Below are 56,308 nucleotides of genomic sequence, written 5' to 3' on the forward strand. Positions count from 1 at the left end.
CAGCAGGTCGCGCAGAGCCGCGGCCGCAGCCATGCTGAGTGAAACCCGCCACCCCGCTATTATAGCCAGCATTGCCTCGGCACTGAACCAAACGACAAGAAGTCCGGCAACGGACCATGCCGGGTTGATTCCGTAGGAATAGGCGGCGACGCAGCCAGCCAGGCAGGGCAAGACGCTCCCGGAGATCAACTCGGGAAGAAAGGCAGCCGGAAACGTCTTGCGCCTGAGGATTGCCCATCGCTTCTGGCGCGACCATACCTCGGAAAGTCGCCGGACGCCCAACGGTTGCTCGAATGGGTTTGCTACCAAGTGCACGCGCAAACCAGCGGCCCGGACCATCTTGGTGACGGCTGCATCCTCGGCGAGTTCGGCGCCCAGCGCTTTGAGCAATCCTCCGGCACGATCCACAATATGGCGGCGGAACAGCATGCTCTTGCCTTGAGCAAAGCCGAGGCCGAGGCTTTCGCCAAAATACTGCCACCGAGCCTGGAACGTATTGAGGAAGGCGCATTCGAGCGACGCCGCAAAGCTCTCCGGCCGAGATCCAATCGGCATGGAGCAGACGAGGCCGGTATTGGCTCGCCAGCGCGTCGTCATGCGCTGGATATAATCCGGCGGCATCAAGACATTGCTATCCGCTAGAATGATCCACTCATGCTCGGCCGCGTCCCATCCTTTGAGAACATTGTTTAGTTTTGGATTGGGGCTGCGATTGTCATCTCCGATCAGCAGCCGAGCCCGAACAGACGGATTGGCTTCTATCAACTGCCGAACAATCGGCGCGACCGGATCATCGGCGCGAGCGAGGCAGAAGATTATCTCGTAATTCGGATAGTCGAGCCGAAAGGTGGAGGCCAGCGTCTCCTTCACAAAGTTATCCAGGCGGCAGACCGGCCGAATGACGGTGACCGGGTTCGCATCATCTGCCGGCCTGCTCTGTCTCGGCCGTACGCGGCATTTGGCAGCCACGACGACCGTGCTGACGACGTGAGCCGCCGTCGTGGCAAGGCAAAATCCCGTGGCGATTGCCGCGAATGTCATGCGTTGCGTGACCTTCGAGAGTGTCAGGGGCAGGGTGGTGACCGCCTCTTCAGGTGACCCGGAAGTTGCCAAAGAGCCAGGGCGAGGCTGCATCGACGGGTTCCGCGAACAGGCGTCCACGGTCGTCGAGAGGTGTCCAATCCGAGTAGACGCCGACGACCTCCCCCAAATACGGACGTGCTATCGCGAGGATACGCTCATAGTCGATGGCATCCGGCTCAACGACGCCGCATTCCGGATTTTCCATGGCCCAAATGATTCCGGCCATGACGGTGGCGGTTACCTGCAGGCTCGTCGCGTTGTTGTTTGGGGCAAGCTCGCGCGCCTCTTCAATCGATAGCCGCGAGCCGTACCAATAGGCACCGCGCTCATGGCCCATCAATAGCACGCCGAGTTCATCCGTTCCGGAGATGATCTCATCCATCATGAGTCGCGTCCGGGCCTGCATCTGCCAGTTCTTGCCGGCGAGTTCATGCACGGACAGCACAGCATCATCGGCCGGGTGATAGGCGTAATGCACGGTGGGACGGTAGGTGACCGTGCCGCCTTCTTTCACGGTGTAATAGTCGGCTATGGAAATGGACTCGTTGTGTGTGATGAGAAAGCCGTGAAAGGGTCCCTCAAGCGGCGTCCAGGTGCGGACTCGTGTGGAGGCACCGGGACGCTCCAAATAGATTGCCGCGTCGGATCCGAAGTCGTGGCGCCGTGCATCCGCTGGCCAAACCGTTTCATGCGTTCCCCAGCCGAGTTCCGCCGGTTGGCAGCCCTCGCCGACGAAGCCATCGACGGACCAGGTATTTACGAATTCATCGCGCTGCTTCGGGATATTCGCAACCTGCGTGTCTCGCTCAGCGATGTGAATGACCTTTACCGAGAGTCTCTGCGCAAGCGCCGCCCAGCCGCTCCGTGTGTTTGGGACATCGACGGTGAGACCAGTATCCGAGGATAGATTCAAGAGCGCCTGCTTCACGAAGTGGGAAACGAGACCGGGATTCGCACCATGCGTGATGAGCGCAGTTGGGCCGCCGGAATGCCTCGCTGCCACCGCCAGCGCCGATTCTCTCAGCCCGTAATTGGAGCGCTGGGAGGCTGTCAGCGACGTGTCCGTATAGCCGCCGGCCCAGGGCTCGACACAGGTGTCGAGATAGAGCGCGCCGACCTCGCGGCAGAATTCGATGAGCGCGACGGACGAGACGTCAACCGAGAGGTTCAGCAGAAAGTCGCCCCGCCCAACCAGCGGCGCGAGCACGTCACGGTAGTTCGTTCGCGTAAGAGGAGAGAGGACATAGCGCACTCCGGCATCGACTGCCGCTACGCGTCCGCGCTCATCGGCATTGACGATCGTGATCCGCGCCGGATCGAGATCGATATGCCTCAAGATCAGTGGCAGAACACCCTGGCCGATACTGCCGCATCCCACCATGATCAGCCGACCAGAGAACGCCACATGCTTCATGCTTAGAGACTCCCACGAGGATGGTTGCACAGGGGTGTCGCTGCCTTTTGGGCAGCGACTTGGTTAGCAGCGGAGACGTCAGGCGGCGAGACGCAGCGGCCCAGGGTCATGACTTGCATTCCCAAGCATTGGCGCGTCGCTGACTTCCAGAAGCTGGGGACGATCAAAGCCGTTGAAGACTGTGCCCAGGCAAGCGCCGTACGCGCCGAGCTGACCGATCTCGATCCAGTCACCTTCTGCCATGTCGGCCGGCAGAGTGAAGGGACCCTTCATGTGATCGGCGCTGTCGCAGGTCGGGCCGAAGAAGGTATAAGCCCGCGACACCTCGATTTCTCCCCCTGTAAGCGTGCCGCGAATGCGACGTACCGGGAAGCGGAAGGCTGGTGCTCCCGCATCCGACAATGAGCCATAGACGCCATCATTGACGTAGAGGGCGTCTCCGCGTCGGAGTTGGACTTGCACCACCACAGAGGCGCCTGCCGCGACCAGGGCGCGGCCTGGCTCAGACCACAGTTTAGCGGCCGGCAGATCGAGCGCCTCGAAGGCGGCCTCGATCTCGGCGAAGAAGGCGCCCAGCGGAGGTGGTTCGAGGTCCGGGTAGCTCACCGGAAATCCGCCGCCGACATCGATGATATCCACCGTGACGCCGGCGCGACGCATCGTGTCGGCTACCAGTGCGAGGGCGCGCCGATAGGCAAGCGGCTCCATGCATTGCGAGCCGACGTGGAAGGACAGGCCGAGGCGGAAGGCGAGGGGACGGGCGGCACGCAGCAACGCGGCAGCCTCTTCGACGGAAGCGCCGAATTTCCCCGACAGATCATAAATCGCTCCACTCGGCGGCAGCGCGAGCCGTACGACGAGGCCTAGATCAGCGGCGTTTCCTGTCTCGTCCATGATCTTTGCGAGTTCGCCCGCGCTATCGAGCACGAAGTCTCGCACGCCAAAGCGTGCATAGGCGGCGCGGATCGCGGGGCGCGACTTGACCGGGTGCATGAAGTGGATGGCAGCCTCCGGAAGTATCTGGTGAACCAGCGCGATCTCGCCGGCCGAGGCGCAGTCGAAATGGCGCACGCCGCCTTCCCAGAGGGCCTTCAGCACCGCAGGCTCCGGATTGCACTTCACCGCGTAGAGGACATCACCATGGAACCCGCGCACAAACTCGCTGGCCGCTTCGGTGATCGCGGCAGGGCGCAGGCAATAGATCGGCTCCTCGGGCCGCGCCGCCAAAACGAACTGCTCAACAGTCGGCAGAGCGATAGACGAGGCGACCTGGCCGGAGAAGACAGACTCGCTGGAGCGGATGTAGCTCATTAGGCAATCCTCCTAGCACCCGCGCTCTTAAGCGCGTGTGACGTCTTGAACATGCGAAGATCGCGCATGGACCAGGCCGCCGCTCCCGAGCGTGGCTTCGGGGGCGGCAGCCCAAGGGACAGGATCAGACCAACGCTAACGCGCTGGTCGAACCGTCAGACGAGGGTGCGATGAAGGGGCATCGCAGCGTGCGGAACAGAAAACATATCCGTTTCCCTTAAGGAGACCGGTCGGGGTTGGGACCGGTCGGACCAAAAAGGACGCGTTACGTCGTTGCTGTGCCCTATCGGGCTCGCGGCACGTGCGGGTTGCGTCAGTCGAAGCGCCAGAATTCGGCGCGGCGCAGAGATATAAGGCTAAGCGCTTGAGATTGTGATGTTCTTCCGTTCGAACAGGTATTCCCAGGCAACATAGCTATTCGAGGTCTCTGAATGTCGCTGCGGTTGATCGAGCTTATGAGCGCTGCCGTTCAGGGACCTTGCGGCACGCGTCAGCGCAGCGAGCGAGGCAGGCTCTCAGAGCTTCCGCGCCCTCCTCGATTGGGCCGTCGTTGATGATCGTTCGCGTGTCGATGTGTATGGGCAGCGGTGATACGGTCCGGCTGAGCCGGTCGAGGACTGCCGCAGTGTCTTCTCGGCCTCGCTGCGCCAAGCGTTCCGCGCGAAGCGGATCGGGGGCGGTGATGAGTAGGACGGTCACGGGAAAGCGCTCTGCGGCCTCCGGCACGACCCCTCGTGACACATTGGCGACAACGACTAGCCCGGCCTGCAGATCGGAAACGATGTCAGCCGGGATGCCGTAGCGCAGTCCATGCGCCCCCCAGGAGAGCGCGAAGTCACCGGCCGCCTCTCGCGCCGCGAAGGCGGCCTCGCCGATTGCCTCATTGCCTTCGATACCGGGCGCCCTGGTGATGACTCGGCGTACGAAGCGAAACCTAGGATCATTGCGAAGGCTAAGCGCGGCGGCGGCGAGTAGGGTGTCCTTGCCGGAACCCGAAGGCCCGACAACGAGCATGAGGTGGCCCGTCATGATATGCGGCGGCCTCCGCGCCAGACGGCCATGGGCGCCGCGAGCCCATGTTCGGTGTGGACCGCGGCCAGGTCAGCACGCAAGCCTGGCGCGATACGGCCGCGGTCGGAAAGGCCCGCGATCCGCGCGGGATTCGCCGTCACCAATGCGACAGCTTCGTGTACCGGCACGTCACCGGCAGCGAGTCTGAAGACCGCCTCCAGCAAGCTTGGCGGAACATAGTCCGACGCAAGCGCATCGACCGCGCCGGCCGTGAGCATCTCGGCGGCGGAGACGTTTCCTGAGTGGCTGCCGCCGCGCACAAGGTTCGGCGCACCCGCGATCACATCCATGCCGAGCCCATGCGCGGCGAGCGCCGCTTCGAGCCGCACCGGAAATTCGCTGACGCGGATACCGTCGGCGTGGTTTTCCGCCACTTCCTCGACAGTCTCGTCATCGTGGCTTGCAAGCACAATCGGCAGGCAGTGCAGCCGGTTGAGCATGAAGCGCCGGTTCGACGCGCGAAGTTTCCCGCGCTGTTCCTGTAGCCTTGCGATATGTGTGTCGATCTCCGTGACGGCCATCCCGCCCCTTGCACGACGGCTGCGGTAGCGCTCGACATCCGCGTATTGGCCCACGCCGGGGGTATGGTCCATCAGGCTTGCCATGCGAACCAGCGCATGATCGGCGACGCTCTCGAGTAGATCCGGCATGTCCGCTGCTGGTAGTTCGCACCGCAAGTGGAGGAAGTGACCCGCCTTCAGCAAGCGGCTCCCCGCAAGCGCTTCCAGATTGGCGACTCCTTCACGGAAGGTGCGAACCCGGTCTCCGTCATCCAAGCCAAGATCGCCGAGGCAGAGCGCGTCGAACACCGTGGTGACGGCTGCCGCCGCGCATTGGGCGTCATGTGCGAGTAGTGCCGAACGGGAGGGCCAGCGCGCGCCGGGACGCGGCTCGCTTTGGCGCTCCAGATTGTCGGTATGCAGATCGATGATTCCGGGGATCAGAAAGTCACCCACGAGATCGATCGCCGAGGGAGTCCGAGAAAATCCCTCATCGATTTCGGCGATAATACCATCACGAATGACGACGGTTCCGTCCAGCACGCCGTCCGCCAGCACAAGCCGGGCATTGGTCAGGATGATTTCGGCGAACCGGTTGGACTGGCTTGGCAGATCGAGCAGACTCTGACTCATGCGGCTTCCCGGAGGGGTGTGAGGTGGAACAGCCGGTCCGCGATGGCGTCCCGTGTGGTCATGTCGTGGACGATGGCGAGGATCGCGGTCCCGGCAGCCTTGGCTTCCGCGACAAGCTCCACAACGGCATCGCGATTGACCGCATCGAGAGACGAGGTCGGCTCATCGAGCAAAAGGATCGGGTGGTTCGGGATAAAGCCGCGCGCGAGATTCACCCGTTGTTGCTCGCCGCCTGAGAAGGTGGCCGGGGGCAGGTCGTGGAGGTGTGGCACGAGATTGAGGCGCAACAGCATGGACCGCGCCCGGAGTTTCGCCTCGTCGGGCGGCGTGCCACGCGAGGTCAGCGCTTCAGCCACGATCTCCAAGGTTGAAACGCGCGGGACAACACGCAGAAATTGGCTGACATAGCCAAGCGTATCACGCCGCACCGCCAGGACGACTCGCGGATCGGCATGCGCGAGATCGACCCAATCGCCACCGTGGCGGATCATGATTCTGCCCGTGTCCGCGCGGTAATTGCCGTAGAGGCTGCGGATGAGCGTGGATTTGCCGGTTCCAGAGGGACCGCTCAGCACGACGCATTCGCCCGCGCGAAGCGTGAGGCCGAGGTCGCGCAGCACCGGTATGGTGACGCCGCCTTGCATATGCAACGTGAAGCTTTTCCCCAGTGCTTCCGTGCGCAGAACTTCCGGATGGGCGGGCCTCATGCTTGTAGCACCGAGCTGACGAGAAGCTGCGTGTAAGGATGCTGCGGATCGTCCAGAACCTGATCGGTAAGACCGCCCTCCACGACCCGGCCGTGGCGCATCACCAGGATCCGGTCGGCCAGCAAACGCGCGACCGCGATGTCGTGCGTGACCAGCACGACGGCGATGCCAAGACGCGCCACCAATGTCCGGATAAGGTCGAGCAGTCGCGCCTGAACGGAGACATCGAGGCCGCCGGTCGGTTCGTCCATGAAGACAAGGCGAGGGTGAGTCGCAAGGGTGCGGGCAATCTGCAGCCGCTGCAGCATTCCGCCGGAGAAGGTATGCGGCATGTCGTCGATGCGCGACGGCGAAATCTCGACTTGCCGAAGCCAGTCGATGGCGCTCTCGCGGATGACGCCATAGTGGCGCGCGCCCTGGGCCATCAGCCTTTCGCCGACATTGCCGCCCGCCGACACTTCCATGCGCAGCGCGTCACGCGGGTTCTGATGCACGAAACCCCAGTCGGAGCGATGCAATGCGCGCAGCTGCGGCGCGGGCATGGCATGGACGTTATGCGCCACGCCCTCGGTGTCACGATAGGCGACCAAGCCTGCATCCGGCGCGGATCGCCCGGACAGGACATGCAGAAGGGTCGTCTTGCCAGAACCACTCTCACCGACGACCGCGAGTATTTCTCCCGGCCATAGCGTCGCGTCCACACCGTCCAGCGCCCAGATGGCGCCGAAAGAGAGGTGAAGTCCGGTTGCGGAAAGAAGGTGCTCACTCACGCCGCGGCATCCTCGTCCTGGCGCATCGACTGGCGGCCAGCGCAATAGTCGGTGTCGGAGCAGACGAAGAGGCGCCCTCCGCGATCATCCATCACAACCTCGTCGAGGTAGCTGTCACGCGCGCCACAAAGCCCACAGGCTTGGGGTGCGCGGGTCAAGCGGAAGGGATGGTCGTCGAAGTCGAGCGGCTTTACGTCGGTATGAGGCGGGATGGCGTAGATACGCTTCTCCCGCCCCGCGCCAAAAAGCTGCAGCGCCGCCATCCGGTGCATCTTCGGCGTGTCGAAGGCGGGGATCGGCGAGGGCGACATGAGGTAGCGGCCGTTCACCATCACAGGATAGTCGTAGCTTATCGAGATATGACCGTAGCGCGCGATGTCCTCATAGAGTTTGACATGCATGAGGCCATACTCGGCGAGCGCATGCATCTGACGCGTTTCGGCGCGGCTCTGCTCAAGCTTGGCAAGCGGCTCCGGCAAGGGCACCTGATAGACGATGATCTGGTCCGCCCGCAGCGGAGTTTCGGGGATCCGGTGGCGCGTCTGGATGACGCTGGCGTCCGCGGTATGCGTCGTCGTCTCGATACCGGCGGTGCGCGCGAAGAAACGGCGGATGGAGACGGCGTTGGTGGTGTCGTCGGCACCCTGGTCAATAACCTTCAGCACATCGCTCGGACCGAGAATCGCCGCTGTCACCTGAATGCCGCCGGTGCCCCAGCCATAGGGCAATGGCATCTCCCGCCCGCCGAAGGGGACTTGGTGACCGGGGATAGCGACGGCCTTCAGGATCGCGCGGCGGATCATCCGCTTGGTCTGTTCGTCGAGGTAAGCGAAGTTGTAGCCGCTCATGCCTCCGTCTCCGTTGCGACGGTCGCGGCGGTGGCGGCGGTGGCGGTCGCGCGCATTCGCCGGATGGTCTCGAGCTCGCTTTGGAAATCGACGTAATGCGGCAGTTTCAGGTGCTCGACAAAGCCCGTCGCTTCAATGTTGTCGCAATGGGACAGCACGAATTCGATGTCCTGCGCAGGCGCCGTCGCGTTCTCGCCGAGTTCTTCGGCGCGCATGGCGCGATCGACCAGTGCCATCCCCATGGCGCGACGCTCGCTATGGCCGAAACACAGGCCGTAGCCGCGTGTGAATTGCGGAGGCTCGGTTTTCGACCCAGAAAATTGGTTCACCATCTCGCATTCGGTGAGCGTGATCGTGCCGATGGTGATTGGAAAGCCGAGTTCCGGCGGTACGAGTTCCACCGCAACTTCGCCCACTCGAATTTCGCCCACAAAGGGGTGGTTGTTGCCGTAGCCTCGCTGCGTCGAATAGCCGAGGGCGAGCAGGAACCCCTCATCGCCGCGCGCCAAGGATTGCAGCCGAACGTCCCGCTCGGCCGGGAAGGCCAGAGCGTCCCGGGTGAGGTCACCGGGTTCCGCCTCCGTCGAGACGCCGGAGGGTTCGATTAGTCCCTCCTGGTCCAGCAAAGCCGTCACGCGAGGCGTGTCTTCTGAAGAAGCGGCTGCCAGCGGCAGCGGCGTCACTTCCAATGATTCCGCGGCAAGCGCGAAATCCAGTAGTCGGTGAGTGTAGTCGTAGGTCGGTCCCAGCACTTGACCGCCGGGCAGGTCCTTGTAGATCGCGGAAATTCGGCGGCGCAGAAGCATGGCGTCAGTCTCGACCGGTTCCGAGTGGGCGAAACGCGGCAACGTCGTCCGGTAAGCGCGCAATAGGAACGCCGCCTCGATGAGATCGCCCTGGGCCTGCTTGATCGCCAGCGCCGCCAAGTCAGGATCGTAACAGGAGCCTTCCGCCATCACGCGATCCACCGCGCGGCCGAGTTGGCTTGCGATCTGCGCTGTGCCGATCTCCGGCAGACTCCGGTCGCCGCGCCGGGCTCGCGCCAGCCAATCATGTGCGGCATCGATCGCTCGCTCACCGCCTTTGACCGCGACATAGGCCACGGCTCAGGCCGCCCCAATGCGGAGGCTGCGAGGCAGTCCGCAAAGCTGTTCACCGCAGCACAGGATGAGGTCGATGCCTCGCGGGAACAGCCGGTGATTGGCAGACCATTGCTTCACGAAGTCCTCGGGCAGCCCCTGCGGGGCGAACCGTGTGGGCGCTTCCAGTCCGGGACCGTAGAGGATGAGTGGTGGACCTCCCTCGAGCGCGGGAACCTGCAGGATCAGCGTTGCCGCGGTTTCAGGCGCCGCATCGCTTCCGGCTTCAAGCAAATCGAGGTTTGGCATTTCGGTGGCACAGATGAATCCGGCGCCGCCGATGGATGCGGCACGCGGTGCGCCGGAATGGAATGCGAGCCAGTCCCAGGCGCTAGCAGTCTCTCCCGCAAGCCAGACCGGCGTCGCAGCATCCGCGAGCGTGAGCAAGACCGCAGCCGTTGCCTGATCGAGCGGCGGAGCGGCGAGGACGCAGGCGATCACCGGAAGACTTCCTGGGTGTGCCATTGCATCGAGGACGGCGCGAAAGCAGGACTGTGCCTCCATGACGGGATCGGCAAAGCCAGGTGCATCCAGGGTCATGAGCGCATCGTCGCCAGTGTGAAGAAGTCGACGCGAGTCGCGGCTGCTTCGCCCGCGACTTTTCGGCGCGCCTCTTTTTGGGCCTCTGCCAGAGGGGCGACGACTGTGCGCGCCCATTCCGCGCTTTCTGTCGGATGCTGAAGGGCCGCATCCAGCGCCGCCACGAGTTCCGCGCGGCGCGGATCTCGTCCCGCAAGATAGGCGTGCCCGATCTGACCCTGCGCGTTGCGCACGGTGCAGCGGGTGACGGTCATTTCCCCGAGATTGAACGGCGCGCCGTCGCCGCCTGCGCGGCCTTGAACCATGATCAGCCCGATCTCTGGTCCGCGAAGCCGCGTATGGGCCGGCAAGGGCGCGGCCCGTGCGATGCAGTCTTCGATCCCCGCGAGAGGGGCGTTCGCAAGCACGGCCAGCCAACCTTGCCTTGCCTCGATAGCCTGGGATCCCAACACCGTGGCGTTCCTAATTCATCTAGATGTCTATACAACGCAACAAGCGCCGCGTGTCAATGCGGTCGGTGCATCATCAGGCGATCCGCTGGCGCAGGGCCGCGGATAGACGCTCCGCGCTTACGACGATGACGAAGGTCACCACCAGCAACATCGCCACGGTCCGATACTGGAACAGGTTCATCGCGGTCAGCAGCTGGAAACCGATGCCTCCCGCGCCGACGAAGCCGAGGACGAGTGACGCGCGGATATTCTCGTCCAGACGATAGAGCGTGATGCCGGCGAGCGACGGCAGCACCGAAGGGATCACCGCGTGGCTGAAGACCGCGAGTCGACTCGCTCCCGTCATGGTCAGGGCTTCGACAGGCCCCATGTCCATGTCCTCGATGAGTTCCGCGAAAAGGCGTCCCATCATGCCGATGCTGTGGATGGCAATGGCGAGTGCGCCGGGAAACGGGCCGAGGCCGACAGCGGTCACGAAGATGAGCGCCCAGACAAGATCTGGCACCACGCGCGCCAAGGCGATCGCCATCCGTGCGAGGACATAAATGGGCCGCGCCGGAGTCGTGTTACGTGCGGCAACAAGTGCGAGTGGCACTGCGACGATCACAGCAACCGCTGTGCCGAAGATCGCAATGTCCACGGTTTCCAGCGCCGGCCAAAGGGCATCCGGCAGGCTCGCGAAATCAGGCGGCCAGGCGCGGCTCAGGATATCGGCGATTCCATGGGCGCCGGTAATGAGATCCTGCGGACGAGCATGGACGACGAAGGCCGCCTGAAGAAAGAGCGCGATGCCGGCGAAGATGACGACGAAAGACAGCGCGCTTCTTCGCTTATCCTGCCGGTGCGGCGACAGCCTCCTGCCATTATCCTCGGCAATAGCGCTCAAGCGGCTAGTCTTTGCGACGCGTCCCGTTTGACATAGAGCGCGGAAACCTCGTTGTCCCGGACATGGCGGGGCTCGTGGTTGAAGATAATCCGGCCGGCTTGCATGCCGAGAATACGGTCCGCGAAGCGCCGAGCGAGTTCAGGCTGGTGGAGGACGCAAAGCACGCCCAGCCCATCCTGATGCGCAACCCGGCGCAGCAGGGTCATCAACTCCTCGGCCGCATCCGGATCGAGGCTCGCCACAGGCTCGTCGGCGAGCAGAGCGCGCGGACGTTGCGCCAGGGCACGCGCAACCGATACGCGTTGCGCCTGCCCGCCTGACAGCGTGCCGGCGCGCTGGGGCGCGAAATGGGCTAGTCCCACCTCATCGAGGCAGGCCATGGCATGGGGCGTCTCTTGATGCGGGAGCTTGCCAAGCGCGATGCCGAGGCTGCGATGTCGCCCGAGAGTGCCGGCGAGCACATTGGCGACGACGCTCCGCCGCTTCACCAGATGCGCGCTCTGGAAGATCATCCCGAGGGCCATGCGGGCTTCGGTCAGTGTTCGGCCGGAGAGGCCGCTGATCGCTTGGCCCTCCACACGAACCTCGCCGCCGGTCGGCCGCAACATCCCGGCGATACAGCGCAGCATCGTCGATTTGCCGCAGCCATTGGCGCCGAGGACCACCACCAGCTCGCCGGGCGCGAGCGTCATGGTGGCGCCGTTCAGCGCCAGGTGCCCATCATCACGTCCACGCGCCGGGAAGCGCATGGCGAGATCGGCTACCTCGATGAGGGGTGTGCTCACGAGCCCATCTTGGCGAGGTCGAGATGCAGCACGCTCACCAAGCTGCGAATGCCGTTGAAGGCCTGATCGGTTTGAGCGACGTAGCCCTTGCCGTAAAGGCCGGTGAGCTTGACCTCGGCAGCCGGGATGCCGCTGAGGTCTAGTGTTTGCAGGATGGCGGTCAGTCTCGCCTTGTAGGCCGGCGGCAGATTGCCGCGCACGGCAATCGGGTCCTGTGGGATCGGCGCGCTGGTCCAGAGCGTGACATAGTCCTTGGGATCCCAGATTCCGGCGGTTTGCGCCGAACCGATCTCGGAGCTGTTGATCTCACCCGCTTCCACCTTGTGGTGCCTGAGCGCCTCGAAGCTCGCGGTATGGCTCCCGGCATAGATCGCCACAACGCCATGGTCGGGGTCGATGCCAACCGATTTCAAACCATAGGCTGGGAAGAGATGGCCGGAGGTGGAGGCCGGATCGGAATAGGCGAAGCTATGCCCCGCAACGCCCTTCAGCGTGGTGATCCCGGAATCCGGCCAGGTCACGATGCTGGCCGTATAGCTGTCGGGTTTCCCTTGCGCGTTTGCGTAGGTTGCGACGACCTCGGCATCGGCGATCTGGTGGGCGAGAACATAGCCGAGCGGGCCGAATTCGGCGGCGTCCAGTTTGCCGGCGCGCATCGCCTCGATGGTGGCGGTATAGCTGGTGCCGATTTCGATATCGACCGGGCAGCCAAGCCTGGCGCTGATCAGGGAGCCGATCTGGTGATACAGCGGCACGAAGGCCGCGGAGGCATCGTAAGGCACCACGCCATAGCGCAGCTTTCCGCCAGGGCAGTCGTTCGGGGCCGCGAGTGCGGTTCCGCCCATGGCCATGAGTGCCGCCAGACCATACACAGCCTTGGCAAAACCCGCCGGATGAAGTCGCTTCCGCATGATGAAAAACCCTCTCTGTTCCGGCTTGGCGGGACGCGCCCTTCTAGGAGCAAGGAGGGGAGAGGAGTTTGACATCTAGATGAATGCCGCTGAAAGCCGTTGCATGACAGGCGGAGCATCATGAGGTCGGCCGGAGTCGTGATCTGGCAGAAGATCGCCGAACTACTTGCGGCTGAGATCGCATCGGGTTCGCTGATGCCCGGGGAGCGCCTGCCACCCGAAGCGGTCCTGGCCCAGCGCTTCGGTGTGAACCGCCACACGCTAAGGCGCGCCATGGGATCACTGGCGGAAAGCGGCCTGGTGAGCGTCCAGCATGGCAGAGGCAGCTTCGTCCGGCCTGTCGCGGTGGTGGATTACCCCGTCGGATCCCGCACTCGCTTCAGCGAGGTGATCTCCGGGCAGAGCCGTTCACCGGAAGGCGAACTCCTGGGATCCCGCGAACTTCCCTCCAGCCCCGAGATTTCGGCGGCGCTTGAACTTGATGCCGACGCGCCTGTCATCCTGCTCGAGATTCTGCGGCGGGTGGATGGCGTGCCGCTGAGTGTCGTCTCCGCTCACGTGCCGGCGGAACGTTTTCGAGGAATCGACAAGGCTTTCCGCGATAGCCTCTCGATAACAGCGGCACTGCGTGCCTTCGGCGTTCTCGACTACAGGCGACGCAGCACCCGGATTTGGACGCGACTACCCAGCGCCGAGGACGCGGTTCTGCTCCGCCAGCCGTCGACGATGCCTGTGCTTGTGATGGAAGCGGTCAACGAGGATGTCGAAGGGCGGCCCATCGAATACGGCATTTCGAGAGCGTCGGGCCAGAGATTGCAGGTCGTTGTGACGCATTAATCAGTGCCAGACAGCAACATAATATCGAGAGCCACAGTAACGCAGCTCTGCGAGGGATGGGGAACTGGCTCGGTTGCTGAAGCATTAAGCAGGAATCCATAGGCGAGCACGCGAATTGTGCAGTCGTCGTCCACGAGCCCTCATTTTTCTCGAGAATCAGACTCAAAAAGCTATGATCCTTGAAAGGTCGTTCGTAGGGTCGTCCTTCAGTCGATGGCACATGGGACGCTGGCATGCGGGATCGCGCTCCGGTCGCATCAGGCTATCGTGAGTCGCGCAGCGATGATTGGGGTTTCTGAAATGGCAAATTCGAGTTCTGGCGCCGTAGCCGGAAAACAGGGCGCAAACAACCTTGATGTAACCACTCGCGGCGACGTCGATCTATTGCATTCGAAGGCGGTTGGTCTCATCGGCGTGTTGTTCCTTACGGTCACGGGTGCGGCCCCGATCACCGCCATGTTGCTGAACACGCCAATCGTGGTCGGCAATGGCAACGGCGTCGGTGCCCCTGCGGCTTTTCTGGTCGCGACCGTGATCCTTCTGATCTTCTCGGTGGGATATGCGGCGATGGCCAGAAAGGTCACCTCTGTGGGGGGATTCTACTCGTTTATCAGCCTTGGGCTTGGGCGCGAGCTAGGCATGGGGATGGGCTTCGCCTCGGTCGTCGCTTATGCGGTATTCGAGCCTTCGCTGGCCGGTGGCTTCGCTTATTTCGCCAATCTCAAGCTACACCAATTCGGTATCGACGTCGCCTGGCCCTGGCTCGCGCTGGCCATGGTTCTGCTGATCTTTGTGCTGACCTACCTAGACGTGAAGATTTCAACCGCGGTCCTGGGCGTCGCGCTTATCGCCGAGGTCGCGATGCTGCTCATTTTCGATGTCGGTGTCTTCTCGAAATCGGGACACGGCGCGACGGTGACGGGAGCGGCGATTAATCCGTTGAACGCCTTCCTCGGCTATCCGGGCAATCCATCCGCCAAGCTTGCAGCCGGGGCCGCTGGCATTGGGCTCTTTTTCGCATTTTGGTCCTGGGTCGGGTTTGAATCAGCTCCCAACTATGCTGAGGAATCCCGCAATCCGAAGCGGATTGTGCCGTTGTCGCTCTATATTTCCGTCCTGTTCCTTGGAATTCTCTACACCATCACGAGTTGGGCAGCGATCTCCGGTTACAGCACCACCGATGCATCCGTCGGTGCGGCCCAAGGCAATGCGGCGGAGTATTTTTTCACGACTTCAACCAAGCTGATCGGCCCTTGGTCGACTGCGATCATGAGCTATCTCATTCTGACCGGGTCCTTCGCCTGCGGCATGGCCTTCCACAATACGGCGTCGCGCTATCTCTACGCGCTGGGTCGTGAGAGGATCCTGCCCAAGGCCCTCGGCCGCACACACAGGCGGTTCAAGACGCCGCATATTGCGTCGCTCGTGCAAACCAGCGCCAGCATCATCATCGTCCTGCTTTTCGCGATTTTCGGTGGCACCAAGGATCCGACGACACAAGCCTATGGCGAGCTTTACGGCCTCATGGCGCTGCTCGGCACCATCATTATTCTCTTCGCCCAGGCCATCGTATCGGTCGCGATCGTAGTCTATTTCAAGCGCCAGCATCCCAATGACCATCATTGGTGGCAGACGATGCTTGCGCCCATCCTCGCCTTCCTGTCGCAGGCCTATGTCCTTTATCTCTGCCTTACCAATATGGGCTTCCTCGGCGGTGGTTTTTCATTTGCTGCCTGGATCCCGTGGATTGATGGAGGTGTCATTGTTCTTGGCATTCTTGGCGCGCTTTATCTCAAGAGCCGGGACCCATCCCGCTATGACCAGATCGGCCGCATGATCTATGAGGGCTTTCCCGAAGGTGCGGACGGGCCACTGCACGCCGCCGAGGCAAGCGCCAGGCGGTAAAGCGGAGAACTGGAAAGCCGCGAAGGCGGCCCGACAGCGGCCTTCGTCGTTTAAAGCCCGGCGAGAGACTCAGGAAGAACCTGGCCGCCATCGACAATCAGGGTCTGACCCGTGACGTAGCCGGCCTCGTCGCTCGCGAAGAACAGCGCTGCGTTGGCAATATCCTTCACTGTTCCAAGGTGCTTGAGCGGGATTGAGGCCGCCATATTCGCTATATACTCGACGCCCATGGCTTCCATCCCCTCGGTCATGATGTTGCCCGGCATCACCGCGTTGACCGTGATGCCGAACGGCGCAAGCTCAATCGCGGCCGTGCGCATAAAGCCGAGTTGACCGGCTTTGCTCGCTCCGTAATGCGACCAGCCGGAATAACCTGTGACGGGTCCGGTGATCGAGGATGTCAGAACGATCCGCCCCTTCGCCTTGGCTTTCAAGGCGGGGAGGCAAGCCGAAACGGAAAGGAAGGTGCTCCGCAAATTCGCGTTGATGACAGTGTCGAAATCCGCGGCCGTCATGACATCGAGAGTGGCGGACGGAAATATGCCGGCATTTGCACAGAGGATATCGACGCCGCCAAAGTGCTCCATGGCAGCCGCCGCCATCGCAGCGGCGCCGCCTTCGGTAGAGAGATCTGCCGCGAGAGTTTCTGCAGTACCGCCCACGCTGCTGATCTCCGCAGCTACCCGCTCTATCTCAGCCGCGGTGCGTGAGACGAGAAGGATGCGGCAGCCGACGATGCCAAACCGTAACGCAATGCCGCGTCCGATGCCGCGCCCGGCTCCGGTAACGATGACGGATCGACCGCTCAGCGGAGCGAACATGGCGGTTTTCCTTTATCCGGTGACACTCAAGAATACCGTGACAGCAGTTTCTCCGCCATCGTCAAAGCGCCTGCCGTATAGCCAGCGCCGAGTTCCTGCGCGATCGGCACCTCGGAATGTGATGCAATCCAGGCGACTAGAAGAAAACGGCGTATGGCGATGAAAATCGGCAGTTCGTCGGCATCCTCTTGCGAAAGCGGCGCGACGGAACGGTAACCGTCCACCCAGACCTCGCGCAGCTCGTCCACGATGGGTTCATGCTCAAAGAAGCTGACGGCAGCCGCGAAGTCATACAGCCGCCAGGATAGGCCGCAATCATCGAAGTCGATCACGCGCAGGTGCGGTTCATCGACGATGAGGTTTGCGAGCCGCAGATCCGCATGGATGAGACCGAAGCGTTCGGGTGAGCGGCCGAACCGCTCCAGCCGCGTGCGGATGAGCATCACGGCGCGGTCCATAAGGGTGGTTCCCGCCGCATCCAGCCCAACGCCGGCACGCCATGGACCCCAATAGGCTTGCGTCCCGAACATGCTGTCGAAGTCCCAGATCTTGCGTTGAAACCCCCCAGGCGGAATCCAACCGCGCGCGTGGCTGTGCATCCTTGCAGTCAGCGCACCAAGAGTGCGGAACCAACCGGGAAGATCGGCATCCGCGGCGGGCTCCCGACCGGGCGCGAACTCGAAGGCAACCGCACTGCGTGTCGGAAAGCCGAATAACGATGGCAGACTCTGCACGAAGGTTCCGTCTGCGCCACGCAGCGGCGCGGGCGTCTCCACGGCGCGTTCAGCCCGCAATGCCTCGATCCAATCGATCTCAGAGCGAATTTCCTGCGCCTTGTGATAGTCCAGCCTATGAACGCGCAGCACGACGGACCGGCCGGTGCCGGTGTCATCGATACGGTACGTGGCATTCTCTGAGATGTTGAGGAGGCCGATTTCTGCGTCGCTGGAAAGCGACCATGACGGCAAGGCAGCGCGAATTGCGAGGTCCAGGTCGGCAAGCACTTCCGGACCATATTGGACTGTCATCTGCCTCCGGTCACCGTCAGGGAACCGGGCGAAGTATGGTCGGCGGGCTTCTCCATTGTAAAGTCGGAGCGCGACGTCGTTCCTCGCAACAAAATGATGTAATTCACATCAAACTCGAAGACCGTCTAGCCAAAATCAATCCGCCATCATCGGAAAACGAAGAGAAATCTGGCAGATGATGCAGTGCTGGTGGTTTGAAGAGATAATTTGATTTACTTGATGACTGTTCTATGGTTCGATGCAATCGGCGACCGAGGCGCGATCTAGAAACGACAAAAGGGGAGGCCGATGAGGGCACCACAGCGCGCGGCTGTAGCCGACTGCGCGGATCGGCGCTGCGGCGGTCGCGCCGTTGAATGGATGCGCTCAAGTCGCAGCCAAGTTTCCAGTAGTCGCTATTCAAGCTCCGGTTACGACCAGCGGGTCGAAGAGCATGGTGCGTTCGGCACATTGCGAACAGAGAACGTTCCGCTGAACGATGCGGCGCATCAAGATTTCTGAGATGGAAGAGGTTTTAGGACTATGAAGATCGGAATCGTTTCGGATTCCCTCGCCAATCTGGACTTCGAGGGAATGCTCGATGCGGCCGCAGGGCTCGGCCTGAGCGGCGTCGAGGTCAATGCAGGCAACTGGTCTTCGGCGCCGCATCTGGACCTGGCAAAACTGCGCGGCGACGCAGGGGCGCGGAAGACGTTTTTGAGCGCCTTCGAGAGCCGCGGGCTAGAACTGATCGCGCTTAATGCCAACGGAAACCAGCTCCATCCCACTGATGGCGCTCGGCAGACCGCGACATTGTATGACACGGTGCGACTTGCCGGCCAGCTGGGCATCGGCAAGGTCTGCCTGATGTCCGGGCTCCCGGCTGGCGGGCCTGAGGACCGCACACCGAATTGGATCGTCTCCTCCTGGCCGCCCGAGACCGGCGCGATCTTGAAGTGGCAGTGGGAGGAGAAGCTACTTCCTTACTGGCACGATCTCGCAAAGGTCGCGAAGGAGAACGGCGTCAAGCTATGTGTTGAATTGCACGGCAACCAACTCGTCTACAACGTGCCGACGCTGCTGCGCTTGCGTGTAGAGGTCGGTCCGGTTGTGGGTGCGAACCTCGATCCGAGTCATCTCATGTGGATGGGCGCCGATCCGCATGCCGCCGTGGATGCGCTGGGAGAGGCGATCTTCCACGTGCATGCCAAGGATGTCTATCTCAACAAGGTGAAACAGGCGACGACCAGCCTGTTGGAAAACGGCTCCTTGACGGATATTCCGGCGCGGTCCTGGACGTACATCACTCTCGGCTACGGGCACGACGAATCCTGGTGGCGCGAGTTCTGCTATCGCCTCCGGATGGTCGGCTATGATGGCTGGCTTTCGATCGAGCATGAGGATGTGCTTCTTTCCCGTATGGAAGGGGCACGCCGTTCCGTACAACTCCTGAACGCGGTAGCGCCCACGGAAGTCTCCGATTTCATGTTACAGGCCGTCTGAAGGCGCGTTTCGGCGGAACTTGGGAGACCGAGGCGATGAGCGTTGCAGGAATGGTCATCGTGGGAGCGGGGGAGGCGGGGGCGCGCGCCGCGACCTCGCTGCGCGAGCGAGGGTTCACTGGGCCGGTCACGCTCATCGGAGAGGAGACTCATCTTCCTTACGAGCGGCCGCCGCTTTCCAAGCACGCGATGACATCGGAGGCGGAGCCAGAGGCCGCCTTCATCCTCGACGAGGCGCGGCTTGCAGCAAAAGGCATCGTGCATATCGCGGGCGCAGCGGTCATCGCGATCGATCGCGCTGCCCATGATGTCACCTTGGATGATGGCCGCAGCATTCCCTATGCCAAGCTGTTGCTGGCAACGGGTGCCCGCCCGCGACGGCTCACTGTTCCCGGTGCGGGCCCCGAAAATGTCCTCTACCTGCGTACTTTCGCGGATGCGCTTGCGATGCGTGCCCGGCTGGTGCCTGCCACCCGCCTTGTGGTGATCGGCGGCGGCTTCATTGGACTGGAGATCGCAGCAAGCGCCTTGGAGCGCGGATGCACGGTCACCGTCGTTGAGATGGCACCGCGCATTCTGGGCCGCGCGGTGCCAGCCGAAATCGCGGCCGTTGTCGCCGAGCGCCATGGTCGAGCCGGGATCGAGATCATCACCGGCATCGGCCTGACGCTCATCACGCGGGAGGGTAGCGTCGAGATTGTAACGCTCGCGAATGGTCGGCGGCTCGAATGCGACACCATAATCGCAGGCGTTGGCGCAATTCCGCAGACCACTCTTGCCGAAGCAGCTGGACTTGAGACGGAGAATGGCGTCCGGGTTGATGGCCGGCTTGTCACCACCGACCCTGATATCCTGGCGGCGGGCGATTGCTGTTCCTTTCCCCATCCGATCTACGATGGTCGCCGGATGCGGCTGGAGGCTTGGCGCAACGCGCAGGACCAGGGTGCGCATGCGGCAGGCTCCATGCTGGGAGGCACCGAGGAATACGACACGGTTCCATGGTTCTGGTCGGATCAGCATGACCAGACGCTGCAGATCGCCGGGATGCCCGATGAGGGCGAGATTACCGTGCTGCGCGACGTGGGTGGCGGCGGCCGGCTCTATTTCCACCTCAAGGCTGATGGCCGGCTTGTCGCGGCGAGCGGTGTCGGCCCGGTTTCCAAGGTCGCGCGCGACATCAGGTTGGCGGAGATGCTAATCCAGCGCCGTGCGCATTCTGACCCGGCCCAACTGGCGGATCCGGGCGTGAAGCTGAAATCGCTCCTCCCCTAAAGGCTGGGTGCAATCCGTCAAAGGTGAACCGGCAGGCTCATCGTTGGCCCGCCCGCGCGAAGTCGAAATTCTCGCGTCAACCAATCCACGAAGACCCTCAAACGCGGGGAGAGCTGGCGGCTGCGGGGGTAGAGCAACGTGACGGGGCTCGGCGGTGGTCGGAAATCCTCCAGGACCGCGACCAACTCGCCCAGCGCGAGGTGTCGCACGACGTGATAGCGCGGAACTTGTATCAGTCCGAGGCCAAGCTTCGCGGCGGCGACATAGGTCTCCGCACCTGCAACCGAGACTGTAGCGGGGAGCGCAACCTGGCGGAGCGCGCCGTCGAGCCTAAATTCCAGAGGAATTACGGCGCCTGTCACGGAGGAGACGAAGCCGACCATCGCATGCCCGCCGAGACCGTCTGGCGATCCAGGCGTGCCGCATCGGCTGAGGTACTCGGGGCTCGCCAGTGTCACCTCCTCAAGCAAGGCGATACGCCGACCGACCATGTCCGTATCCTGCGGCTCTCCAACGCGCAGCACGCAATCCACCCCCTCCCGCACTAAATCGACCAGACGGTCCCCTTCGCTCAGATAGAGCTGCAGGTCGGGGTATTCGGCGATAAACGCGGGCAGACCCGGCACGACGAAGTGGCGTGCCAGCGTGCCGTGGATATCGACGCGCAGCAGGCCGCGTGGCTTGGCATCCCGGAACCCCGCCTCTGCGTCTTCTAGATCGGCGAGCAGGATCAGACAGCGCTTGTAATAGGCTTCGCCGTCCAGAGTAGGGCTCACGTGGCGGGTGGTCCGTTGCAGAAGCCTTACGCGAAGGCGCGTCTCGAGCTGCTTGACGGCCTCGGTAACTGTTGACCGCGGCAGGCTGAGGTCTTCGGCCGCCCGTGTGAAGCTCTGTCGCTCCACGATGCGGATGAAGACCCGCATCGCCTCATACCGGTCCATGCGGCCCCTCATTGTTCGTCTTGCTGAATGGTGTAGCTCGAAATCGCCTGATTATCCGGCCAAGGCGTCGCGCTAATGCTTTCCACCCCTCGGACGGGGCGAAGAAACAGGGAGAGCGGCATGACCCAGCAGACAAATAAAGTAGCAATCGTGACCGGGGCGTCGCGTGGTATCGGCGCGGCCGTGGCCGAAAGGCTCGCTTGGGACGGCTTTACCGTGGTGGTGAACTATTCCGGCCAGGCCGCGCCCGCCGAGGCGGTGGTTCGCAAGATCGAAGAGGCAGGCGGCCGGGCTCTGGCAGCGCTTGCCGACGTCAGCGACCCCCAGGCCGTGCGCCGTTTGTTCGATACAGCGGAAACCGCACTCGGCGGAGCGGACATTTTGGTCAACAATGCCGGTATCATGACCCTGTCGAGCCTCGCGGATACCGAGGATGCAGCTTTCGATCGACAGATCGCCGTTAATTTAAAGGGAACCTTCAACACCCTGCGCGAGGCCGCCAAACGGTTGCGAAACGGCGGGCGCATCATCAATTTTTCTTCGAGCGTCGTCGGCCTGCTTCAGCCGACCTATGGAGTCTATGCCGCCACCAAGGCGGCCGTGGACGCGATGACGAGCATCCTGGCCAAGGAACTCCGCGGCCGGGACATCACGGTGAACGCGGTCGCTCCCGGCCCGACCGCCACCGACCTGTTTCTCCACGGAAAATCTCAGGAACTGGTCGATCGGCTGGCAAGGCTTGCGCCGCTGGAGCGACTGGGCGAGCCCACCGACATCGCGGCGGCCGTTTCCTTCCTCGCGGGTCCGGATGGTAGCTGGATCAATGGTCAAATCCTGCGCGCCAATGGTGGCATCATCTAATCGCGCTCCCCGTTGCTGGCGTTATCGCGAGCCAATCTCGTCGAGAGAGGCGGGACGGCCTTGCGGCCGGAGGCGACGCGCCCTATTAGAACGGCGTCAGCCTGTTGTTGATCAGGTCCGTAATTCGTCCGCTGCAAGCGTCGAACCCGGTTCCCCAGTCCTATCACCGAGGTCGGCCCGTCTGTGCGAGAGCGCATAGGCGGAATTTATCGCATGGAGTGGCACATGGCTAAGGGTACGGTTAAGTGGTTCAACGCGCAGAAGGGCTACGGCTTTATTCAGCCTGACGATGGTTCCAAGGACATCTTCGTTCATATCTCCGCGCTCGAGCGTGCGGGAATGGCGACTTTGTCGGATGGGCAGAAGCTGTCCTTCGACATTGAGCAGGGCCAGGGCGGGAAAAGCTCCGCCGTCAATCTTGTGACTAGCTAATACGCCTGAGACACGGGCTGAGAATGCGCGCCAGCGCGCATTCTCACGCTCGAGTTTGTTTCTATGATGAGACTCATCCCAATAAGCCGATCGACCCGCAGCAAGCATGTCCGCTCCTGAGGCCGTATCGGATGTGACGGCCGCCGATAACACTGCATGGCGGCTGATGGTGGCGCCATATCTGAAGCCTGACGCGCGCCGCGCGCTGGTTCAGTTGTTGACCACAGTTTTGCCCTTCCTTCTCGTCGTCGCCGGAATCCTAACAGCGCTCGATCACGGCATTCTGCTCGGGCTGCTGTTGTTCCCCCTTGGCGCGGTGCTGCTGGTGCGGTTGTTCATGTTCCAGCATGACTGTGGGCATGGCTCGTTCTTCTCATCGCGCTGGGCAAACGATCTCCTTGGCTGGATGCTCGGGGTGCTGACCTTGACGCCTTACACGGTCTGGCGGGGTAGCCATGCTGTGCATCACGCCAGCGCGGGAAACCTTGATCGGCGCGGCGTGGGCGATGTTTCGACCCTGACCGTCGTGGAATACGCGGCCCTGTCGGCGCGAGGGCGCTTGGCCTATCGGCTCTACCGTCATCCGCTGGTGATGTTCGGTATCGGGCCGGCCTGGCTCTTTCTCATTCGCCATCGTATTCCGAGCGGCGGCCCACGCCGCCATTGGCGGAACTGGCTCAGCGTCATGGGCACCAATGCCGCGATCGGCGCTGTGCTGGGCACCTTGGCGCTTACTTTAGGACCGATTCCGGCGGTGCTCGGATGTTTGCCGGTCCTACTGCTGGCCGCCACGATAGGCGTTTGGCTCTTCTATATCCAGCATCAGTTCGAAGACGCCTATTGGGAGCGTCGCCCAAACTGGGATTTTCGGGCCGCCGCCCTGCAGGGTGCGTCCTTTTATGACCTTCCGCCGGCGCTGCATTGGATCACCGGCAATATCGGCTTCCATCACATCCATCATCTATCCAGCCGCATTCCGAATTACCGGCTCCGCGAGTGTCACGAGGCGAATCCTGAATTCCATTCGGTCCCCCGGTTGACGCTGCGTGACAGTCTGAAATGCGCGCGGCTGGCGCTTTGGGACGCGGAGCATCGGAAGATGCTGCCATTCCGGAGCCTGAGATCGAGTGCTCCCGCCGCGGATTAGCCTCCCCCGCGCCACGCGCCGATGCCTTCACTCAATGCGAGGTGTCAGCCAAAGGGTTGCTCCTCCAAGAACCGCCGGAGCGTGTTGAGCGTGATGCGGGAGACGTTGTTCTCATAGCCGTGGCTGGGAAGCGATCCGATCCAGGCAATGGATCCCGTTGCGAAGATCGCGCCGCCTGAGGGTGTTTCGGCGAAGGTGAGGTCGGCGCGCACGCGTTCGTTCTGGTCACCACCGAGATTCGGCTGGGTCGCGGTAAATTCCTCGTTGACGAGAAGCATCAGCGCCCCGTGCCCCTCGGAGGAAGCAAGACGCAGGATGTTTGGCGGGGAGCCCAGCAGTCGATTGATGCAGTCGAGCTCGATACCAGCAGCGCCGCCGCCGATCAGGCCGAAGTCGCCGATGATCTCATCTGGAACGCCATCGAAGATGAAGCTTACACGGGGGTTTTCCGCGTCCGGAGCACGTCGGTAGTAGGACGAGACGTTGAAGCCCTGAGCCACGAAACCGATGCCGGCCATCATATTCGGCGGGCGCCCGCACCGCCGCCAAAGGCCGCCATATTCGCCGTTGAAGGAATGATAATATTCGCCGGGGTCGGCTTCCCATGACCGGATGCCGTCCTCAGCCCGCCGTACCTCGATGACGCCCGGCAGATCATCATGGAAGGCAATGCGCCAGTACCAGCCATTGCCGCCCATATACATGAGGCGGCCACCGCGATCGAGCCAGGCCTTCATCGCGTCCCACATCTGGGTCGAATGATATTCGGGATGCGAGCCCGTCATTACCACGCGGTAGTCTTTCAGAAGTTCGTAGCCCTCATGGTGCAAATCCTCATCCGTGATGACGTCGTAATCGACGCCATGATGGGCAAGCCAGCCGAACAAATGCGTATCGGCATTATATTGATAGAGGCTGGAACCGTCACCGCCGAGCCAGGAGTGATAGCGCGGTGCGCAATTGATATTTGGACGAACCCGGCTGGAATAGCAGATACCCGACCCGTCGGCATGCTTGTCATAGAGGGAGTGGCCAAGCTCCGGATGGTCGTAGAGATAGACATCCTGATGCCCAAAATGCAGCAGCCGTCCCATCATTCGCTCGACGCCGCGCACCGTGATGTGCTCGCCGTGATTGGCATAGGCCATGTAGGAGGCCGTTGGCGCCAGGAACGCGAGTTTTGGCCTGTTCTTGCGGGCCGTGGCGGCACGAGGCGGGCGAATGAAAAAGGGGATGTAAGTTTCCCGCATTGCGTCGTGGGTGTTTTCGCCGCACCGCAGATGCAGCGCATAGGCGCCGCTGCGCGCATCCTCCGGCACGGACCAGGTGATGTCGGCCGGCCAGCCGGCGTCATAGAGGTCGTCCTCATGGAAATGGACGGCGCCATATTCGGCCGGGGCCGTCTGCCAGCTATGATGGGTCCCCGTCCAATGGGGTCCGCGCATGCCGCGTGCCGGCAGGTTCACAAGGACACCGGTCCGGCGAAGTGGGCTCCGATCGGTGACCCGGATTGTCCTGATGCCGTCCGAGAAGTCCCAGGCGCCGAGCGCGGTGGCGGCGAGCATCGGGGAGAGAGCGGCGACATCAGCGGCGGCAAGAGAGACCGCGTCATGGAAACCCTCGAACAGAGCCGGTCCGTCAATTTTGCCGTTGAAATGCTCGCCGACTGTGCCGTCAGCCATAGAGGCTCCGGCAAAAGTTAGACTGCCCGTCGTCACGCCGAGCACCGCGTTCAAGGCGCCTTCACGATACCCGCTATCGAAAACGCCAGCATCTGCTTGCAGCGCTTGCTGTGAGAGGTGGAAGCGGCCGACCACCAAATCTACTGCAAAAGAAATCACGTACCATTTGCGATCCAGCATTCTCGCATCGAGACTTTCCTCGACCACGCTGCCCATTCCATCGCCGATCGCGAGGCTGAGCCGACCTTCGCTGGCGGTGAGCTTGAAACCCGCGCCTCGTTCCGCATCCCAATGGGCCGCCACGACCTGAGAGTAGCGCGCGGTGAGTGTCGGCCATACCACCGCGCGAAAGCTGAAGGCAGCATAGGCGGCGAGGGGAGGGAAGCCTTCCACCAGCATGAAGGAGCCGGCATCCGCTCGCTTCACCGATCCCGGATAATGCCCATCGACCTCGCTTGGCAGATGAGGAAGGTCGAGGCCAGGGCCATTCGGGTTGCTATCGCCATTGAGCACGCGGACGAGACGTGCCTCATAGGCTTCGCCTTCCTCGAGCGAGATGTGAAAAGCGATCTTCTCTCCGGGCGCGACGCTGTAGCGATCGGGATAGCCTACGATCTTGAGCATGAGGCAGTCCTACGCGTTCTCGGGTGATTTGAGCGGCAGGTTGATGTCTTCGCCCGTGGCGGCGCGCCACCGGCGGCGAAAGATCTCCCATTCCGCCTCGTCGCGATTGGTGAAAATAGGGCTGTCCTCGAACACCAGCGGTTCCCGCCGGTCCGCCGGCATCTCCCCGATCTGCCATTCAGCGAATGGCTTGCGGCAAAAGAGCACGATCTGCCGTCCACTTGGATCGTAACGCAGCGTGTTGAGGACGCGCATGAGGCCGGGGCTATGGTTACCCACCGGATTGCGGCGAAACTCTTCGATGAAGACTCGATCTGAGTCAGGATCGATCTTGTATCTCATCTCGCCCTCCAGCTTGTGCGGAACGGAGAAGCCCGTAATACGCCGCCGTTGGGCCAGCCGTTCCAACGCGCCGATGCCTTCACATCACACCACAAAGCCGCGATCGCCCTCAAGTCCACCTGGCATTACGATCAGAAAAAAGCGACCGGCCGCAAGGGGGAGCCCGATCCATTCTGGATCGGCAGAGGCGCCGCGAAGAGGAAGCAGCTGCGTGGCAACTGCTCCAGCCGCGCCACGCATTCCAGGATAAGGATTCCCTGCGGTAGCCAGTGCCGGTCGTGGCCGGGTGCATCGCCCCATTTGTTGTCGACGCCAGCCATTTCGCAAGCGATGGTATCAGCACCGACGGCGCGCACACCACGTTCGCGAAACAGCTTCGCAACGTCCTCGTTCATACCGGGCTGATTGCGCGCATAGAAATGGGCGCGCGCATCGACGGCCCAGAAGCGCTTGAGCCAACCGAAATTCACCAATGCAATCTCGTCCTGATCAACGGGTGCGCCATGGCGGCTCTCATAATCGAGCACGTCCTGACAGGTGAGCAACTCACCCGGCTTCCAGTCGCGATCTGAGAAGTCGTAGACACGCGCGGTGGTGATGAGCCGATCGACCGGAATCGTCTCGATCGTCTCGTTCATGCGGTCCGCATGGATATGAGCGGGCGCATCGACATGGCAGCCGGTGTGCTCGGCGAGAGAAAGAGTCTGGCAGTAATAGCCGTCGCGCGCGTGAATGACCGTGGGATCGATCACCATATGAGGGTGGGTAGGAAATTTGGGCACGCCCCGTTCAAGCTTCGGCGCCAGATCCACACTACGCATCTGTCGGATCAGGCTGCCCAGGGCAGCAACGTGAGAATCGGTCATGAATTAGTGTCCTAATCTGTGCAATGCCTCGTCTTGGGCCGAAACCGGGAACTCGTGCGCCTTCCGCCTGCGCCATGAGCATGACTCGGTTGTGGCCTAATCCTAGGTAACGATACGCGGAAGCGTTGCAAACTAGGGCGGACCGCAGAAGGCGGGCGAGACTGACAAGATGGAAGGCGTGCCCGGTTCCATGTATACCCAAATTCGTCCCCGGCCTGAAAGTGCTCCCGTGGCCGAGGTCGAAGCCGCTCTCGATGACGCAGGATTTGCCTTTGCACCCGCCGCAACGATGCACCAGGCTCTCGGGGCAATCGATCCGGAAGAGTGGGAGGATTTTGCTCGGAGTTGGAACGACCTCGGCGACGATCGCTATATGGCGGATGGCGGGCGATACCGCCGCCGGCGATTTGCCGCGTTCAATGGCTCAGCTCAGGGTTTCGAGCGTAAGCCTCATCAGCCGCACTATCAAAGCCGCGAGTTCAATCCACTCAATGGCGGTAAAGACCGATGGTTTGAGCCAGTCACTGACGCGATCGCAACGCACAGGTTAACGCAGGACATTTTTCGCGCCAGCGAGGCGCTGTTTACTCGACTCACCCCCGCGCCCCTGAGACCCGAAGCCTGGCACGTTGAAATGCACCAATTTCGGGTTGAAGCGCATCCGGACAATGCCGGCCGTCCGACGCCCGAAGGACTTCATCGAGACGGCGTGGACTGGGCATTGGTCGTGTTATTGCGCCGTCAGAACTTGATCGGCGGCGAAACCGAGATCGTGGATTTGCAACGCTCTCTCGTGGGACGCTTCGCGCTCGAAAGGCCGTTGGATTCCGCTTGGTTCGATGACAGCCGCGTCTATCACGGGGTAACGGCTATTCTTCCGCTAGACCCGTTGCGTCACGCCTTTCGGGATGTGCTAATCATAACCTTTAGTCGCGTAGCGAGACATTCATGGCACGCCTGAGCGTCAACCTTAACAAGATCGCCCTGTTGCGGAATGCCCGCCGTACCGGTGTGCCCGATATTGGCCATTTCGCCAGACTGGCACATGCAGCAGGAGCGCACGGGCTGACGGTTCATCCTCGACCGGATGAACGCCATATCCGGCGAGACGATGTCTTTGCTCTTGCCGAGTTGATGCGCGGCTGGCGACCGGGCTTCGAGTTGAATATTGAGGGCTATCCGGACAAAGCGTTCCTCGACCTCGTCAGCGTCGTGCGGCCCGAGCAATGCACTCTGGTCCCCGATGCGCCGGGCGTCCTTACGTCCGAGGAAGGTTGGCGGTTGGATGAGACGCAGCTGCAAATCGTCCAGGAGGCCTCGAAAACACTGCGGTCCATCGGTTCGCGGGCTATCGTATTTGTAGATGCGGAGCCGTCGATAGCGCAGCGCGCGCGCGATGCCGGTGCGCATGGGATTGAAATCTACACCGGCCATTATTCCGCGGCATTTCGCGAGGGTCGTCCCGCCGATTGCTTGGCCGCGTGCGCGGCTGCGGCTGAAGAGGCGATCAAGCTGGGGCTAGTCGTTAATATCGGACATGATCTGAACCTTGAAAATCTACCCGCCCTCGTCGCTGCGGCGCCGCGGATCAGTGAGGCTTCAATAGGGCACGAACTCACAGTCGATGCCCTGCTCATGGGATGGACGGCGGCGATCACCGCCTATCGCGAAGCGCTGGAAATCAAGCATTGAGTAGGGCGGAAGGCCGAGGGGCTTTATCCTGGGCCCGACATAGCGTTCCCGGATTGGCGGTGCTCGGCCAGACATTTTCAGACACATGTTCGAGGTGGCGATAGCGGCGCCCTGCATTAGTCGTCGCTTTACCAAGAAGTGCCTTGATGGCAGTTTCCGGCCGGTCAATGATCGGCCGCGCAACCCAAGGCTGAGCTACTCCAATCGCCACAGGACGAAAAATGCCGCGGACATGGCCAAGCCTTACGATCGTCGCCGTGCTGGCGATTGCAGGCCCGACCTGCGCCTCCGCACACTCTCCCGGCCCGCGCGGCGCCCCCCCTCACTATGAGAAGACCTATTACATCCAGCCGTCACAGGTCGATCTCAACGATCTGCTCGCGCCTCCGCCCGCGCTCGGTTCACCCGAGGAAAAGGCCGACCTGAATTCCGTTATGCAAGCGCAGAAAGATCGCGATGCTGACGACGTGGTCGATGCCGAGGCCGACCATGAGCGTTCAGTCTTCCGCTTTACCGATGTCATGGGGCCCAGCTTCAAGACCGAGAAGCTGCCCTTCACGACCCAATTTTTCCTTCGCGTATTCTCCGACGAAGCCAAGGTCGTGACCGTGACCAAGGCTCACTTCGCCCGGCTCCGCCCCTTCATGGTGGATTCGAGCCTCATGCCGATCGTGTCTCCGAAAGCCACTCCTTCTTACCCCAGCGGCCACACGACCTTTGCCTATGTGACCGCTATCCTGCTGGCCAAAATGGTCCCGGAACATGCCGTAGAGATCTTCCGGCGCGCGGCGACCTATGGCCAGAACCGTGTCGTCGCTGGAGCGCATTTTCCGACCGATGTCGAAGCGGGCCGGATCGCTGGCACCGTCATCGATAGCGTTTTTCTTCATCAGCCAAGGTTCTTGACGGATTTCAGGATCGCCCGCGCGGAAACGCGCAAGGTCCTCGGCCTTCCTCCAATCATTGACGCCGGCGGACAGTAGCGGCCGTCGGACCAACAGACTCAGGCGGCCAGATTCTCGAGCCAGTCGGCGGCTCGCGCCTCGGCGCCTGAGGGCAGAGGCACTGTGGAATCAAGCAGCCAGTGGACGATATCCCGAGTCACCACCGCTCCAGCGAGGTCACGCTGTAGCAAGTGAAATCCGCCGGGATAAAAGGCAAACACCCGGTTTCGAGCATTTGTCTTTTGCTCGATTTTCCAGCAGGCCGCCATGGCCCGCTGCGGAACCAGTTGGTCCTTGCCGCCATAGAGGAACAGGGCCCGAGCGTTATTCCTGCCAGCTGCCTCCAAGGCCGAGTCCATCAAGTCGGCCAAGCCCTTCAGGCAATCGATCCGGGCCGAGCGTCGGGCGAGCCCAGGACCGGCCACGGCCCGCAACGCCGCCTCATTGTTGCTCGGCCGCAAGCCCAGAGCAGTTGCACTCAGTCGCATCCACGGCACCGTCTTATGCGCCAGCCAAAGCGACAACCGGTAGCCAACGGCCATTTCGCGCCGGCCCCAGACAGCGGGAGCGCTGAAAATATAACCATCGACCTTTAGTTGCTTGTGGGCCGCCGCGAGGACCATGAGCACGGCCGCTCCCATGCTCTCTCCGGCCAGGTAGAGACGAGCCCGCGGAAAACGCGCGCGGGTCTGGGCCATCATGGCGAGAGCGTCCTTCACCATGACTTCCGTGCCGTGCCACTTCTCGCGACCAGACGCCGCTCCGAATCCTCTCTGGTCCGGGGCGATCACCGCTATTCCGGCGTCCACGAATAAGCCCGACGGAATCTCCCAGGCATCGGCGCTGTCATTGATGCCGTGCAGGGCGAGCACCACGACGGCCGGTTCGCAGGGCGGTAGCCATTCACGATACGGCAGGAGGGCGCCATCCGGCATTACGAACACGCCGTCTGTCAGCCTGAGCGGTCTGGTGGCCGCGTGGCCGCGCACAAAAACACTGACCCGTCCGCGAAGAGCCTTGCCGGGAGACATCCAAGATCGCCGGCGCCTGAGCGCCGATCCATTTTGCCGGGAGACCAGATTCATGATGCCTACCGGCTACCATCGTGCTCTCCCCGTGCAAAGAGAAGTTACACGGAACTGTCACATGGCTGATCGTCCCTCGCCAGTTGACGGCTTCTCTTGACGAGCCGGAGCAAAAATCGGGCTACTTCGCAGGCACCCCACCTTCCCACGCCGGCCAATCGGCGATGATTGCCTCGACCAATGGATTCCCGGCCAAATAGAGGTTCTGGACAGCCGGCACGAACCCGCCCTGCCTCTGGTAGTCAAGGAGATTGTCAACGTCGCTCCCTCCGCTAGGCGGTCGGTCGAAATCCGAACCCGACCTCAGCACGGCAACCCTTTGATCGTCGGCGAGGTCCGCGGCGGTGGCGCGTTTGAGAATCTCAAATGCAGCGTTGTCCTCCTGCTGGGTCGTGCAGTAGTGGCCAAGACCGTTCGTCAGCAGCTTCGTCCATGCCTCGGCTCGATCGCCCAGATGCGTGCCGGACCACCAGGTGTCGCCCGACAGGGTATCGCACGCGATGACAGAGGGTGGCTGGTTACCTGGCGCCGGATAAGCCGCGCGAGCCTTCTGCGCTTCGGCGCTGTCAGAGAGCTTCACGGAACGCGAGAGAGCGAATGCGCGCTGTAGCAAAGCGCCGTTAAGCTCAAACACCTCCGTCCGGTAATCGAGCGGCGGCTTCCCCGCGGGGTTTTTCGTATTGATCCCGAGATAGCCGGACGGCCAGTTCTTGGGTTTCTCCCTTGCATCCAACTCCCACTGAAGTCCCCAATCCACGAGATAGCGCGCCCAGGCGGCAGATCCGAGCGTTCCGTCCTTCGGGTTGATGCCGGCGATGCCAGCGATCAGCCAATAGCTGTGACGAAGATCGAACTGCCTTGAATAGACCAGGGCTGCAAGCGAGGCCGCCACGTTGGCATGCCCCATGCCGGTTGTGAGTTGGCAGACACTATCCTGGCCGCAATGCACCGCTGGATAGTCCGGAGATAGGCCCGGAACCGTGATCGTTTGCTTTAAGTCGCGATGGCTGAGCCACACTTCGCCCTCCGGTCCGAACATCGAGATGATCATGACCTTGACGGGAATAGGGGCGGCTGCGGCGCTCCGCCCGGCTCCCGTCGCGATGGCGACCGCCGTCATGATGCACCCAAACCACAATTTCAGCCGCATATGAACTCCTCGAAAACATCGGCGCGGATCATGAAGGAGGGGTGGTACGCGAAGCAAGCGGCCGGGCCGCCTAACCTGATCGGGAGGCCGTGTGGCCCTCATTGGCCTGGACGGCGGCTGGCACAGTACGAATGGTTGCGGGCGGCGGCGTTGCCCGCCTAGTGAGGTCTGCTCGCTGTGACCTTTCCGTCTACTGTCGAATCAATTTGGGATCGCTTCATGACGGCTTCCACGCACGCGACCGAGACCCTGCTATTCTCGGTTCTGCTTCAGTTGATCGTAATGATCGGCGTTGCGCGGCTCTTCAACAACCTGGCGCGAAGCCTCGGTCAGCCTGGCGTCATCGGGGAGATCGTCGCCGGCCTGGCCTTGGGTCCGTCGCTGTTCGGCCACTTCTTTCCGCAGACGGCCATAGCCCTGTTCGGCAGTAAGGCGGGTGCCCCGATCACCATCATTAGTCAGATCGGACTGATCCTGCTGATGTTCCAGATTGGCACCGCATTCGACTTCGCGCATCTGCGCTCAGGCCGGTATCGCGCCGCAACGGCCGCGGTGGCCGCGGCCTCGGTCACAGCCCCCTTGCTCCTAGGCTTCGGCTTCGGCTTCTTATCTGCTGGGACATTGGCGCCGGGAATTAACCCCGTTGTCTATAGCCTGTTCTGTGGTGTCGCCGTCGCCATCACCGCAGTCCCGATCCTGGGTCGCATTCTGAGGGAGTTCGGCCTGACGCGAGATGCGATCGGCGTCATCGCGATTTCGGCCGCGGCGATCAACGATGTGGTCGGCTGGCTGCTGCTCGCTTGCATATCGGCTTACGCGACTTCGCGGCTATCAGGCGAATTCTTGCTTTGGAAAGCAATCGCCATTGTGGCCGGCATTGCCCTCTTCTGGTTCCTGTTGCGGCCGCTAGTGGATTGGCTGCTGCGGGTCTTTCCCGTGCGGAATGGCGCATTGGCGCCAAACCTGATGGCCTTCGTGCTTTGCGTCATGTTCGCGCTGGGCTTGTTCACGAATAGAATCGGCATCTTCACGATCTTCGGTGGCTTCGCGGCAGGCCTAATGTTCCACCGTCACACGGATTTCGTGGAGGCCTGGCAGCAGCAAGTTGGACAATTCGTTTTGGTGTTCTTCCTGCCAGTCTTCTTCACCTTTACCGGCTTGCGTACTAACGTGCTCGGCCTCTCTTCCGTCTCTGACCTCGGCTGGCTGGCGGTCGTCCTCGTGATTTCGATCCTCGGCAAAATTCTGCCGGTCTACGCGGCGGCCCGCATATCCGGACTGAGCCATTGGCAATCGACTTTGCTTGGTTCGCTGATGAATACGCGAGCGTTGATGGAACTCATCGTGCTCAATATCGGCTATGACCTTGGCTTTTTGCCGCAGAAAGTCTTCACCATGCTGGTGATCATGGCCGTCGTGACAACCGTCATGACGGGTCCACTGCTGCAGCGACTGCTCCCACGCATCGGTCACGTGGTCCTGGAGCGCGTGCCCAGCTAAGTAGCGAACGCATAGCCAGAAAAAGTATTCGATGCGTTCCGGCTCTCGCCAGAACGCATCGGCTGTCCCTTATCGTCCCAGCCAGATCTTGACACGCGAGATATCGTCCTGGGTCAAACCATGGCCCGCTGGCAGCGTCTCGTGTCGGACTTCTGCGCCGGCCTCAGCGTAAATTGCCGCGAGCCGCGCGGCATTTTCCGCCGGCACGACGGGGTCGCGCGCGCCCGACAGAATGAGAACCGGCGTTCCCGCAAGCTTTGCCGGCGGGGCCTCGGCAAGCGGCACCATCGCCCGCAACAGTGCTGCTCCCGCTAGGACGCCCGGGTGAAGGAGCAGCACGGCAGCGGCGATATTCGCTCCATTCGAGAAGCCGATCCCTACCGGCGCCGAGACGCCATAGGCGTCACGCGCCTCGACGACGAAGGTGGCGAGGTCGGCCGCGCGCCGCCGCACATCCGCCTCGTCGAATACGCCCTCCGCTAGGCGGCGAAAGAAGCGCGGCATACCGCCTTCCAGGACCTGACCGCGCGGCGACAGCAAGGCTGCGCCGGGCGAGATGCGCTCGCCCAAGCCGAGAAGATCAGTCTCATCGCCCCCAGTGCCGTGCAGCAACAACAGCGGTGCCAGACCGGTGACCGCCGCCGGCTGGAACCGATGCACGAAGGACAGAGTAGTTTGTGACATGCGCGTCATTCCTTCTTCGCGCTATCAGCCTCGCTTCGCCTTCACGCTAGTACCGGCAACACCTTCTCGATCCGCGCCCGGTCCCGCTCAAGGAAGCTCGGCAACTTCAAAGCCTCCCCAAGAGAAGCGAGTGGCTCATCCACGGCGAAGCCAGGAATGTCGGTCGCGATCTCGAACAGCACGCCGCCGGGTTCGCGGAAATAGACGGAACGGAAGTAGCAACGATCGAGCTGCTCGGTCGTTCGGATTCCGTGGCTTTGGCTGAGCTTACGAACCATGGCGGCCTGCACCGCGTCATCGGCCGCGCGGAAGGCAACATGGTGCACGCTGCCACCGCCCATCCGGCCTGACGGGGCATTCTCGTCAGCCTGAAGATCAACGACACCGCCGAGACGCTCCGCGACGCGGAACCGCGTCCGGCCGTTCTCCTGACCTTCCTGGGTGAAGCCAAAGACGTCCCGCAGGATGCCAGCCGTCGCCTCTATGTCGCGCAGCAACAAGCTTATGCCGTGGAAACCGCGGATGGCATGCGCAGCAGGCACTCCGCCCGCGGCAAAGGCCGGTTCGTCCTCGATGCCATCGACCCCGACCAGGGCAAGGGACAGCCCATCCGGATCCTTGAAGGCCAGAACGGTTTCGCCGAAGCGAGCAACAGGGGCTTCATGCGGCGCGCCTGCCGCAACCAGCCGCTCCAGCCAGAAGCTGATGGCCGCACGAGGCACGCGAAACGCGGTTTCCTGCGTTTCACCTGAACCGGGCTTGCCCGGCGCCACATGATTCCAGGGGAAGAAGGTCAGGATTGTGCCAGGCTGGCCACCCTCGTCGCCGTAATAGAGGTGGTAGGTTCCAGGATCGTCGAAATTGACGGTCTTCTTGATCAGCCGGAGCCCAAGTGTTTCCGTATAGAAGCCAAGGTTGCGGCGAGCCGGGCCGCTGATCGCCGTGACATGGTGAAGGCCAACGCTTGTCATGTTGAGAATCTCCGTAGCGCATGGATGTTGAAGCCTCGCGCCACCGACAGAATGGGCCCTCTCAACAGACCCTAAAATAGAAACAATCGAAACTATTTGTTTCCAATTTGAGTTGATGCCGACTCCTTTGCCTCAGGCAGCATCCTCCACCTGATCAACCACTGCCCACGGCACGGTGGATAAGTGCCGCACCAGGAAGCCGACCAAAGCTGTTACGCGCTCAGGCCGCTGGCCGCCCGGCGGGCTGACCACGTTCACCGCGATGGGCGCCAAAGACCAGTCCGGCATCACGGCCTCCAGCCGCTGGGCCGCCAGATCTCGCCAAACGACGAATTCTGGTTGGATCGCGACTCCGAGACCGGCGAGCAGTGCGGGCATCAGAGCATCCGCATTATTGGCCCGTAGCGGCCCTGACGGCGTGACAACGAACTCCTCGCCGGACTCATGGAGGAATCGCCAACGGTCGCGCGTCGGCAGGTAGGCATAGCCGAGGCAAGCATGCGTTTCGAGGTCGCGAGGATGCTCGGGGCGTCCGGCGCGGTCGAAATAGCTCCTCGCGCCAACCAGATGCCGACGGACCTGACACAATCGCCTGACCTTGAGCGTCGAGTCTGGCAATGTCGCGATCCGCACGGCCAGATCAAAGCCGCCATCGATCAGATCGACTTGGTCGTCGCTTAGATGCAATTCGACAGAAACTTGCGGATAGGCTTCGAGGAACGACGGCAGCAGCGGTGCCACATGGGTTACGCCGAAGGACATTGGCACCGCGAAGTGCACGGTGCCGCGCGGCGTCGCGGATTCCGCAATCGCATCCGCTTCGGCCGACTGCCCAGCGGCTAGAATTCGCGCCGCGCCCTCAGACGCTCGGCGTCCGGCCTCCGTAAGAGAGAGGCGCCGCGTCGTCCGGTGAAACAAGGGTGTTGCGATGCGGGCCTCCAGACGAGCGATCGCTTTTGAGACTGTCGCCTTCGAAAGGCCGAGCTCGGTCGCGGCGCGACCAAAGGACTGCCGCTCCGCGACTTTCGAGAAGATTGCCCAGGCTTCGAAGTCTGGCAGCGTTCCCACGGTTTTCTCCCGCGCCCGGGTCGGATCTTATCGAGCGGAAGGCTTCGCCTCCTTCGCTCGCGCGATCAGGCGGTCAACTCCTGAATCTCGCGCACCATCGCCTCGGTCGTGACTTGCCTGCAGTATCCGCTATTCAACCGGAACGTCCAGTCGTGACGATCACGCGTCAGGGTCGCGCACGCATCGGTGACCGCGGTGACGAGATAGCCGAGATCGCAAGCATCGCGGATCGCGGAATCGATGCATTGATCGGTCAACATGCCAGCAATCATGAGCGAACGCACGCCGAGGTTACGCAAAATATAGTCAATATTGGTTGAGATGAAGACCGAGGATGAGGTTTTGGGAATCACCATCTCGTCCTCGACCGGAGCGATTTCGTCGAGAACGCGACCATCCCACGATCCGCGCGGAACATTGAAGCCGCTGACTTTGTAGTCGAGGCTGCGATCGCGCCCGTCCTTAGTCAGGCTTTCGATGACGGTATAGAGAACTTCGATGCCGGCCTTCCTACAGGCAAGCTGCAGTCGGCGCATATTGGGAACCGCGATCTCGCTCGCCGTACGGAAAAACTCGCCATACACCACGTCGCGTTGTGCGGCGGTCATCCCGCTATACTCGCCTCCGTCGCTCCGGGCGTTGTAGTTCTGGACATCGACAATCAGAAGAGCGGCGTGTGCCGGATCGATGGGAACTTCGCGACTGAGGGCATTTGATTCTGAGGGCGCACTCATACCTACCTCTTCAACATTGCTAATAGGACTGTACTACAGGCGATGAAATGCTGGCTTCGCGGGCTCAATAGACTTGCACGTATCGGTCGCATACGGCCTGCTCGCTCAGGCCCGCGAGCGCCTCCAGTTCGGAGCGCTTGAGCTGCACATAGGCGGCGTGCAGCCTCGGTCCCATCCATTCGCGCACCGTCTCAGAGGCTTCAAGTAGACTGATTGCGGCATCGAGCGATGTCGGCAGCCCCGATGTCTCTGCGTCACTATCGCCTGTGCCGTGGCCAGGGGGCGGAGCCTGCCGGGGCAGAGTCATCTTGCGTCGTATCCCTTCAAGCCCCGCATGAACGACGGCGCCGAGAGCCATATACGGGCTGCTGGTGGCATCCGCCACGCGATATTCCACGTTGAACTTGCGTGCGGCATCGGCTGCGGAACTTGGTGCGAATACGGGGCACAAGCGCAACGCGGCGCCGCGATCACCGTCGCGAAAGTCAATCTGCGTGGGCGCCCAGCGACCTGGAGTCAATCGATAGTAGGATGCGATCGAAGCAGCGGTAAGGGCGGTTATGGCGGGCAAGTGGCTCAGCACACCAGAGACAAAAGCGGATCCTATGTCGGAAAGACAGTGAGTTGAGGATGCATCCGGCATGACCGGGCGGCCCGCCTGATCGAGCAAGCTGAAATGGATATGGGTCCCGTTGCCTGTGCCGGTCGGTGTCATCATGGGGGCAAAGATGGCATCGTGGCCGAGCTGGTGTGCCACCGCGCGCGTAAGCTCGCGAACGATGACGGCTTCGTCCGCTGCCCGCAATCCAGGCTTTGGCCCAACTGTCACCTCGAATTGGCGCAGCCCATATTCCGGCAGAAAACTGTCGGGTATCACGCCGGCCGACCGAATCGCGCCCATCAGCGTTTCGCCGAAGACGCCCTGACCGCGAAACCGCCGGATACCGTAACTTGTCGGCAGTGCCTCATCGATACCAGTGTAGACGAACTCATGCTCGAACGCGGCGATCAGTTCGACCCCGGCTTCTTGCCGCAGCGCTGCCAGCCCTCGCTTCAAGAACTCGCGCGGGCAGCATTCCCAGGGAGTCCGGTCCATCGTCAGGAGATCGCCGAGGCAGAAGCGCTCGCCATCCTCATCTGAGAAAGCAATATCGACTAAACTGCTCGGATCCGGCACCAGCATCAAATCGCCAGCGGTTCCAAAAGACGTCGAGAATATCGGACCGAACGCCGACATCATGATGTTGCTATGCGTGTAGCCGACCCCCGTCGCTAGCCGCTGCTGCAAGTCCTCGACGGGAAATGCTTTTCCTCGCACCTGTCCGGAAAGATCGCAGGTCGCGACAAATATAAGCTTCTCCCGCCTCATTCCGTACTCCAAACTTCCATATGACCGGAGCACAGACATCGGCTGCGGCTGAAACGAGCGTCATGGACATGATACGCCATCCGTCGGCCCACATCCTGTCACAGCCCCTCTGCGAGGAGTCAACCGTTTCAGCGCCGCACGGGCAAGGGCTTGCCAACGCGCTCGGAGGAGGCGAAGCTTTGTCTGGCTTGTCTGCCGACAGTCGATCGGATCGCGTAACCGATGATCGAAGACCAGCGGCGCCTGTAAGCGATCCCGCTCGCGATGGAGATATCATGAAACTCGACACGATGAACTGGATGCAGGTCGAGAGCTATCTGCAGGCCGGCAATCGCTGCGTCGTGCCCTTGGGTAGTACGGAACAACATGCGCAGCTTAGCCTGTCTGTCGATAGCATACTCAGCGAGCGCGTCGCGGCCGAAGCCGCCGAACCTCTGGGCGTGCCGGTCTTCCCGGTTCTTGCCTATGGGATCACGCCCTATTTTCTGGCTTATCCGGGAACGGTGACGTTGCGGATGGAAACCTATCTGCGAGTGGTGCGGGATATTCTCGACAGTCTCGCCCGAGCCGGCTTTCGCCGCATCCTGCTGTGCAACGGCCATGGTGGCAATACACCGGCCGCGAGCTTGGCAACTGAATGGATGGTGGACAATCCCGGCTGCCGCGTTCGGTTCCATAGCTGGTGGAACGCGCCGCGAACCTTGGAAAAGGTGCAACAGACCGACCCGGTGGCGTCACATGCGTCCTGGATGGAAAATTTCCCCTGGACGCGGCTGCCTAATATGCGTGGGCCGGAGGAAGCCAAGCCAATGACCGATCTCGACCGGTTGAAGCTTTTGGACGCCGGCGAAGTGCGCGCGACGCTTGGTGACGGCAATTTCGGCGGCCGCTATCAGCGCAGCGATGAGGACATGCTGGCGATTTGGCAGGTCGCCGTCGAGGAGACCCGCGCCTTCATCGAAGGACCGTGGGAGTGAGGGGAGGGGTTCTTGCCGGACTAGCTGCTGTGTCGGCCACCGCCTGATGCACATCGGTTTCAAGGGGCGTCGCGCGGTGGTCACCGGGGCCGGGCATGGCATTGGTCGCGGCATTGCTCAGGCTTTCGCGGGCCTCGGCGCCGAGACCTTGGCGCTCGATATCAACGCTGAGGGCTTGCTGGAGACGGGGCGCTTCACGGCGACCGATGGCGGATCCCTGGTGACGGAAGTTCTGGACACAACCGATGTGGCCGCCACGCAGGCCATCATCCGCGCCTTCGGCAGGGTCGATATTCTCGTCTACAGCGCCGGCGGAGTGCGCGGCCAGGTCGGCAAGGCCGCTGAGGCGGTCACGCCGGAGGAATGGCAGTCGATCTTGGCCGTCAACTTGACGGGCGCCTTCGTGTCGGCCCAGGCGGTCATCCCGAGCATGAAGGCGGCGGGGAGGGGAAGGATAGTCACCATCTCCAGCGGCGCGGGTTTAGGGGTAAGCCTGACCGGCATCCAATCCTACGCCGCAGCCAAGGCCGGCGAGATCGGTTTGACCCGGCAATTGGCCCACGAACTCGGACCCTTCGGAATAACGGTGAACAGCGTCGCCCCCGGCTTCGTCCGCTCCAACCCGGCGAGTGAGCTTCAGTGGAAGGCCTACGGTCCGGAAGGCCAACGGCGGTTGATCGAAGGGATCGCCTTGCGGCGGCTGGGAAGCGTCGAGGACATCCTCAGCGCCGTGCTGTTCCTCGCAAGCGATTACGCGAGCTGGATCACTGGCCAGACACTGAGCGTCGACGGCGGTAAATGACGGCTCACGCGGTGGCGCGTCCAAGAGTTGAGGGTGACTTTTGTTGCGGCGGCTTGCCTGTTTTGTAAGCTCGCTGCCGCCAAATTAAACAGTCTTCGAGCACTTACTGGTTCGTCACAAAAGATCGGCCAGTATATCGTTTGACTCGCTTTGCGGCCTGCTTCTACCGTTAGCTTGGACGAAATGATCCGGGACGGACACTCATGAAGTCGATGCTGCTGCGAACCGCCCTGACCCTGGGCGCTCTCCTCACAACATCGGCCGCCTATGCGGCGCCGGTCACTGGTGGCACGCTGAATTTCGCGCGCAACGCCGACTCTCAGTTGCTGGATCCCGTCCTCAACAATGCAAATGTCGACATCTGGATCCTGACCAACCTCTACAGCACGCTGCTGCTGCCTTCCGCGGACGGTAAATCAGTTATACCTGGTTTGGCGACATCCTGGACGCCCTCGGCCGACGGCAAGACACTCACACTCAAACTGCGCCCTGGCGTAAAGTTCGCCGATGGAAGCCCGGTGACAACGGATGATATTATCTGGTCGCTGACAAGGGCGGTCGATCCGAAGAACGGCATCTGGAACTTCCTTCTCGCTTCCGTGGCGAGTGTGAAAGCGGAGGGCGACGACACGATTGTCCTCTCGCTGAAGAATCCCGATCCCAGCTTGCCCGCGGCACTGGCGACCTTCAATTCCGCGATCATGCCGCACAAGCTCTTCGAAGCCGCCAAGGGCGGGACCGATGCCGAAAAGGCCCAGAACTTTGCCGAGCACCCGATCGGCAGCGGGCCGTTCGTTCTGGCATCCTGGCAGCGCGGCAGCCACATGGTGCTGAAGCGGAATCCTTATTACTGGAAGAAGGATGAGGCCGGACAACAGTTGCCGTATCTCGACGAGGTCAATCTGACAGTCGTGCCAGATGACGCCACGCGCATCTTGCAGTTGAAAGCAGGGCAGATCGACGCAACCGAGTTTGTGCCATACGAGCGCGCGCATGAGTTGCAGGGCGACACCAATCTGACCATGGACCTCTTCCCCTCCACGCAAATCACCTATCTCCAGCTCAATGCCGACCCGAAGTTGAACGACGGCACACCGAACCCGCTTTCGAACGAGAAGGTGCGCCAGGCGCTGAATTACGCCATAAGCAAAAAGGCGGTGATTCAAGTCGTCACGCATGGCTTGGGTACGCCTATGCATTCCTTTATGCCGTCAACGACGCCGCTCTATGCGGATCTCGGTCCCGCCTACAGCTTTGACATGAAGAAGGCGAAGGCTCTGCTAACGGAGGCGGGCTTCCCGAATGGGTTTAGCCTGACAGCTTTCGCGCAGGCCGGCAAAGCGAACGATTCCTCGACACTCGCCACTTTGCAGCAGATGTGGGGGCAGTTGGGCGTGAAGCTCAGCATCCAGCAAATGGACCTGCCCACCATGGATGCGCGGCAGCACAAGAGCGACTACCAGATCCGCACCGCCTATTGGACGAACGACATCGCCGATCCGAACGAGATCACCTCCTATTTCGCTTATTTCCCCAATATCAGGAATCAGTTCAGCGGCTGGCAGGATGCCCGCACGGACAAGCTGTTCCTGCAGAGCCAGGTCGAACTCGACCCCGCCAAACGTGTCGCGGAATACAAAGAGCTGCAGCAAATTTACGTCGCCGGTGCGCCGATGTTCTTCCTTTATGAAAGCCCATTCGCCGCCGCCACGCGGAAAAACGTCATCGGCTTTCGGCAGAGCCCGCTCGGCAATGATATGTTCGAGGCGGCGTATATCGAGAAGTAAATCGGGGTCGCGTTATGCTCGCGAGGATCCCTGGACGGCTGTTGCAAATCATCCCGACGCTCATACTGATTGGCGTCGTCGTCTTTGTCTTGCTTCGGCTCCTGCCGGGCGATCCGGCCAGCGCTTTGCTCGGCAATCGGGCAACACCTGAATCGCTAGCCCGCATCAACGCCCAGATGGGCTTCGACAAGCCTATCTGGGTGCAGTTTCTCCTGTTCCTCGGGCGCCTGGCTCATGGCGATCTAGGCGTCTCGGTCACTGAGCGCATTCCTGTGACGCGGGTCATTTTGCAACGGCTCCCTGTTACTCTGTGTCTGGTAGGTTTTGCCGCCGTGATCGCGCTTGTGCTGGCGCTACCTTTGGCCTTTGTTGCCGCTCTGCGACAGAACCGCTTGCCCGATTTGGCGCTGCGCGGGCTGTTCCAGATCGGCTTGTCTTCGCCTGTCTTCTACATCGGGCTTCTCCTGCTGGGTTTCCTCGGCGCGCGCCTGCATTGGTTTCCTGTTGGCGGTCTCGGTCAGGGCTTCTGGGGCGCCGTTTATCACCTCATCCTGCCGGCCTTTACCCTGGCCTTGAGTTTGGCGGCGGTGCTGATGCGCAACCTGAGAAGTGCGATCATCGGTGTGCTGCGGGCGGACTACGTCGATTTCGCGCGCGCGAAAGGGATTACTCCCTGGCGCGTGCTCACGGGTCACGTTCTGCGCAACTCGCTCATCACCACGGTCGCGCTCTTCGGCTTGAATATCGGCGTGTTGCTCGGGAATTCCGTCATAACGGAGAACGTCTTCGCGGTGCCGGGTATCGGTGGGTTGCTTGTCGACGCGATCTTTGGCCGCGACTACCCTGTCGTACAGGGAGTAACACTGGTCCTCGCCGTGTTGGTTTCCCTGGTTTTCCTCGCGACTGATCTCATGGAAAGCTGGCTTGATCCGCGGCTGCACGCATGAGCAGCACGGTGCCAACTCTGTCCGTCGCGCCAGCGACTGAGCCACGCCGTGTTTGGAAAAGACCGCCCTCCGCCTTCATCCTGGGCGCAATCATCACCGCCGGCTTCCTGCTGGCTGCCATTGCTCCCGGCCTCCTCGCTCCCTACGACCCGCTCGCTTTCGATTACGACAATCTGCAGGTGGGGCCCGGCGCGGCGCACTGGTTCGGAACCGACAATTTTGGCCGAGATGTGCTGTCCCGCATCATATGGGCCTCGCGGATCGACATCCAGATCGCATTGTTTTGCACGATCCCGCCTTTGCTGATCGGCACTGCCGTCGGCTCTCTCGTCGGCTACTATGGCGGCATCGCGGATACGATCTTCGGCCGCATCGTCGATCTGGTCATCACCTTTCCGTTCATCGTGTTGGTGATCGCCATTGTGGCTGTGTTGGGTCCGGGCTTGGTGAACGTGTACATCGCCGTCACCAGCGTCGGCTGGGTTTTCTACGCCAGGCTCGTGCGGTCCCAGGTGATGGTTTTGCGCCAGGCGGATTTCGCCGCGGCCGGGCAGGTGATGGGCTATAGCGCAGCCAGGATCATCTTTCGCCACCTGCTGCCGAATGCCATGACGGCGGTCATCGTCTATTGGATGACCGACATGGCGCTCGACATCCTGCTCGGCTCCAGCCTCGGCTATCTTGGCCTCGGCGCACAGCCACCTACGGCGGAATGGGGCGTGCTGGTGTCCGACGGCAAGAACTTCATGGACACTGCCTGGTGGATGACGGTGTTCCCCGGCGCCGCCATCGTCGTCTGCGGCACCGGCCTGAGCCTGCTCGGCGATGGCGTCGCTGATCTGCTCGCGGTGCGCCGATGAGAGCGCCGCTGCTCTTGCTACGCGGGCTGCAAACGACTCTTGCGACCGACAACGGCGCTCTCACGGTGGTCGATGGTGTGGATCTCGACGTCAGGGAGGGTGAAATCCTCGGCCTTGTCGGGGAATCCGGCTCCGGCAAGAGCATGACGCTGCGATCGATCCTGCGGTTGATCCGGCCGCCAGGTCGAGTCTCCGGCGAGATCCTGTGGCGTGGGCGTGACCTCGTGCCGCTGCGCGAACCGGAGATGCGCGCCATCCGCGGCCGGGAGATCGGAATGATCTTCCAGGAGCCAATGACCGCGCTCAACCCCGTGTTGAGCGTGGGGCGTCAGATTCTGGAAAATCTTCGCGCGCACACGGATCTCGGCCGTACGGCCCGACGCAACCGTACGGTTGAACTTCTGGATCTGGTCGGCATCCCGGCGGCCGCGCAGAGAGTGAACGATTACCCTCACCAGTTTTCCGGCGGCATGCGGCAACGCGCGATGATTGCGATCGCGCTTGCCTCCAATCCTTCGCTTCTGCTGGCGGATGAACCGACAACCGCGCTCGACGTCACGATCCAGGACCAGATCCTCAAACTTCTGCTGCGGCTGCGCGAAACACTCGGCATGGCGGTGATCCTCGTGACCCATGATCTCGGCGTGGTCGCGCAGAGCTGTGACCGCGTGGCGGTTATGTATGCCGGGCGTGTCGCGGAAATCGGAGAAGTGTCGGCGGTTTTCGCGGCACCTAGGCACGCCTATACCCTCGGGTTGCTGCAGTCGGTGCCGGATGCGCGGCGGATCCGGCAGGCGCTGCGGCCAATCGGCGGAGCACCACCGCCTCCGGGCACAGTCGGCGACCGCTGCGCCTTTATCCCACGATGCGACTTCGCGACCGCCGCCTGCGAGGTGAGGCGGCCGCCCCTGATCTCGATCGGCGGCGGCAGGCTGGCCGCCTGCGTCCATGGTGATCGCTTGCAGCAAGCGGAATGGGCGGCGTGATGATGGACACTGGCCTTCTGCCCGTTCTATCGACCGAAGCTGCACCGTCGTCGCCGGGAGCGCCGCTGCTGGTCGTCGAGAAGCTTACTAAAACTTTTCCGCGCAGGCAGTCGCTCCGCAGCCTGATCCGTGGCGAGCCGCGCAAGCGTGTGCATGCCTTGTCGGATGTCGATCTCACCATTCACCGCGGCGAAACGCTCGGCATTGTCGGCGAGAGCGGCTGCGGCAAGTCGACACTCGCGCGTTGCCTGGTTCGCCTCTATCGCACTGATTCTGGGCGCATCGCTTACGCCGGCTTGGATGTCGGAAGCCTGAAGGGTGCGGATCTGCGCCGCTTCAACCGCCGCGTTCAGATGGTGTTCCAGGACCCCTATGGCTCGCTGAATCCACGCATGACGGTGCGCGCTACCTTGGCGGAGGCGTTGTCCGTTCACCGAATGCGCCCGCCTCGCGAGATTGAAGGTCGTATCAACGAGCTGATGGATCTCGTGCATTTGCCGCGCGGTGCCGCACGCCGCCGGCCCCATGAGTTCAGCGGCGGTCAGCGCCAACGCATCGGCATCGCGCGCGCATTGGCTCTGGAACCTGATTGCCTGGTCGCGGACGAGTTGGTCTCGGCGCTGGACGTGTCAGTCCAGGCGCAGATGGTAAACCTGTTGCTGGAGTTGCAGCAACGCTTGCAACTCACCGTGCTATTCATCGCGCACGACCTGCGTCTGGTCCGTCATTTGTCGCATCGCGTCGCCGTCATGTATCTCGGCCGCGTCGTTGAACTGGCCGAAACCGAGGCGTTGTTTAACCGCCCCCGTCATCCCTATACGCAGGCACTTCTGAAGGCCGCACCGGAACTAGACCCCAGGCTTCGCAGCACTTCGGACGCCGTCCGGGGCGAACTTCCCAGCCCGGTGAACCCACCGCCGGGTTGCCCATTTCATACGCGCTGCCCGGACGCTATCGCGCTTTGCATGACCGTTCGTCCGGAACTCAAGCCGCTGCTTGACGGCCGCCTGGCTGCCTGCCACATCGCCGCTGCGGAGGATGGGCTGGCAGCCCTCTAGACGGACCAACCTGCTAGTGGAGCTCGGCCGGAAACACCGTCTCATGCGTTGCGACGTAAGCCTCGCCTGCGGTCGTGACCCAGCCACGGTACATGCCCATGGTATTGTAGGGCGCCACCACCCGGCCCGCGTAGTCGATGGCCACGAGCCCCGCGCCGATCCCATGCGCTGACAGATCCACCATGATGATCTTTGTGGCCGCGGTCCCAAGATCCTCCTTGAGATACGCCATCCGGCTGGCGAGCTCGTGCCCGACCACGTGGCGAATGAAATACTCGCCGGCGCCAGTGCCGGAAACGGCGCAAGCGCCATCACGGGCATAGGTCCCTGCCCCAATAATCGGCGAGTCACCCACCCGACCGACAGGCTTATCGGTGAAGCCTCCGGTGGAGGTGGCGGCGGCCAAATGGCCTGCGGAGTCGAGCGCGACGGCTCCGACAGTCCCATGTTTCTCGGCTTCGCTCGCTGTCGCCGCCGTTCCGGATGCTCGCCGCGCCTTCATGGCTGTGAGAGCCTGCCGCTGACGCTCGATGATGAAAAATTCGGGATCAACAATCTCAAGCCCATGCGTTTCTGCAAACCGATCGGCTGCGGGTCCCGTCATCATGACGGTACGGCCCTCGTCCATGAGCGCGCGCGCGAGCCTCACGGGGTTGCGGCAACGCTCCACGGCGCTCACCGCGCCGGCCCTCAGCGTCGCGCCATCCATGATCGCGGCATCGAGCGAGGCTTTTCCGGCAGTAGTCAGCGCGGCGCCCCGACCCGCGTTGAAATAGGGCGACTCCTCCATCGAAACGACCGCCGCCTCGACCGCCGCGACGGCCCGGCCGTCTTCGCGCAGCACGCGCCATCCGGCCCGCAGCGCCAAGGCCAAGTCAGACCGTGCGGCGGCCCAGTCGGACTCGCTAAGTTCCTGCTTGGGCATTACACCACAGCCACCGTGTATGCCGAGCGCGATGGAGCCCATACCGATATTCCTTCTGTAGCAATGTGAGGTCGCGGAGAGAACAATACCGGGCAGGGAGCCGGCAACTGACCTTAGCAGGACGCAGCTTACCTACACGGAAAGGGCGAAGATGATGTCTGAGGACTGGTTCGAGGTCCGATGTGTGGCGCCGGACCTTTGGATGATTGCCGAGCCCCTGCATGTGGTGAGCTGGCTCTATATCGGCAGCGAGCGTGCGGCGCTGCTTGACACCGGAACGGGCATTGCGCCGATCGCGCCTATCGTCGCAAGTCTCACGGGTCGTCCTGTCGTCGTGGTGAATACCCATTACCATTTTGACCACATCGGCAACAACCCGGCCTTCAAGGAGCGGCTGGCTTCGGTGGCGAGTGGCCCACTAATGCGTCTTCCTGCCTCCCGGCAGTTGCTGGACCGATACTTGCGGACCTATGACGGCTTTATCGCCGAGGCGCGGGAGCGAATCCAGGTCGATCCTGATGCCTTTGCGATGGCGCCCGAGACCCAGCCCCGCGAATTTCCCCTGACGTTCAACTCCGAGGAGTGGCGGCCGGGCAGCATCGCGGCCACCGGACTTCTGCGTGACGGTAACGAAATTGACCTCGGCGACCGCCGGCTGCGCGTCATCGACACGCCGGGCCATAGCCCCGACGGAATTTGTCTTGTCGACGCCGAGCGGGGGGTGCTGTTCGCGGGGGACACGCTTACCGAAGGCCCTCTCTACGTCCATTACGATGAGTCGTCAGCGGCGAGTCTTTTGGCCTCGACGCTTCGGCTCTTCAAGCTGGCCGGCGATCTGCGAGTGATCTGCTGCGGCCATGTCGCGCGGGCGGTGGCGGAGGTAAGCTTGATCGATGACACGATCGCGGCTCTGCGGGCCGTGCTGGATGGTCGGGCAGATTGCCGCGAGACTTCCGACGTATTTGGCTATCCAATCTTTGAAGCACGCTTCGGACGCGTCTGGATCACCCAGTCTACCGGCGCGGCCACATCGTTTCGGCTTTATGACGGGGAGCCCGTAGCGTGATTCTCGCTTTGAGGGATCAAGAAACGGTTCCGGCGCGTGACGCGACGTGGCCCCGAAGCTGGCAAAGTGCCGAGGTTCATCTATGACCGATGCGAAATACCCTCAGCCACTCGATGCAGCGTTGACCCCCCGCTTTGCCGGGCTCTCGACCTTCATGCGCCTGCCCGTCTTCTCCAGCGCCGCGGAGCTGGATGTGGCGCTGGTAGGCGTGCCCTTCGATGGAGGCACCACCAACCGGCCCGGCGCCCGGCATGGACCGCGCGAGATTCGCAACCAATCGAGCCTCATTCGCCGCACGCATCACGAGTCGGGCATCTCTCCATATGACCGCATTCGTGTCGGCGATTTAGGCGATGCGCCGGTCAACCCAATTGATCTTCTGGATTCCCTCTCACGCATCGAGGGCTTCTTCAGGGAGATCGCAGCGCAGGGTGCGATTCCAATCTCGGCTGGCGGCGACCATCTGATGACATTGCCGATCCTGCGCGGCTTAGTGAAAACCGCGCCTGTAGGACTCATCCAATTCGATGCCCATTCCGACACCAACGACACGTATTTCGGGAACAACCCCTATACTCACGGTTCGCCCTTTCGCCGCGCCATCGAAGAGGGTTTGCTCGACGGCCGGCGAATTGTGCAGATCGGCATCCGAGGTTCGATCTACCACCCGACGGATTTCGATTATGCTCGCTCGCAAGGCATCCGCATCATCTTTGTCGAGGAGGTCGAGGCACGCGGCGTCGATGCCGTCATGGCGGAGGCTTGCGCAATCCTGGGGGAAGGGCCGATCTACGTGACCTTTGATATCGACTGTCTCGACCCATCCTTCGCGGTCGGCACCGGCACGCCGGAGATCGGCGGCCTCACGACGCGAGAGGCCCAGCGGATGTTGCGTCTTCTGCACCCTCTACACATCACTGGCGCGGATGTGGTCGAGGTGTCGCCGCCCTTCGACCCGTCCGGCCTCACCGCTCTAACCGGAGCGACGATGATGTTCGAGCTGCTCTGCGCCATCGCGGGAGGCCCAGCCTTCAGCGGTAGAGCGTGAACCTGTCCTGGAAAGCAAACCTGCAGCCTAACCGCATGGGCACGCATTATTCACGCTGGAAATCGTAGGCTTGGCTGTCAGTCAGCAATAGGTGGAGCACATCGAGTTTCGCGGTTTTATCCGCTTGGAACTGGACAAAGCCGGCGGGCGAAGGACCGCTATTCGCCACCAACGCGGCGAATTGTCCTGTGGGCATGAGACTAGCGGTAAAGACATCGCCGTTCCAAGGCGCAAGCCTTAGCTTTGCCCCGGTCGCCGCTAACTCCATGACCAAGCCATCGCCTTCCATGCTGACCATTACCTTGCCGATGCCGGGGTTGGCGAAAGAGCCAACCAGCGGCGCAAGTGGCGGCGAAGGTGCTGGCGTTAAGGGATTCGCGAATTGCTGGGCGTCCTTATCATAGCTCGCGGTCGCGCGTTTGATCGTCGCTGCCAGGTAGTCGGTCTCGGGATTGCCGAGCACGCGGTCGAGGATCCAGGCACCAAGCCCGTCCGGGAAACCCACATTGCCTTCGTTGCTGAGGACGATGACCCCGACGTTCCTGTCGGGCGCCAAGCCCATAAACGCTCCAAAGCTCGGTGTGCCCCCATTGTGCCAGACGACGGTGCCATTCGTCGTTTGTTGGATGATCCAACCCATCGCGTAGGAGATCTTCTCGGTTATCGCGACCTTCGGCGTATGGGTTACCGCTAGATTTTCGGGCGAGACGATGGAACGTCCCGCGAAGGCGCCATGGCCAAGTTGAAACCGGATCCAGCGCGACATGTCCTCGACATTGGAGTTGATGTCGCCCGCACCATCGTAGGAATAGGGGAATATCTGGGTGAAGGGCACCTCGACCGTGCCCTGCGGCGTCCAGCGATAGCCGGCAGCGTGATTGGACGCGCGTTCCATCGCGGCAGCGGTGTAGGACGTGTCGCTCATCGTCAAGGGATCGAGGAGCTCTTTCTGGAGCACGGCATTCCAGTCGGCTGCACCGGCAGCCTTTGCGACAATGCGGCCCGCTAGCAAATGGGTAATATTGGTATAGGCGAAGGTCGAGCGGAAGCTCGATACGGGTTCGACATAGCGTAGGGAGTGGATCAACGCCGTCTCATCCAGACCCAAAAAAGACAGGCCATCATTCGCATAGGGCGGGAGGCCCGAACGCTGGGCGAGAAGATCGAAAACTCTGAACTCCCTGGTGACCCAGGCATCCTTCAACTGGAACTCCGGGTCGAGGTCGGTCACACGATCATCCCAATGCAACTTGCCACGATCGACCATCAAAGCCAGGGTTGTCGCGAGAAAGCTTTTGGTTGCCGACCCGATCTGAAAAAGAGTTTGTGAATCGACTGGGACTCCACCGATCTTGCTGCGGACGCCGAAGCCTTTGGCATAGATGAGCTTGTCATCGACGACGATGCCGATTGCAAGGCCAGGACAGTCGAAGGACTTCATACCGTTCGTGGCATAGGCCTCGACATTCGGGACCATCGCTTGCACACGCGCCTCGATCGTCGGTTGCGTCGCCGGGTCGTCCGCCGCCCATGCCTGGTTCACAAGAGCCGGACTCCCAAGCACCAATCCCATGAGGAGGACGGAAATTGAAGCGGAACGAGATGGGCGCGGCTTCTGAGTTGCCTCGCTTGCATTCTTGCCCAAGGCGACGATCATGATGCCGCTGTCCCCAATAAGATTTCTATCATTTTGCCCTGATGAATAGAGAGGGATGCGCCTGAGCGGCAAGACTCTTTTTTAAAAACGGCCGTCAGCCTATCGCTTCTGAATCCGCGATCGCGCCACTTCCCCCTCGACTTCGAGCTGAGATGCCGGTCTCGCCGTGAGGGCTGTCGAACCTTACTGCGGCTGACGTTGAAACTGGAGGAGAGGTCGACTTCCCGTGAAGCCGGTCGCCACGCTGACAGCTATCGGCCCGGATTGCGCGCATAAGAAACGCCCGCGACACGTCTTTCTCGTCGTCCCTGAATTGACCCGTCTCCGCTTGATCGGAGGGTGGCTGGAGTGTCAGATGCAAGTGGCTCGCGTTTCCTCGAGCAGCCTAGAAGCCGCGAGCCGCCACGCCGTCCGAGGAGCCTGTTGATGGCTAAGACACGTTACTCGATCGTTCAGGTGCTGGCGCAGGCATTCCGCGGCCAGCGTGGCTGGGCGCCTGTCTGGCGTGACGCTGAGCCTAAGGCGCAATACGATGTCATCATCGTGGGCGGTGGGGGCCATGGGCTTGCGACCGCCTGGTATCTCGCCAGCCAGCACGGCATCACCAATGTCGCGGTCGTGGAAAAAGGCTATCTCGGCAGCGGCAATGTCGGCCGCAACACCACGATCATCCGTTCAAACTACCTGCTGCCGGGCAACGTTCCGTTCTACGAGCATTCCCTGAAACTTTGGGAAGGGCTTGAGCAGGACATCAATTACAACGCGATGGTTAGCCAGCGAGGTGTGCTCAACCTTTGCCACTCCGATGCTCAGCGCGATGCCTATGCACGGCGCGGCAATGCGATGCGCCTGCATGGGGTGGATGCGGAGTTGCTCGACCGTGACGCGGTCAGGCGGATGTATCCTTTCTTCGACTACGATAGCGCAAGATTCCCTATTGTAGGTGGCCTGCTGCAACCGCGTGGGGGCTCGGTGCGACACGATGCGGTGGCTTGGGGCTACGCCAGGGCGGCGGACCAGCGTGGTGTCGATCTTATCCAGAATTGCGAGGTCACCGGCATCCGGGTGGAAGGCGGTCGCGCCGTCGGAGTCGAGACAGGGCGCGGCTTCATCGGAGCGGGCAAAATCGGCCTGGCCTGCGCGGGCAATTCCTCCCGCGTCGCTGCTATGGCCGGGTTGCGATTGCCGATCGAGAGCCATGTTTTGCAGGCCTTCGTATCAGAAGGACTAAAACCCTTTTTCGACGGTGTGGTGACTTACGGGGCCGGGCACTTCTACGTCAGCCAGTCGGACAAAGGCGGCCTGGTCTTCGGTGGCGATATCGACGGCTATAATTCCTACGCGCAGCGCGGCAATCTTCCGGTCGTCGAAGATGTTTGCGAGAGCGGCATGGCTCTGATGCCCGGCATGGGCCGGCTGCGCGTGCTGCGACAATGGGGTGGCATTATGGATATGTCGATGGATGGTAGCCCCATCATCGATCGCACTCCCGTAGATGGCCTCTATCTCAATGCGGGCTGGTGCTATGGCGGCTTCAAGGCAACGCCAGCATCGGGCTGGTGCTTTGCGCATCTTATCGCGCGGGATGAGCCACACGAAGTCGCCAAGGCTCTTCGCTTAGATCGCTTCGCACAGGGGTATCCCATCGACGAACGAGGCGCCGGCGCTCAGCCGAACCTTCACTGAGGAGCGGAGCAATCATGCGGATCATCTGCCCCCTCTGCGGCGAGCGTGGCGCTGAGGAGTTTGTCTATCATGGCGACGCCACCGTGCGGCGCCCACACCCGGATAGCTCGGCCGAAACCTGGAATGCCTATGTCCATTTGCGGGACAATCCGGCCGGCCGACACAGCGAACTTTGGTATCATGCGGCGGGTTGCCACGCCTGGTTGGTGGTGGAGCGAGATGTGAGAACGCATGAGATATTCGCGGTAACTCTCGCGCAGGACGTCGCGCTGGCCCGCCGTCCGGTGACCGCGTGATGTCGACTGCCTCAGAAACATTTCCGCGCGAAATCGCGGCGCCTGCCGCCGCTGTCTCCACGAGACCGGCACAGCCGTTCCGGCTTGCCGAGGCAGCCGGAGTCGACAGGAAAAACCTGCTGGATTTCACCTTCGACGGACAGCGCTATAGTGGCCACTCCGGCGATACTTTGGCCTCCGCTTTGCTGGCCAGCGGCGTCCGGCTCGTCGGCCGTTCGTTCAAATATCACCGGCCACGCGGCATACTTTCCGCCGGTCCGGAAGAGCCCAATGCGATAGTCGAGCTGCGCGATGGCGCGCGGCGAGAGCCCAATACCCGCGCGACGGTCGCGGAACTGTTCCAGGGTTTGACTGCAACCAGCCAGAACCGCTGGCCGTCCTTGCGGTTCGACGTGATGGGCGTGAATCAGTTTGTGGCGCCGATTCTCGCGGCGGGCTTCTACTACAAAACCTTTATGTGGCCGGCATCCTTCTGGGAGAAGGTCTACGAGCCACTGATCCGCCGCGCGGCTGGCTTGGGTCGAGCCTCAGGCTCGCACGATCCGGATCACTATGAGAAGACCACTACTCATTGCGACGTGCTGGTGATCGGCGCCGGTCCCGCTGGTTTGATGGCGGCGCTGGCCGCGGTGCGGGCAGGGGCGCGCGTGGTATTGTGCGAGGAGGATTTCCTGCTCGGCGGCCGTCTCCTCTCTGAGCGTCGCATGATCGGCAACCGCTCCGCTCTCGAGTGGCTGCGCGAGGCCGAGGCGGAACTGCGAGCCGCCCCGGAGTGCCGCATTCTGCGACGAACCAGCGTCTTCGGCGTATTCGACGGCGCCTACGGCGCGGTGGAACGCGTCGGCGACCATCTGCCTGTTCCGCCGATGTTCCAGCCGCGCCAGCGCCTTTGGCGCATTATCGCCAAGCGGCATGTGCTGTGTGCCGGTTCCCTTGAGAGACCGCTGGTCTTCGGAGACAACGACCGTCCCGGCGTGATGCTGGCGGGCGCCGTTCGCACCTACGTCAACCGCTTCGGCGTGGCGCCGGGCCGGCGGGCCGTCGTCTTCGCCAATAATGACGATGCTGCGCGCACAGTCGCCGATCTCGCCGCCGCAGGTGTCGCGGTGGCGGCGCTGGTGGATGCGAGAGCCGAGGTAACGCCCGAGATAAGCCGCATAGCCGAAGCAGCGGGCGCAAAACTACTTGCTGGAGCTCGGATCACCGAAACACGCGGCCGACTGGCGTTACGGGGTGCGGTGGTTACCGATGCGGCGGGGACGCGCCACAACTTCGATTGCGATCTGCTCGCCATGTCGGGCGGCTGGAGCCCGACGGTGCATCTCACCTCGCACCACGGCGGAAAGCCGGTCTGGAGCGAAGCCAAGGCCGCCTTCCTGCCGCCGTCGCACCTGCCGCCCGGCATGGCGGTGGCTGGCGCAGCGACGGGTGACCCGCTGCTTGCCGACTGCCTCGCCTCCGGCGCGCAGGCCGGGGCGGAGGCGGCGCGGCTGGCTGGTTTCCAGACGAGCCTTCCAGCCATTCCCGAGACGGATGGCGAAAGCGCAGAGTTGCAGCCGCTGTGGCGGGTGCGGGGCGGAAAGGGCAAGGCCTTCGTCGATTTCCAGAACGATGTGGCCGCGAGCGATGTCGCCCTGGCGCAGCGCGAGGGCTTCCGGGCGGTTGAGCACCTCAAGCGCTACACCACGCTCGGCATGGCGACCGATCAGGGCAAGACCTCAAACGTCAACGGCCTGGCTCTGATGGCGGAGTTTAACGAGCGGACCATCGCCCAAACCGGCACCACCACCTTCCGGCCACCTTATACTCCAGTCTCCGTCGGCGTACTGGCAGGTCGGCACCGAGGCCACGAGTTCAGGCCGACACGCCTCACGCCAACGCATGATTGGGCGACGGAGCAAGGCGCTGTCTTCGTGGAGACCGGACCGTGGCTGCGCGCGCAATATTTCCCGCGTCCCGGAGAGGCGGATTGGCTGGTGACCGCAACGCGCGAGGCCCGCGCCGTACGTGAGGCAGTAGGGCTCTGCGACGTGAGCACGCTGGGGAAGATCGACATTCAAGGTCCGGATGCCGCGGTGCTGCTGGACCGCGTTTACGCCAACAACTTCGCGTCCTTGCCGATTGGTCGCGTGCGCTATGGCGTAATGCTGCGTGAAGATGGGTTCGTGATGGATGACGGCACGACCGCTCGCCTGGCCGGCGACCGGTTCCTCATGACCACGACGACGGCTAATGCCGTGAGCGTTTCACGGCACCTCGATTTCTGCAGCCAGTGGTTATGGCCTGAATTGGACGTGCAGATGATTTCGGTCACCGAGCAATGGGCGCAAATCGCGGTGGCGGGGCCGCGGTCGCGTGCGGTGATCGAAGGTGTCGTGGATGCGGGCTTCGACATCTCCAATGCCGCTTTCCCTTACATGAGCTGTGCCGAGCTGACGATCTGCGGCGGTCTCAAGGCGCGTCTCTTCCGCATCTCATTCTCCGGTGAACTGGCCTACGAACTCGCGGTGCCGGCTCGTTATGGTGATGCCCTGATGCGCCGCCTGATGGAGATCGGAAAACCGCTCGGCGTCACACCCTATGGCATCGAGGCGCTAGGCGTGTTGCGCGTTGAGAAGGGACATCCGGCCGGCAATGAGCTGAGCGGCCAAACCACCGCCGCGGATATTGGCCTCGGCCGCATGATGTCAAAGACGAAGGATTTCATCGGCAAGGCCATGGCGCAGCGCGCTGGGCTCACGGCCACCGATCGGCCGGTGCTGGTCGGCATTCGTCCTTGGGACCGCGCCGCGCGACTTCGAGCGGGGGCGCATTTTCTCGCCAGGAACGTGGAGAATCTTGCTGCCAATGACGAGGGCTATGTGACCTCCGTGGCCTATTCCCCCGCTCTTGGTCATTGGATCGGCCTTGGCCTGTTGCAGCGCGGGACTGAGCGTCTTGGCGAAGTCGTCCGGGCTTATGACCCTGTGCGAGGCGGCGATCTGGAAGTTGAGATTGTGTCCCCAGTCCTTGTTGATCCAACGGGAGACCGCCTCCGTGGTTGAAATCGGCCTTCTGTCCCGCTCGCCTTTGGCGGCTGTCCTTCAGCCCGGGCACTACGGCCAACCCGGCCAGGATGGCCTTGTCGTGCAGGAACGAACCGGGTTGCACATTGTCAACCTCGCCGCGAGACGCGGACAGGGGGGCGCTCTCGCGGTCGCGGTGCAGAGGTCCTGGGGCCTCGAACTGCCGACGACCCCACGACGCGCCGGGGACGGGCGGCTTGCCTTCCTCTGGTCGGGCGGTGCCCAATGGCTCGCCATCGCCGAGGGCACGGGCGACCTGGAATTGAGCCTCAAGGATCGTCTCGGTAGCCTCGCCTCGCTGACCGACCAGAGTGACGGCCGGTCGGTTCTGCGCCTAAGCGGTTCACGCACTCGCGAAACCCTCGCCAAGGGCTTGGCGATCGACCTCCATCCGCGCGCCTTCACTCCGGGGGACACCGCGCTCACCTTGGCCGGCCATATCGGTGTGCAGATCTGGCAACTGGACGACACGCCAAGCTATGAGATCGCCGTCGCACGCGGCTACGCGGGCTCGCTCATCGGCTGGCTGCTTCCCGCCGGCGAAGAGTTTGGGATCACGGTGTTGCCTCCTGGGTGAGGGCAGCCCGGCGTGACAGGCTTTGCGCGGCGTGGTCTATCGATCCGTGGCGCGACGCTGAGGAAATATGGCTTCCACCCAATCG

The 56,308-nt window shown here is 62.2% G+C and carries 54 protein-coding genes (2 of these 54 running past the window's edge); 25 read left to right on the forward strand and 29 right to left on the reverse strand.

The genetic code is table 11. The annotated features are described in order from the left end of the window. From GSQ92_RS12490 to GSQ92_RS12555, 14 genes are all read right to left on the reverse strand, one after another. Positions 1–1,134 carry the 5' portion of a ceramide glucosyltransferase gene (locus GSQ92_RS12490; RefSeq protein ID WP_254066610.1) on the reverse strand. It extends 105 nt beyond the left edge of the window, so only the first 1,134 of its 1,239 coding nucleotides appear in the window; its start codon is at positions 1,132–1,134; the stop codon falls past the left edge of the window. Continuing rightward, positions 1,091–2,497 carry a homospermidine synthase gene (locus tag GSQ92_RS12495; protein WP_158805376.1) on the reverse strand — a complete coding sequence of 469 codons (1,407 nt, stop codon included), beginning with the start codon at positions 2,495–2,497 and terminating at the stop codon, positions 1,091–1,093. Before GSQ92_RS12495 ends, GSQ92_RS12490 begins: the two co-directional genes overlap by 44 nt. A 78-nt stretch (positions 2,498–2,575) precedes the next feature. Then, positions 2,576–3,808 (reverse strand): type III PLP-dependent enzyme, encoded by a 1,233-nt coding sequence (locus GSQ92_RS12500; protein WP_158805377.1) that lies wholly within the window; start codon positions 3,806–3,808, stop codon positions 2,576–2,578. A 453-nt stretch (positions 3,809–4,261) separates the two neighbouring features. Continuing rightward, positions 4,262–4,837 (reverse strand): phosphonate metabolism protein/1,5-bisphosphokinase (PRPP-forming) PhnN, encoded by a 576-nt coding sequence (gene phnN / locus GSQ92_RS12505; protein WP_158805378.1) that lies wholly within the window; start codon positions 4,835–4,837, stop codon positions 4,262–4,264. Continuing rightward, on the reverse strand, positions 4,834–6,012 hold the full coding sequence (locus GSQ92_RS12510) for an alpha-D-ribose 1-methylphosphonate 5-triphosphate diphosphatase (protein ID WP_158805379.1): 1,179 nt from the start codon (positions 6,010–6,012) through the stop codon (positions 4,834–4,836). Before GSQ92_RS12510 ends, phnN begins: the two co-directional genes overlap by 4 nt. Next, on the reverse strand, positions 6,009–6,719 hold the full coding sequence (phnL, locus tag GSQ92_RS12515; RefSeq protein ID WP_158805380.1) for a phosphonate C-P lyase system protein PhnL: 711 nt from the start codon (positions 6,717–6,719) through the stop codon (positions 6,009–6,011). Before phnL ends, GSQ92_RS12510 begins: the two co-directional genes overlap by 4 nt. Then, on the reverse strand, positions 6,716–7,489 hold the full coding sequence (phnK, locus tag GSQ92_RS12520) for a phosphonate C-P lyase system protein PhnK (RefSeq protein ID WP_158805381.1): 774 nt from the start codon (positions 7,487–7,489) through the stop codon (positions 6,716–6,718). Before phnK ends, phnL begins: the two co-directional genes overlap by 4 nt. Next, entirely contained in the window at positions 7,486–8,337 is an 852-nt protein-coding gene (locus GSQ92_RS12525) for an alpha-D-ribose 1-methylphosphonate 5-phosphate C-P-lyase PhnJ (protein WP_158805382.1), read from the reverse strand. Before GSQ92_RS12525 ends, phnK begins: the two co-directional genes overlap by 4 nt. Then, complete coding sequence (locus GSQ92_RS12530) at positions 8,334–9,440, reverse strand: carbon-phosphorus lyase complex subunit PhnI (protein WP_158805383.1); 1,107 nt, start codon at positions 9,438–9,440, stop codon at positions 8,334–8,336. The genes GSQ92_RS12525 and GSQ92_RS12530 overlap by 4 nt, the downstream gene beginning before the upstream one ends. Before the next feature lie 3 nt (positions 9,441–9,443). After that, entirely contained in the window at positions 9,444–10,016 is a 573-nt protein-coding gene (gene phnH / locus GSQ92_RS12535; protein WP_216850541.1) for a phosphonate C-P lyase system protein PhnH, read from the reverse strand. Then, positions 10,013–10,468: a phosphonate C-P lyase system protein PhnG gene (gene phnG, locus GSQ92_RS12540; protein WP_371418066.1), complete on the reverse strand. Its 456-nt coding sequence runs from the start codon at positions 10,466–10,468 to the stop codon at positions 10,013–10,015. The genes phnH and phnG overlap by 4 nt, the downstream gene beginning before the upstream one ends. A gap of 73 nt (positions 10,469–10,541) precedes the next feature. Next, the gene (gene phnE / locus GSQ92_RS12545) at positions 10,542–11,354 is read right to left on the reverse strand and encodes a phosphonate ABC transporter, permease protein PhnE (protein WP_216856818.1); all 813 of its coding nucleotides are present in this window, start codon (positions 11,352–11,354) and stop codon (positions 10,542–10,544) included. Continuing rightward, positions 11,351–12,139, reverse strand: coding sequence for a phosphonate ABC transporter ATP-binding protein (locus tag GSQ92_RS12550; protein ID WP_216850543.1), 789 nt, complete (start codon positions 12,137–12,139; stop codon positions 11,351–11,353). The genes phnE and GSQ92_RS12550 overlap by 4 nt, the downstream gene beginning before the upstream one ends. After that, positions 12,136–13,050, reverse strand: coding sequence for a phosphate/phosphite/phosphonate ABC transporter substrate-binding protein (locus GSQ92_RS12555; RefSeq protein ID WP_159013515.1), 915 nt, complete (start codon positions 13,048–13,050; stop codon positions 12,136–12,138). The genes GSQ92_RS12550 and GSQ92_RS12555 overlap by 4 nt, the downstream gene beginning before the upstream one ends. A 120-nt stretch (positions 13,051–13,170) precedes the next feature. On the opposite strand from GSQ92_RS12555, the gene phnF reads away from it, so the two are divergent. Together phnF and GSQ92_RS12565 are read left to right on the forward strand one after the other, a co-directional pair. Continuing rightward, positions 13,171–13,887 carry a phosphonate metabolism transcriptional regulator PhnF gene (gene phnF / locus GSQ92_RS12560; protein WP_158805385.1) on the forward strand — a complete coding sequence of 239 codons (717 nt, stop codon included), beginning with the start codon at positions 13,171–13,173 and terminating at the stop codon, positions 13,885–13,887. 300 nt (positions 13,888–14,187) lie between these two features. Next, positions 14,188–15,792 (forward strand): APC family permease, encoded by a 1,605-nt coding sequence (locus GSQ92_RS12565; protein ID WP_158805386.1) that lies wholly within the window; start codon positions 14,188–14,190, stop codon positions 15,790–15,792. 50 nt (positions 15,793–15,842) lie between these two features. Here GSQ92_RS12565 and fabG read toward each other — a convergent pair whose 3' ends face one another. After that, complete coding sequence (gene fabG / locus GSQ92_RS12570; RefSeq protein WP_158805387.1) at positions 15,843–16,613, reverse strand: 3-oxoacyl-ACP reductase FabG; 771 nt, start codon at positions 16,611–16,613, stop codon at positions 15,843–15,845. Positions 16,614–16,639: 26 nt separating this feature from the next. Continuing rightward, positions 16,640–17,641: a phosphotransferase enzyme family protein gene (locus GSQ92_RS12575; protein WP_158805388.1), complete on the reverse strand. Its 1,002-nt coding sequence runs from the start codon at positions 17,639–17,641 to the stop codon at positions 16,640–16,642. 522 nt (positions 17,642–18,163) lie between these two features. Here GSQ92_RS12575 and GSQ92_RS12580 point away from each other — a divergent pair. Continuing rightward, positions 18,164–19,123, forward strand: a complete 960-nt coding sequence (locus tag GSQ92_RS12580; RefSeq protein WP_158805389.1) for a sugar phosphate isomerase/epimerase — start codon at positions 18,164–18,166, stop codon at positions 19,121–19,123. A gap of 35 nt (positions 19,124–19,158) precedes the next feature. Further along, positions 19,159–20,394 carry an NAD(P)/FAD-dependent oxidoreductase gene (locus GSQ92_RS12585; protein WP_174246734.1) on the forward strand — a complete coding sequence of 412 codons (1,236 nt, stop codon included), beginning with the start codon at positions 19,159–19,161 and terminating at the stop codon, positions 20,392–20,394. A 17-nt stretch (positions 20,395–20,411) separates the two neighbouring features. Here the strand turns inward: GSQ92_RS12585 and GSQ92_RS12590 are convergent, their stop codons facing one another. Next, complete coding sequence (locus GSQ92_RS12590; RefSeq protein ID WP_158805390.1) at positions 20,412–21,335, reverse strand: LysR family transcriptional regulator; 924 nt, start codon at positions 21,333–21,335, stop codon at positions 20,412–20,414. A gap of 120 nt (positions 21,336–21,455) precedes the next feature. Between GSQ92_RS12590 and GSQ92_RS12595 the strand changes: the two genes are divergently transcribed. The 3 genes from GSQ92_RS12595 to GSQ92_RS12605 all read left to right on the forward strand — a co-directional run bounded on the left by GSQ92_RS12595 (position 21,456) and on the right by GSQ92_RS12605 (position 23,775). After that, a complete protein-coding gene (locus tag GSQ92_RS12595; RefSeq protein ID WP_158805391.1) occupies positions 21,456–22,196 on the forward strand; it encodes an SDR family oxidoreductase in 741 nt (246 codons plus the stop codon). A 225-nt stretch (positions 22,197–22,421) separates the two neighbouring features. Beyond that, on the forward strand, positions 22,422–22,628 hold the full coding sequence (locus tag GSQ92_RS12600) for a cold-shock protein (RefSeq protein ID WP_158805392.1): 207 nt from the start codon (positions 22,422–22,424) through the stop codon (positions 22,626–22,628). 106 nt (positions 22,629–22,734) lie between these two features. Continuing rightward, positions 22,735–23,775, forward strand: a complete 1,041-nt coding sequence (locus GSQ92_RS12605; RefSeq protein ID WP_158805393.1) for a fatty acid desaturase — start codon at positions 22,735–22,737, stop codon at positions 23,773–23,775. Positions 23,776–23,819: 44 nt separating this feature from the next. Here GSQ92_RS12605 and GSQ92_RS12610 read toward each other — a convergent pair whose 3' ends face one another. From GSQ92_RS12610 to GSQ92_RS12620, 3 genes are all read right to left on the reverse strand, one after another. Then, the gene (locus GSQ92_RS12610; protein ID WP_158805394.1) at positions 23,820–26,081 is read right to left on the reverse strand and encodes a N,N-dimethylformamidase beta subunit family domain-containing protein; all 2,262 of its coding nucleotides are present in this window, start codon (positions 26,079–26,081) and stop codon (positions 23,820–23,822) included. A gap of 9 nt (positions 26,082–26,090) precedes the next feature. Continuing rightward, on the reverse strand, positions 26,091–26,423 hold the full coding sequence (locus GSQ92_RS12615) for a hypothetical protein (protein ID WP_158805395.1): 333 nt from the start codon (positions 26,421–26,423) through the stop codon (positions 26,091–26,093). Positions 26,424–26,554: 131 nt separating this feature from the next. Next, complete coding sequence (locus GSQ92_RS12620; RefSeq protein ID WP_158805396.1) at positions 26,555–27,289, reverse strand: cyclase family protein; 735 nt, start codon at positions 27,287–27,289, stop codon at positions 26,555–26,557. A 190-nt stretch (positions 27,290–27,479) separates the two neighbouring features. On the opposite strand from GSQ92_RS12620, the gene GSQ92_RS12625 reads away from it, so the two are divergent. The 3 genes from GSQ92_RS12625 to GSQ92_RS12635 all read left to right on the forward strand — a co-directional run bounded on the left by GSQ92_RS12625 (position 27,480) and on the right by GSQ92_RS12635 (position 29,964). After that, a complete protein-coding gene (locus GSQ92_RS12625; RefSeq protein WP_158805397.1) occupies positions 27,480–28,250 on the forward strand; it encodes a 2OG-Fe dioxygenase family protein in 771 nt (256 codons plus the stop codon). After that, positions 28,238–28,981 carry a pyridoxine 5'-phosphate synthase gene (locus GSQ92_RS12630; RefSeq protein WP_158805398.1) on the forward strand — a complete coding sequence of 248 codons (744 nt, stop codon included), beginning with the start codon at positions 28,238–28,240 and terminating at the stop codon, positions 28,979–28,981. Before GSQ92_RS12625 ends, GSQ92_RS12630 begins: the two co-directional genes overlap by 13 nt. Before the next feature lie 221 nt (positions 28,982–29,202). Then, positions 29,203–29,964: a phosphatase PAP2 family protein gene (locus tag GSQ92_RS12635; RefSeq protein WP_158805399.1), complete on the forward strand. Its 762-nt coding sequence runs from the start codon at positions 29,203–29,205 to the stop codon at positions 29,962–29,964. A gap of 20 nt (positions 29,965–29,984) precedes the next feature. On the opposite strand, the gene GSQ92_RS12640 is transcribed toward GSQ92_RS12635, so the two are convergent. Then, positions 29,985–30,956, reverse strand: coding sequence for an alpha/beta fold hydrolase (locus tag GSQ92_RS12640; RefSeq protein ID WP_158805400.1), 972 nt, complete (start codon positions 30,954–30,956; stop codon positions 29,985–29,987). A 175-nt stretch (positions 30,957–31,131) separates the two neighbouring features. Then, entirely contained in the window at positions 31,132–32,160 is a 1,029-nt protein-coding gene (locus GSQ92_RS12645; RefSeq protein WP_158805401.1) for a purine nucleoside permease, read from the reverse strand. Between the two features lie 219 nt (positions 32,161–32,379). Between GSQ92_RS12645 and GSQ92_RS12650 the strand changes: the two genes are divergently transcribed. Continuing rightward, positions 32,380–33,660, forward strand: coding sequence for a cation:proton antiporter (locus GSQ92_RS12650; protein ID WP_158805402.1), 1,281 nt, complete (start codon positions 32,380–32,382; stop codon positions 33,658–33,660). Positions 33,661–33,729: 69 nt separating this feature from the next. Here GSQ92_RS12650 and GSQ92_RS12655 read toward each other — a convergent pair whose 3' ends face one another. The 5 genes from GSQ92_RS12655 to GSQ92_RS12675 all read right to left on the reverse strand — a co-directional run bounded on the left by GSQ92_RS12655 (position 33,730) and on the right by GSQ92_RS12675 (position 38,486). After that, positions 33,730–34,344 (reverse strand): alpha/beta hydrolase, encoded by a 615-nt coding sequence (locus GSQ92_RS12655; RefSeq protein ID WP_158805403.1) that lies wholly within the window; start codon positions 34,342–34,344, stop codon positions 33,730–33,732. 41 nt (positions 34,345–34,385) lie between these two features. Beyond that, positions 34,386–35,315, reverse strand: coding sequence for a ring-cleaving dioxygenase (locus tag GSQ92_RS12660; RefSeq protein WP_158805404.1), 930 nt, complete (start codon positions 35,313–35,315; stop codon positions 34,386–34,388). Positions 35,316–35,447: 132 nt separating this feature from the next. After that, on the reverse strand, positions 35,448–36,383 hold the full coding sequence (locus GSQ92_RS12665) for a LysR family transcriptional regulator (protein ID WP_158805405.1): 936 nt from the start codon (positions 36,381–36,383) through the stop codon (positions 35,448–35,450). A gap of 65 nt (positions 36,384–36,448) precedes the next feature. Further along, positions 36,449–37,117 (reverse strand): isochorismatase family cysteine hydrolase, encoded by a 669-nt coding sequence (locus GSQ92_RS12670; protein WP_158805406.1) that lies wholly within the window; start codon positions 37,115–37,117, stop codon positions 36,449–36,451. 64 nt (positions 37,118–37,181) lie between these two features. Next, positions 37,182–38,486 (reverse strand): glutamine synthetase family protein, encoded by a 1,305-nt coding sequence (locus tag GSQ92_RS12675; RefSeq protein ID WP_158805407.1) that lies wholly within the window; start codon positions 38,484–38,486, stop codon positions 37,182–37,184. Between the two features lie 275 nt (positions 38,487–38,761). On the opposite strand from GSQ92_RS12675, the gene GSQ92_RS12680 reads away from it, so the two are divergent. The 7 genes from GSQ92_RS12680 to GSQ92_RS12710 all read left to right on the forward strand — a co-directional run bounded on the left by GSQ92_RS12680 (position 38,762) and on the right by GSQ92_RS12710 (position 45,903). Then, a complete protein-coding gene (locus tag GSQ92_RS12680; RefSeq protein ID WP_158805408.1) occupies positions 38,762–39,463 on the forward strand; it encodes a creatininase family protein in 702 nt (233 codons plus the stop codon). Positions 39,464–39,509: 46 nt separating this feature from the next. After that, entirely contained in the window at positions 39,510–40,265 is a 756-nt protein-coding gene (locus tag GSQ92_RS12685) for an SDR family NAD(P)-dependent oxidoreductase (RefSeq protein WP_158805409.1), read from the forward strand. 203 nt (positions 40,266–40,468) lie between these two features. Next, positions 40,469–42,052, forward strand: a complete 1,584-nt coding sequence (locus tag GSQ92_RS12690; protein WP_158805410.1) for an ABC transporter substrate-binding protein — start codon at positions 40,469–40,471, stop codon at positions 42,050–42,052. Positions 42,053–42,066: 14 nt separating this feature from the next. Continuing rightward, entirely contained in the window at positions 42,067–42,999 is a 933-nt protein-coding gene (locus GSQ92_RS12695) for an ABC transporter permease (protein ID WP_158805411.1), read from the forward strand. Then, positions 42,996–43,859, forward strand: coding sequence for an ABC transporter permease (locus GSQ92_RS12700; protein ID WP_158805412.1), 864 nt, complete (start codon positions 42,996–42,998; stop codon positions 43,857–43,859). Before GSQ92_RS12695 ends, GSQ92_RS12700 begins: the two co-directional genes overlap by 4 nt. Then, positions 43,856–44,845, forward strand: coding sequence for an ABC transporter ATP-binding protein (locus GSQ92_RS12705; protein ID WP_158805413.1), 990 nt, complete (start codon positions 43,856–43,858; stop codon positions 44,843–44,845). The genes GSQ92_RS12700 and GSQ92_RS12705 overlap by 4 nt, the downstream gene beginning before the upstream one ends. Continuing rightward, on the forward strand, positions 44,845–45,903 hold the full coding sequence (locus GSQ92_RS12710; protein WP_254066611.1) for an ABC transporter ATP-binding protein: 1,059 nt from the start codon (positions 44,845–44,847) through the stop codon (positions 45,901–45,903). Before GSQ92_RS12705 ends, GSQ92_RS12710 begins: the two co-directional genes overlap by 1 nt. A 13-nt stretch (positions 45,904–45,916) precedes the next feature. Here the strand turns inward: GSQ92_RS12710 and GSQ92_RS12715 are convergent, their stop codons facing one another. Further along, complete coding sequence (locus GSQ92_RS12715) at positions 45,917–46,870, reverse strand: isoaspartyl peptidase/L-asparaginase family protein (protein ID WP_158805414.1); 954 nt, start codon at positions 46,868–46,870, stop codon at positions 45,917–45,919. A gap of 109 nt (positions 46,871–46,979) precedes the next feature. Between GSQ92_RS12715 and GSQ92_RS12720 the strand changes: the two genes are divergently transcribed. Continuing rightward, positions 46,980–47,894, forward strand: coding sequence for an MBL fold metallo-hydrolase (locus GSQ92_RS12720; protein WP_216856819.1), 915 nt, complete (start codon positions 46,980–46,982; stop codon positions 47,892–47,894). Between the two features lie 82 nt (positions 47,895–47,976). After that, positions 47,977–48,942: an agmatinase gene (gene speB, locus GSQ92_RS12725; RefSeq protein WP_159013517.1), complete on the forward strand. Its 966-nt coding sequence runs from the start codon at positions 47,977–47,979 to the stop codon at positions 48,940–48,942. 46 nt (positions 48,943–48,988) lie between these two features. Here speB and GSQ92_RS12730 read toward each other — a convergent pair whose 3' ends face one another. Beyond that, a complete protein-coding gene (locus GSQ92_RS12730) occupies positions 48,989–50,599 on the reverse strand; it encodes a serine hydrolase (RefSeq protein WP_159013518.1) in 1,611 nt (536 codons plus the stop codon). Positions 50,600–51,025: 426 nt separating this feature from the next. On the opposite strand from GSQ92_RS12730, the gene GSQ92_RS12735 reads away from it, so the two are divergent. The 5 genes from GSQ92_RS12735 to GSQ92_RS12755 form a co-directional block, all read left to right on the forward strand. Continuing rightward, positions 51,026–52,285 (forward strand): sarcosine oxidase subunit beta family protein, encoded by a 1,260-nt coding sequence (locus GSQ92_RS12735; RefSeq protein WP_158805418.1) that lies wholly within the window; start codon positions 51,026–51,028, stop codon positions 52,283–52,285. 14 nt (positions 52,286–52,299) lie between these two features. Beyond that, entirely contained in the window at positions 52,300–52,581 is a 282-nt protein-coding gene (locus GSQ92_RS12740) for a sarcosine oxidase subunit delta (protein ID WP_158805419.1), read from the forward strand. Further along, entirely contained in the window at positions 52,581–55,625 is a 3,045-nt protein-coding gene (locus tag GSQ92_RS12745; RefSeq protein WP_158805420.1) for a sarcosine oxidase subunit alpha family protein, read from the forward strand. Before GSQ92_RS12740 ends, GSQ92_RS12745 begins: the two co-directional genes overlap by 1 nt. Then, complete coding sequence (locus GSQ92_RS12750) at positions 55,618–56,223, forward strand: sarcosine oxidase subunit gamma (protein ID WP_216850546.1); 606 nt, start codon at positions 55,618–55,620, stop codon at positions 56,221–56,223. Before GSQ92_RS12745 ends, GSQ92_RS12750 begins: the two co-directional genes overlap by 8 nt. A 67-nt stretch (positions 56,224–56,290) precedes the next feature. Next, a protein-coding gene (locus tag GSQ92_RS12755; RefSeq protein ID WP_159013519.1) for an XRE family transcriptional regulator crosses the window boundary here: on the forward strand, positions 56,291–56,308 show its beginning. The gene runs 642 nt beyond the window's last position; 18 of the gene's 660 nt are visible here — the first part of the coding sequence; the start codon lies at positions 56,291–56,293; the stop codon falls past the right edge of the window.

Origin of the sequence: Acidisoma sp. S159 (assembly GCF_009766125.1) — a bacterium.
Classification (GTDB): domain Bacteria; phylum Pseudomonadota; class Alphaproteobacteria; order Acetobacterales; family Acetobacteraceae; genus Acidisoma.

Bases quoted from the DNA above. Each gene is read 5' to 3' on its own strand.
- GSQ92_RS12575 (WP_158805388.1), bottom strand. From the start codon at position 17,641: ATGACAGTCCAATATGGTCCGGAAGTGCTTGCCGACCTGGACCTCGCA.
- GSQ92_RS12700 (WP_158805412.1), top strand. From the start codon at position 42,996: ATGAGCAGCACGGTGCCAACTCTGTCCGTCGCGCCAGCGACTGAGCCA.
- fabG (WP_158805387.1), bottom strand. From the start codon at position 16,613: ATGTTCGCTCCGCTGAGCGGTCGATCCGTCATCGTTACCGGAGCCGGG.
- GSQ92_RS12600 (WP_158805392.1), top strand. From the start codon at position 22,422: ATGGCTAAGGGTACGGTTAAGTGGTTCAACGCGCAGAAGGGCTACGGC.
- GSQ92_RS12625 (WP_158805397.1), top strand. From the start codon at position 27,480: ATGTATACCCAAATTCGTCCCCGGCCTGAAAGTGCTCCCGTGGCCGAG.
- GSQ92_RS12710 (WP_254066611.1), top strand. From the start codon at position 44,845: ATGATGGACACTGGCCTTCTGCCCGTTCTATCGACCGAAGCTGCACCG.
- GSQ92_RS12730 (WP_159013518.1), bottom strand. From the start codon at position 50,599: ATGATCGTCGCCTTGGGCAAGAATGCAAGCGAGGCAACTCAGAAGCCG.
- GSQ92_RS12500 (WP_158805377.1), bottom strand. From the start codon at position 3,808: ATGAGCTACATCCGCTCCAGCGAGTCTGTCTTCTCCGGCCAGGTCGCC.
- GSQ92_RS12740 (WP_158805419.1), top strand. From the start codon at position 52,300: ATGCGGATCATCTGCCCCCTCTGCGGCGAGCGTGGCGCTGAGGAGTTT.
- GSQ92_RS12595 (WP_158805391.1), top strand. From the start codon at position 21,456: ATGACCCAGCAGACAAATAAAGTAGCAATCGTGACCGGGGCGTCGCGT.
- GSQ92_RS12705 (WP_158805413.1), top strand. From the start codon at position 43,856: ATGAGAGCGCCGCTGCTCTTGCTACGCGGGCTGCAAACGACTCTTGCG.
- phnN (WP_158805378.1), bottom strand. From the start codon at position 4,837: ATGACGGGCCACCTCATGCTCGTTGTCGGGCCTTCGGGTTCCGGCAAG.
- GSQ92_RS12525 (WP_158805382.1), bottom strand. From the start codon at position 8,337: ATGAGCGGCTACAACTTCGCTTACCTCGACGAACAGACCAAGCGGATG.
- GSQ92_RS12555 (WP_159013515.1), bottom strand. From the start codon at position 13,050: ATGCGGAAGCGACTTCATCCGGCGGGTTTTGCCAAGGCTGTGTATGGT.
- GSQ92_RS12580 (WP_158805389.1), top strand. From the start codon at position 18,164: ATGAAGATCGGAATCGTTTCGGATTCCCTCGCCAATCTGGACTTCGAG.
- GSQ92_RS12655 (WP_158805403.1), bottom strand. From the start codon at position 34,344: ATGTCACAAACTACTCTGTCCTTCGTGCATCGGTTCCAGCCGGCGGCG.
- phnL (WP_158805380.1), bottom strand. From the start codon at position 6,719: ATGAGGCCCGCCCATCCGGAAGTTCTGCGCACGGAAGCACTGGGGAAA.
- GSQ92_RS12715 (WP_158805414.1), bottom strand. From the start codon at position 46,870: ATGGGCTCCATCGCGCTCGGCATACACGGTGGCTGTGGTGTAATGCCC.
- GSQ92_RS12585 (WP_174246734.1), top strand. From the start codon at position 19,159: ATGAGCGTTGCAGGAATGGTCATCGTGGGAGCGGGGGAGGCGGGGGCG.
- GSQ92_RS12605 (WP_158805393.1), top strand. From the start codon at position 22,735: ATGTCCGCTCCTGAGGCCGTATCGGATGTGACGGCCGCCGATAACACT.
- GSQ92_RS12635 (WP_158805399.1), top strand. From the start codon at position 29,203: ATGCCGCGGACATGGCCAAGCCTTACGATCGTCGCCGTGCTGGCGATT.
- GSQ92_RS12495 (WP_158805376.1), bottom strand. From the start codon at position 2,497: ATGAAGCATGTGGCGTTCTCTGGTCGGCTGATCATGGTGGGATGCGGC.
- GSQ92_RS12590 (WP_158805390.1), bottom strand. From the start codon at position 21,335: ATGGACCGGTATGAGGCGATGCGGGTCTTCATCCGCATCGTGGAGCGA.
- GSQ92_RS12510 (WP_158805379.1), bottom strand. From the start codon at position 6,012: ATGAGTCAGAGTCTGCTCGATCTGCCAAGCCAGTCCAACCGGTTCGCC.
- GSQ92_RS12640 (WP_158805400.1), bottom strand. From the start codon at position 30,956: ATGTCTCCCGGCAAGGCTCTTCGCGGACGGGTCAGTGTTTTTGTGCGC.
- GSQ92_RS12630 (WP_158805398.1), top strand. From the start codon at position 28,238: ATGGCACGCCTGAGCGTCAACCTTAACAAGATCGCCCTGTTGCGGAAT.
- GSQ92_RS12670 (WP_158805406.1), bottom strand. From the start codon at position 37,117: ATGAGTGCGCCCTCAGAATCAAATGCCCTCAGTCGCGAAGTTCCCATC.
- GSQ92_RS12610 (WP_158805394.1), bottom strand. From the start codon at position 26,081: ATGCTCAAGATCGTAGGCTATCCCGATCGCTACAGCGTCGCGCCCGGA.
- phnH (WP_216850541.1), bottom strand. From the start codon at position 10,016: ATGACCCTGGATGCACCTGGCTTTGCCGATCCCGTCATGGAGGCACAG.
- GSQ92_RS12565 (WP_158805386.1), top strand. From the start codon at position 14,188: ATGGCAAATTCGAGTTCTGGCGCCGTAGCCGGAAAACAGGGCGCAAAC.
- GSQ92_RS12745 (WP_158805420.1), top strand. From the start codon at position 52,581: ATGTCGACTGCCTCAGAAACATTTCCGCGCGAAATCGCGGCGCCTGCC.
- GSQ92_RS12675 (WP_158805407.1), bottom strand. From the start codon at position 38,486: ATGAGGCGGGAGAAGCTTATATTTGTCGCGACCTGCGATCTTTCCGGA.
- GSQ92_RS12620 (WP_158805396.1), bottom strand. From the start codon at position 27,289: ATGACCGATTCTCACGTTGCTGCCCTGGGCAGCCTGATCCGACAGATG.
- GSQ92_RS12645 (WP_158805401.1), bottom strand. From the start codon at position 32,160: ATGCGGCTGAAATTGTGGTTTGGGTGCATCATGACGGCGGTCGCCATC.
- GSQ92_RS12615 (WP_158805395.1), bottom strand. From the start codon at position 26,423: ATGAGATACAAGATCGATCCTGACTCAGATCGAGTCTTCATCGAAGAG.
- GSQ92_RS12735 (WP_158805418.1), top strand. From the start codon at position 51,026: ATGGCTAAGACACGTTACTCGATCGTTCAGGTGCTGGCGCAGGCATTC.
- phnF (WP_158805385.1), top strand. From the start codon at position 13,171: ATGAGGTCGGCCGGAGTCGTGATCTGGCAGAAGATCGCCGAACTACTT.
- GSQ92_RS12660 (WP_158805404.1), bottom strand. From the start codon at position 35,315: ATGACAAGCGTTGGCCTTCACCATGTCACGGCGATCAGCGGCCCGGCT.
- GSQ92_RS12650 (WP_158805402.1), top strand. From the start codon at position 32,380: ATGACGGCTTCCACGCACGCGACCGAGACCCTGCTATTCTCGGTTCTG.
- GSQ92_RS12690 (WP_158805410.1), top strand. From the start codon at position 40,469: ATGAAGTCGATGCTGCTGCGAACCGCCCTGACCCTGGGCGCTCTCCTC.
- GSQ92_RS12680 (WP_158805408.1), top strand. From the start codon at position 38,762: ATGAAACTCGACACGATGAACTGGATGCAGGTCGAGAGCTATCTGCAG.
- GSQ92_RS12720 (WP_216856819.1), top strand. From the start codon at position 46,980: ATGATGTCTGAGGACTGGTTCGAGGTCCGATGTGTGGCGCCGGACCTT.
- speB (WP_159013517.1), top strand. From the start codon at position 47,977: ATGACCGATGCGAAATACCCTCAGCCACTCGATGCAGCGTTGACCCCC.
- GSQ92_RS12695 (WP_158805411.1), top strand. From the start codon at position 42,067: ATGCTCGCGAGGATCCCTGGACGGCTGTTGCAAATCATCCCGACGCTC.
- GSQ92_RS12685 (WP_158805409.1), top strand. From the start codon at position 39,510: ATGCACATCGGTTTCAAGGGGCGTCGCGCGGTGGTCACCGGGGCCGGG.